Genomic DNA, 49012 nt, shown 5'->3' with positions numbered 1-49012 from the left:
AGGCAGTTAAAGGTTATTGTCCGGTAGAAATTCGATGGGATATGATTTTTCCTTTTTTATTGCTTGAGGGCGGTGCTGGGGGAAGTTGGGGCATGGTTTACCGCGTTTCCGGCATTGACCGGAAAGATGTTCATCTAGTGTTTCTAGTCTTCCTAGGATTACTAGAAACTTTAAACCACACGTGGGAAAACTGCTCCGACTTTATAAAGATAATTTCTTTGGAAAATAATAATTTCGATTTTGCATTGCGAAAGCGGCTGTTTTGCAACGCTAAACAATAGGTTTTGCAATGCGTTGATAAAGAGATGGTTACGCAATAGATACGCTTTGATAAATTCTTTGCATTGTTTTTAACCTCTGTGAAGCAAGATTGTGGGTAGGAATTTGTGCAGGTTTGTTTTGCAGTGAGGTGTTATTATTTAGTCTTAATTATAGTATAAAATAAACTATATTATAAATTCAGCCGTTCAATAATGGCACTTGGGGCTATGCTGTGCATACATTCGAAGTCGCCACGGTGGCACGGTTTGTTGCCGAATACGGAGCAAGGACGGCATTCCAATTCGGTGTTTTGCACGGCATCTTCCTCCTTTTGGTTCCAGCCAAGGAAGCCACAGTAAGGGTGAGTAGCCCCCCAGATGCTTACAACGCGCGTGCCGACGAGCGAAGCAAGGTGCATATTGGCACTGTCCATCGAAATCATGGTGTCGAGCCGGCTCATCAATACGAGCTCTTCGTTCAGTCCGTGCAACACTTCCGAAGCACAGGTGCAGTGCTTGTACTTCGCTGCCCATGCGTTGAGTATCTGTTTCTCTTCCTTTCCACCGCCGAAAAAGAATATTCGGAGATTGCTGTATTCGGTGGAAAGCACCTTTACCACCTCTTCCATCTGCTCTTTTGGATACATCTTGCCGTTGTGGGCAGCAAAGGGAGCAATACCTATCCAGCGTTCGCCGTCAGGCTTTTCACCTATTATATTAGGGAGCTGCGACAGCCGGTTACCACCGTTTGCGAATAAAGAAGTGAAGGAAAGGTCGATGGGATAGCCCAATTTGCTTAATACTTCTGCATAGTTTTGGAACGATGTGGGCTGTTGTTCCATTACTTTATGCTTCTTTCGGCACAGTTTGCGCTTGCCGTTCTTGTGCTTGTCGATGTGCGCTGTCTTGTATCCGCAAAGGAAAAAGCGTGTTCTTATGTATTTCGAGCGCAGCACATCGTGGAAATCGGCAATGGCTGTAGGCTGTTTTGCTTTCAGCCTGCCGTATAGTTGGTTCAGTCCCTTAACGCCTTTGTAGTCGTTTCTCAAGTCGGCTGCCATGAAATCCACATTCTTTGGCATATAGCTGAAGAATGCTTTGGCGAACGGACGAGAAAGAACGCTGATGCGAAGGTGGGGATATTGCCGTGCAAGCGCATAGACCACAGGAACCGTCATGGCAACGTCGCCCATGGCAGAAAACCGCATGATGATGATGTGGTCGGCTTTCACCTTTTACTTTTTGTAGAGTACGGGGTTTGTAGCAGGGTCGTTGTACATCTTCATTTGGCGGTAAACCTTCATGTATTTGCGTCCTGCCTGAATGTCGTCGAGCAGCTGGTCGATAGCCGTCCCGAGGTCTGCTTGCTGTTCGAGTAGCACGTTCAGCTTGTTTTTGCACTTTTCGATGTGTTCTGCCGATGCATCGGTGCGTTCAGCTTGCTCTTTCATGTGGTATATTTTGAGCGCAAGAATAGACAAGCGGTCTATTGCCCATGCCGGACTTTCGGTATTGATGGTGGCTCCTTCCTGTACTTTCACGTCTGAATAGAGTTGGCGGAAGTAAGAGTCAATCTGTTCTACAAGGTCTGTACGGTCTTGGTTGGAACGGTCGATGCGACGCTTTAAGCTCATTCCGTCTTCAGGAACGATGTGCGGATCGCGGATAAGGTCTTCAAAATGCCACTGAACCGTGTCAATCCAGCACTTCAAATACAATCGGTTTTCAATAGAATCTCTTTCGTATGGATTATTAATAGGTGTGTCTACATTGTCCGTGATGTGGTAATCGCGGATAGCTTGACTAAAAATCTCGTTGCAATGTTCCGTAAATGACATATTTTTGCTCTTTTAATTTTTCTGCAAATATAGTTCAAATAAATCATATACACAAGATAAAAGCAAAGCATTTTTACCCCAAAAGCTCTCCTTGTTGCCTAAAATATATCAAATTAATGTTCTAAAAGTTGGGAAACGATGTTCCGAACGAGTAGAAGTAATGTTACAATCATATATTATAATGTCTTGATTTAGCGCAATATAATATCAAAAGTGCTGTTTTTATTGCACAAATGTATATGTTTTGTGCATTGTGAAGTGCTTTTTTAAGCAAAAAATTTGCGTGTATGAAAAAATTATCTTTCCTTTGCAACCGAATTTTAGAATTTAGAAAGTTAATAGTAAACATTTTAAAACTTAACAATTATGTCAGAAATTGAATCAAAGGTAAAAGCAATTATCGTAGATAAGCTCGGTGTAGACGAGGCAGAAGTAAAGCCGGAAGCAAGTTTCACAAACGACCTTGGTGCTGATTCTTTGGATACAGTAGAACTTATTATGGAGTTTGAGAAAGAATTTGGTATCTCTATTCCAGACGATAAAGCAGAAAAGATCGCTACTGTAGGCGATGCTATTGCTTATATCCAAGAGAACGCAAAGTAAGAAGATATATAAATGATGGTTGGGAGCTTCGGCTTCCAACTGACTTTTAATCTTTAACATTTACTTATTTCTTACTTAGGTTTCGTTCATTCAGGCTCTAAGACAAGAAAAAGGAGTTAAGGAGTTAAGCCAATCGTTTTACTTACGTTTCATAAGTGTATAGTAGAACTCTTTGCTTAACTCCTTAATTCTATATCTGAAAGAAACCTAAGAGCGTCTCGTAATCACGATGACAGAATTAAAATCAGCAAATTAATGGAATTAAAAAGAGTAGTAGTAACAGGACTTGGTGCAGTTACTCCATTGGGAAATAATCCTGAAGAAACGTGGAAAGCAATGCTGGAAGGTAAGAGTGGTGCGGCTCCTATTACTTATTTCGATACAACTAACTTTAAGGCAAAGTTTGCTTGCGAGGTGAAAAACCTTAACGTGAACGATTATATCGACCGTAAAGAAGCGCGTAAGCTCGACCGTTACACACAGTTGGCACTCATCAGTGCTATCCAAGGTGTAGAAGATTGCGGCATTGACTTGGAGAAAGCCGACAAAAACCGCATCGGTGTGGTTTACGGAGTTGGTATTGGCGGTATTAAAACCTTTGAAGAAGAAATTGGTTATTACGCACTTCATAAGGAAGAAGGACCGAAATTCAATCCTTTCTTTATACCAAAGATGATTGCCGACATTGCTTCCGGACACATTAGCATTCGTTTCGGTTTCCACGGACCTAACTTCACTACAACATCGGCTTGTGCATCGTCTACCAATGCCATTGCTACAGCGTTCAATTTAATTCGCTTGGGCAAGGCAGACATGATTGTCAGCGGTGGTGCTGAGGCTGCTATTACCGAAGCAGGAGTAGGCGGCTTCACTGCAATGCATGCACTTTCAACTCGCAACGATGACCCGGCGCACGCTTCTCGTCCATTCTCAGCAAGCCGAGACGGCTTTGTTATGGGCGAAGGAGCAGGTTGCTTGATTCTCGAAGAGTTAGAACACGCAAAGGCTCGTGGTGCTAAGATATACGCAGAGTTGGTTGGTGAGGGCGAATCTGCCGATGCTCACCACATCACAGCGTCTCACCCGGAAGGTTTAGGAGCAAATTTGGTAATGCAGGCGGCACTCGACGATGCAGGTTTGAAGCCCGAAGACATCGATTATATCAATGTTCACGGTACATCAACTCCTGTTGGCGACGTCTCAGAAGTAAAGGCAATTGTTCAGCTTTTCGGCGATGCAGCTACAAACTCAATATTTCGTCTACCAAGAGTATGACCGGACACTTGCTTGGAGCTGCCGGTGCAGTTGAAGCAATGGCTTGTGTGCTCTCTATTCAAAACGATATTGTCCCTCCAACTATCAATCACGAAGAGGGCGATAAGGACGAAGAAATTGATTATAACCTGAATTTTACGTTCAATAAGGCTCAAAAACGCGAAGTACGTGCTGCACTTAGCAACACATTCGGCTTTGGTGGGCACAATGCTTGCGTGATTTTCAAGAAGTATGCTGAATAAGTTTATCGATAAAATAAAGCTCCCTTTCCGCAAGGAAAAGGAGCTTTATTTGTCTTTATATCAAATAATAGGAGTGCTTCCTCACAACCTTTCCTATTATAAAACGGCACTTTTGCACAAGAGTGTGGCACGAAGGAACGACAAAGGAAAGCCCGTGAATAACGAACGCTTGGAGTTTTTAGGCGATGCCATATTAGATGCCATTGTGGGCGACATAGTCTACGAGCATTTTCCCGGCAAGCGCGAAGGCTTTCTTACCAATACTCGTTCCAAGATAGTGCAGCGAGAGACGCTCAATAAGTTGGCGAACGACTTGGGAATAACGAAGTTAATCCTGTCGAGCGGGCACTCGCAGTCGCACAATAGCTATCTTGGTGGCAACGCATTCGAGGCTTTGGTAGGTGCGTTATACCTTGACCACGGCTACACAGCCTGCATGAAGTTCATGAAAAAGCAAATCTTAGGCGAGCTTATCAATATCGATAAGGTGGCTTATAAGGAAGTAAACTTCAAGTCGAAGCTCATAGAATGGACGCAGAAACATAAGGTCTGCCTTGAGTTTAAGCCGCTTTCTTTCGGTAAAGATAAAGAAGGCAACCCTACTTTCAGTTTCCAAGTAGTATTGGAAAATATTGCCTGTGGTGAAGGAAAAGGCTATTCAAAGAAGGAAAGTCAGCAGGAAGCAGCTAAAGCAACCCTCCGGCGTATCCGCAAAGAACCTAAGTTTGCCGATGAAATTTTTGAAGCAAAGAAGAACCGTCTCGCTTTAGAAGGACGGGAAAGCTCTGATACTGTTGAAACAATAGAAGAGGAAGACCTTATCTTACTATCGAATACTAAGCAAAACGATACCGTTTCTCCGGTAGAAACGCAAGAGCAGTCTTCTCTTGTTGCAGCCAACGAAAAAGAAAGCATCATAGCCGAAGCTGAAGCAAAGGCGTTTCAATAGCAAGGCAGAGGCGAATAAAGCCCAAGCAAAATACGCTCAAGATTTAGAACCGAAGTGCAAAATAATGCTCAATTGATGATTAATATCAAAATAAAACAGTATTTTTGCACCAAAAGAAAATAAACGTTTATTTAGAATATGGCATTAAAATGTGGTATAGTAGGTTTGCCCAACGTGGGCAAATCTACGCTTTTCAATTGTCTGAGCAGTGCCAAAGCGCAGGCAGCAAACTTTCCTTTCTGCACGATAGAACCCAACTTGGGCGTTATTACCGTGCCCGACGAGCGTCTGAACAAGCTCGCCGAAATTGTGCACCCGGGGAGAATAGTGCCTGCAACTTGCGAGATTGTGGACATTGCAGGCCTTGTTAAGGGTGCAAGCAAGGGCGAAGGATTAGGCAACAAGTTCCTTGGCAACATTCGCGAATGCGATGCTATCATTCACGTTATTCGTTGTTTCGAGGACGATAATATCGTTCGTGAAGGCGGTGCAGCAGTAAATCCGATAGAAGACAAGGAGATTATAGATACCGAACTCCAACTGAAAGACCTTGAAACCATCGAGGCGCAACTTGCCAAACAGCAGAAAATAGCCGCTGCGGGCAACAAAGACGCCAAGATAATGGTAACTGTGCTCAATGCTTATAAAGAGGTATTGGAGCAAGGCAGGAACGCTCGCAGCGTGCAATTTGAGAGTAAGGAAGAGCAACAAGCGGCTCACGACTTGTTTCTTCTTACCACAAAGCCCGTGCTTTACGTTTGCAATGTGGACGAAAACAGTGCAAAGGACGGCAACGAATACAGCAAGCAAATAGAGAAAATCGCAGCCGAAGAAGGTGCAGAAACCATGATAATTGCTGCCAAGACCGAAGAAGACATTGCGTCGTTAGAGAGTTACGAAGACAAGAAGCTATTCCTTGACGAGCTTGGATTGGAACAAAGCGGGGTAAACCGCCTCATCAATAAGGCTTATCACCTTTTAAATCTTCAGACATTCATCACTGCCGGCGAGATGGAAGTGAAAGCGTGGACTTTCCAAAAAGGCTGGAAGGCTCCTCAATGTGCGGGCGTTATCCACACCGACTTTGAGAAAGTTCATTCGTGCAGAAGTTATCAAGTACGAAGATTATTTGAAATACGGTTCGGAAGCTGCCGTACGCGAAGCCGGAAAACTTGGTGTAGAAGGCAAAGAATACATTGTGCAGGACGGCGACATCATGCACTTCCGTTTCAATGTGTAATTTAAGGAGGGATAGAAAATGTTAGACAACTTGCTTTATATAGCATGGCAACCCGACGAATACCTTGTGCGTATCGGGTCCATAGGCATTCGTTGGTACGGAATGTGCTGGCTTGTAGGCTTTGCTGTTGCATATTTCCTTATGCGATGGCTTTTTAAACGCCACAATATAGCGAGCGAAAAGTTCGACCCGATGTTTATTTACGTCTTCCTTGGAGCGTTTATTGGTGCTCGCTTGGGGCATTGTTTCTTTTACGAACCGCAAGATTTCTTCGACTCATGGCAGCATTTCGTTGAGATATTCCTCCCGATAAAGTTCCTTGCCGGTGGCGGTTGGAAGTTCGTTGGCTATCAGGGCTTGGCTTCACACGGAGGAGTTATCGGACTCCTCGTTGGTCTTTACCTTTACATAAAGCGCACAAAGCTGAATGCTTGGGTCGTGTTAGACTTTATGGGCATCTGCTCTACCGTAACATCGGTGTTCATTCGCTTGGGCAATCTAATGAATTCGGAGATTATCGGAAAGGTAACCGACGTGCCTTGGGCATTTGTTTTCTACGATGTCGATACCTATCCGCGTCACCCCGGACAGCTCTACGAGGCCATTGCCTACTTCGTTTTCTTCTGGGTTATCTTCCTTATTTACAGGAAATACCCCAAGAAAGTGGGTACAGGACTTTACTTCGGCTTATGTCTTGCACTTATTTTCACTTTCCGTTTCTTCATCGAATACACAAAGGAAGTGCAGGTAGACTTCGAGGCAGGCTTGCCAATCGATATGGGACAGATACTCAGCATACCGTTTATAGCACTCGGCGTATGGTCGATAATGCGGTCGAGAGGAAAAGAATACAGCGGCTAAAGCGACCGAAAGATACAAGAAATACCTTACAACAATGGCTCTGCTACTTAATTGCAGAGCCATGTTGTAAGGGGGTAGAAGTGTTTCAATAGAACTTTATTGAGGAAACGGTTTTATTTTGCTGTTTAAGGGCGTGAGCGAAAACCGCTTTAATATTGTAAAGATAATTCTCTTAAAAAGTGATAATTTCGATTTGGCGTTGCGAAACCGTAGGTTTTACGCTGCAAAACCTACGCTTTTACCGTGCAAAACCTACGGTTTTGGAATGCAAAACAATAGGTTTTGCAAAGCGTTGGTAGCGAGATAGTTAGCTGACAGATATTGTTCTGAAAAATATTTACACTTTTATTGTCTGTTTTCTGTCTATAAAACGATGAATACAGAGGCAGCAGCATAGAAATCTAAACGGTATTCATCGTTCCTTTTATAACTTTCCAACAAACCTGATAGCTTACAATCTATTGTTCCAAAAACCGACTATGAATACTGAAATCATTGACGAGAGCAGGCTCGTTGCATACAAATTATATCCGGCTCACGTTTATTTTATGGGAATAATCTTTAGAATATGAAATAAAATATGTAAGTTTGCAAACGAGTAGAACGGGCTTATCGAGGAATTGATGGTTCGAAGAAAGCTCAAATTTTTGTTGGAAATAAATAACAAGCGTTTGCTGTTTATTCTATAAAACGTTCTGGAAACTTGGCCGTAGAAAGAACCAATGTAGTTGGAATAAGTCGTAAACGTCTGCGCAATATGCGTGGGCGTTTAACTTATCTTCTGCATTGTGGGTTCGGCCAAGTACCTCAGAACGTGGATAAGTTTACGTCCACGTTCGTTGTATTTGGTCGTTCCTCGTTTTTTATTGAATATTCGGTATTCGTACAAAGTATCATTTATACTATGGCGAATAAAACTTTAACCTTAGCCAAAAAGGCTAAGAACGATGAGTTCTACACGCAACTTGGCGATATAGAGCGAGAATTGAAACACTACAAACAACATTTTAAGGGGAAGACAGTGCTGTGCAACTGCGACGACCCACGTGTGAGCAACTTCTTTAAGTATTTTGCTCTGAACTTTGAACTGTTGGGCTTGAAAAGGCTTATCGCTACTTGCTACAAGAGTAAAGATATTAATATCTTCTCTCAAAACAATTCGGAACAAGCCGTTTATATTGTTTACGAAGGCGATAAAAACGATAACCATATCGTTGATAATGAAGAAATAGAGGTTAAACCATTAAAAGGCGATGGCGATTTTCGCAGCAAAGAATGTGTAGAACTATTAGAACAAGCCGACATAGTCGTTACAAATCCGCCCTTTTCTTTGTTCCGTGAGTATATTACACAGCTAATAGAATATGATAAAAAGTTTATTGTAATAGGTAATTATAATGCAATAACCTATAAGGAAATATTCCCTTTGATAAAAAATAATAAGCTATGGCTCGGTAATGGCTTTTCAGGTGGCAACGCTTATTTTAATATTATCCCTACCGGGCGTACATTTGCAAATGGTGTATATGACGAAAATACACAGTTAGTAAAGTTCCGTAACTGCTGTTGGTATACTAATCTTGACATTAAAAAACGCCATGAGGAACTTATTTTGTACAAGCATTATACTCCCGAAGAATATCCAAAGTACGACAATTACGATGCTATTAACGTTAATAAAACAAAGGAAATACCGATGAACTATGATGGAGTAATGGGCGTTCCAATAACTTTTATGGATAAATACAACCCTAAACAGTTTGAAATAATTAGATTTAGGAAAGGTAATGATGATAGAGATTTAGTTTATACTGATTTAAATGGGAAAACAGTACAACCATACTTCAGGATATTAATTAAAAAGAAGACACAATAACCATTGTTACTGACCAATGGAGGAGGACAAATAATAAAGTATATATAGGAAACTTTATACAATAAGTAATTATGAAAATAGAATTAAAACCAATCAAATTGAAAGACCTTTTTCAAGGATATAAAGACGATTCTGAAGAGGGTGTGGTGGCTTACGGCGGACTTCTTGATGTGCGTCCGAAGTATCAACGCGAGTTTGTTTATAAAGACGAACAACGCAATGCTGTAATCGACACGGTACGGAAAGACTTCCCACTAAATGTAATGTATTGGGTGAAAAAAGACGATGGCGGCTTCGAGGTGCTGGACGGGCAGCAGCGCACACTTAGTATTTGCCAATATCTTAGCAACGATTTCTCCATAAAAGAAGAGTATTTCCACACCCTGACAGACGACCAACAAGCGCAAATACTGAATTACGAACTAATGGTTTACTTCTGTGAAGGCACCGACAGCGAGAAGTTGGAATGGTTTAAAACCATCAATATAGCCGGAGAGAAACTCTACGACCAAGAACTTCGCAATGCTGTATATACGGGTGAATGGCTCACCGATGCAAAACGCCATTTCTCGAAGACCGGTTGTCCTGCTATGGGATTGGGCGATAAGTATGTAAAAGGTACAGCAATACGCCAAGAAATTTTGCAGCTTGTATTGTTTTGGATTAACAATGGGGCGAAAGGAACACCCGATGAGAAGATACGACAATATATGGCAGACCATCAACACGATGCCAATGCCAACGAATTGTGGCTCTATTTCGTGCAAGTTATGAACTGGGTGCAGACCATTTTCCCAACTTACCGGAATGAAATGAAAGGTTTGCCGTGGGGATTATTCTACAATGAGTTTGGACAGCAGCCGTTAGACACAAAGAAACTTGAAGATGAAGTTGCGGAACTTATGGCAAACAATGAAGTGCAGGACAAGAAAGGCATTTACGAGTATGTGCTTACACGCAACGAAAAACATTTGAATATCCGTACTTTCGACAAACAAATCAGTCGAGTGGTGTACGAAAAGCAACAAGGTATTTGCCCTATTTGTGGGAAACATTTCGATATTAAGAATATGGAAGCTGACCATATCATACCTTGGCACAAAGGTGGAAAGACGGTAGAAGACAATTGTCAGATGCTCTGTATGAAGTGTAACCGCACCAAATCGGGCAAATAGGTCTTTCGATGTAAAGGAGTTGTTATAGCAGAAAAACAGTCTTGATTTTGTAAATATAATTCTCTTAAAAAGTGATAGTTGCGCTTTTGCATTGCGAAACCGTAGGTTTTGCGATGTAAAACCTACGCTTTTACCGTGCAAAACCTACGGTTTTGGAATGCAAAACAATAGGTTTTGCAAAGCGTTGGTAGCGAGATAGTTAGCTGATAGATATTATTCTGAAAAATATTTACACTTTATTTACTGTTGGGAAGTACAATTCGCTTGATGTCGTTGAGCTTGTTCAGTGCCTCAACCGGCGTGAGGTTGTTGATGTCCAAGCCGATTATTTCGTCGCGTATCTGCGTCAATACAGGGTCGTCGAGCTGGAAGAACGAAAGCTGAACCCCTTCCCTACTCTTCTCAAGTTTCTCTGCCGACGGCTTTCCTACGCTGCCTACCTGCGCATTGTCGGTTTCCAGTTCTTTCAAAACCACGTTGGCACGCTTCACAATCGACTTCGGCATGCCTGCAATGTCGGCTACATGGATACCGAAAGAGTGCTCGCTGCCCCCTCGTTCCAACTTTCTCAGGAAGATAATCTTGCCGTCTACCTCTTTCACCGATACGTTGAAGTTCTTTATTCGGCGGAAGTTCTTTGCCATTTCGTTCAGTTCGTGGTAGTGTGTGGCAAAGAGTGTGCGCGCCGTGGCACGCGGTTGTTCGTGCAGATACTCCACGATAGCCCATGCTATGCTGATGCCGTCGTAAGTGCTTGTGCCGCGTCCGAGCTCGTCGAAGAGTATCAACGAGCGCGGTGTAACATTGTTCAGAATGTTCGATGCCTCGGTCATTTCCACCATAAACGTAGATTCTCCGAGCGAAATATTGTCGGAAGCCCCCACTCGTGTAAATACTTTATCGACCAGACCTATTCTCGCGCCCTCTGCCGGGACGAAACAACCTATCTGCGCCAACAGTACTATAAGAGCCGTTTGGCGCAGCAGAGCCGATTTACCCGCCATGTTCGGACCTGTTATCATCATAATCTGCTGTTGCTCGTTGTCGAGATATACGTCGTTCGGAATGTATTGTTCGCCAAGCGGCAGTTGGGTTTCTATTACGGGGTGGCGACCTTTTTTGATGTCAATCACCATACTGTCGTCTACCACAGGGCGCACATACTTGTTTTCTTCGGCTATATCGGCGAATGCCAACAGGCAGTCGAGGCGTGCCACAAGGTTGGCATTGATTTGTATTTGCGGAATAAACTCCTGCATATCCTGCACCAATTCGTTGAAAAGACGGGCTTCGAGGGCGAGTATTTTCTCGTCGGCACCGAGTATTTTGGCTTCGTATTCCTTCAGTTCGGGGGTGATATAGCGTTCTGCCTGTGCAAGGGTTTGCTTGCGAATCCAATCAGCCGGCACCTTGTTTTTAAAGGTATTGCGTACCTCAAGATAGTATCCGAAAACGTTGTTGAAGCCTATTTTCAACGAATTGATGCCTGTTTGGGCAGCTTCTTTCTCTTGAATATCGAGCAAAACTTGCTTTCCGTTGTCGCGAATGGAGCGCAATTCGTCCAATTCGGCGTTGAAACCGTGCGCAATCACGTCGCCTTTGGCTACCAAATGTGGTGGGTCGGGCTTTATTTCCTGCTCTATTCGGTCGCGAATAGACTCGCAAAGGTTCAGCTGTTCCCCTACCCGCTTCAAGGCTTCGTTGTTCGCATAGAGGCAAGCGGTCTTCATTGGCTGTATCGCACGTAAGGCTATCTTCAGCTGAACCACCTCTCGGGGCGACACTCTGCCTGCTGCTACTTTGGAAATAATGCGCTCCAAGTCGCCCATGCGGTGGAGTTGGTCGTTCAGGCATTGGCGGAAATCAGGCTCACGGAAGTAGTATTCCACTATGTCCAGTCGCTCGTTAATGGGCTTTACGTCCTTTAATGGGAACACAAGCCAGCGATGCAGCATTCTTCCACCCATTGGTGTGATGGTTCGGTCTATCACGTTGAGCAGCGAAGAACCGTCTTCCTGCATGGGTGCAACAAGTTCTAAGGAACGAATGGTGAAGCGGTCGAGCCGCACATACTTCTCTTCTTCGATGCGAGCGAGCGACGTTATGTGGTTGATGTTTGTGTGCTGGGTCAGCTCCAAATACTGCATGATAGCCCCGGCAGCTATTACACCGTTGTTCAGATGGTCTACACCGAAGCCTTTTAGGTTCTTTGTTCCGAAGTGTTTCAGTAGTTTTTGTCGTGCAGAAAGGTCGGTAAACACCCAGTCTTCCATTTCATACACACACAGGCGTGTACCGAAATGGCATTCAAAGTCTGACTTTCGTGTGCGGTCGTACAGCACTTCCTTTGGCGAAAAGTTGCCAATGAGTTTTTCAACATAGTCGAACGTGCCCTCACCGGTAAGAAATTCGCCTGTCGAAATATCGAGAAAGCTCACGCCGCATGCTCCTTTGCCGAAGTGAACCGCTGCCAAGAAGTTGTTTTCCTTATAGTTCAGCACGTTGTCGCCCATGGCAACGCCGGGTGTAACAAGTTCCGTTATGCCCCGTTTCACCATTTTGTCTTCGGCAGACAAGCCCCGTTTGCCTTTCAAAGCTTCGCGCTTTTTCTTCGGGTCTTCGAGTTGGTCGCATATTGCCACACGTTTTCCGGCACGAACAAGTTTCGGCAAGAAGGTATCGAGTGCGTGATGAGGAAATCCGGCCATCTCGTCGCCCGCTGCTGCGCCGTTGTTTCGTCGCGTCAGCGTTATGCCGAGAATTTTAGAGGCTTCTATGGCATCGTCGCAATACGTTTCGTAGAAGTCGCCACACCTAAAGAGCATTAACGCATCGGGGTGTTGTTCTTTCATCGAAAAGAATTGTCGCATCATCGGAGTGAGCCCTTTATTGTCTTTTGCCATATTGTTTTTACCTTTCTTACCTTTCGTCATCGTAATTCTTGAAATGCAAAAATACGAATTTTCGACATATTGTCCAAACGATAACCCATTTATTTAGACTTTGTCTGATAGTCTGTTTAAAGAAATCGGCACTATAATCTGAAACCTATTCCGAGCCTCACGTCGTAGGTAGTTGTGTGCCTGTTGCGCCGATAACGATAATGGAAATTGCGGAAAACGAAGAGCAATGGAGCAGCCATAAACCAATGTTTCGACAACGAAATTTCTATTTTGGGCTGCAATAGAAAGGTTATCACCCTGCCGCGGTCACCCATAACGCTGTAATCAACGTATTCTTTGGTCTCGTCTTCATCTTCGTAGCTATGCCAAGAAGCAAGATATTTCATATCGGCAAGTAAGCGGAAGTGAACGAGAGAGCCGTAATCGATGCCCGAATAGTTTTTAATGCTGTAGCCGCTGCCCACGCTGTAATCGCGTTTATAGCGGTTGTTTTGATAGTCGGATAAGGCACCGCCCAGCAAAACACCATTGAGGTATAGTTCGGAAAAGCATTTTAACCGTCTTAACTCATAGTACCACGCTATACCAACGCCCATACTTGCGGCTTCAGACACCTTGTAAGGCACGGTACCCTTAATGGAATCGGTGGAGTAGAAGTCGAAATTCTGATACAATCCTACAGTTGTTGTGCTGTTGTTGGTTTGCAGTAACGGCCATTGGCGTAGCTGTCCGATAATGCTTGCATTGCTAACGAACGACTGTTTCATGCCCGGACTAAGTCCTAAGTTTGCCCTGAAGAAGTCGTAAGGTCGTTTGTTAGCCGCATTGACAGGCGAACCGTAAGAGAAACTTATATCGAAAGCCGGGCGATAATTGGGCTTCACGCCTGCGGTATGGCTGTCAAGCATTTGTGCACTGCTAAGAATGGAGAAGTAGAGTGGGATGCTATTGTCTGTTTCCAAGTTGCTGCGAATGTTGGTTGTGCGGAAAGCAGTGCCCGTTATCAATCGTGTGAAACCTTGAGAAGGGTTTACGACTGTGCCAATTATTTCACGAACGACACGTTCAAATCCACGTTTGCGGTTGTCGAAAATGCGGTCGGAAACCCTATGCAGCACCTCGCCTGTGGGCAATCCACCTATTGAGGTTGCTAAAAAGTCGTTGATAGACGGACGTTCCATTTCGCCGCCGATTTCCCACATCAAACTTCCAATAATGGTGTAGGGTATTGCCTCAACGTAAGATAAGCCGTTGCCACGTGCTGCATTGTAGTAGATAGATCCGTGATAAGGGTGCGAGAACAAGTTGGTTCTGAAGATGTCGCTGTCCCAATACCATTTTGTGGGCGACAAATTTCTCCCTATTGTTCTCCACGTAACCTTTGAAAAAGGAGCATCAAGTATGTATCTGTCGAAAGCAAGGATACCAAGATTGGCACCAACGACTTGTGCCGTGGCGCGCCAAGGATATTTCCGGACTTCTGTTTTTTCGGTAATAGAGTCTTGCTGATGTGTTGTCTCTATTTTAATTGAATCCTTATAATAATTATCAAATTGTGTATTGCTGCCGACTGAATCCGCTTGAGCGGCAAACAGATTGGCCAGCAATAATATATTTGTAAGTAGCATCTATACAATCTTTGCCGGTGTAAAGATAGCCAATATTATGAAAATCAAATAAAAAGACAGATAGATTTTAACTACAATTATGAATATAAGAATGCTTTATAGTTTTTTTAATGGCCGGTCAATATTTACCGAAGACCGACATATAGTTTCGCTTTTCCGATAGAAAGAACCTTTTAGTTCCTATTCTGCTATCCTTGTATTCTTCGTTTTATAAGTAGAAAACAGGTAATAAAAGTGTAAAAGTTTTTACAAGTATAACTCTTATATAACTCGTTAGCTATCAATGCGTTGAAAAACCTGTTGTTTTGCATTCCAAAAGCGGCTGTTTTGCACGCTAAAAGCGTAGGTTTTGCAACGTAAAAGAGCCACTTTCGCAATGTCAAATTGAAATTATCATTTCCTCTATAAATTATTTTTATAAAAGTAGAAGGCATTTATAACTTTTAGAAAGAAATTCCGTTAGAAGGGTAGGGCGGTCAGAACGATTGCCAATTGAACTTTTAAAAAAGCATATTATGATTCTTACAACAACTCCAAACATCGAAGGTTATAAGATTTTAGAGTACAAAGGACTTGTAACGGGTGAAACAATTATTGGTGCAAACTTCGTTAAAGACTTCTTTGCAGGTATCAGAGACATTGTGGGCGGACGCAGCAGGTCGTACGAAAAGGTATTGCAGGAAGGCAAAGAAACTTCTGTTCGGGAAATGATGCAACGTGCGCAGGAATTGGGCGCAAATGCTATTGTGGGTATCGACATCGACTACGAGACAGTAGGGCAGGGCGGTTCTATGCTGATGGTAGCTTGTTCGGGCACGGCAGTGCGCATATAATAATACGCCGGTACGTATGTAATAAAAGGAATTAAAGCGTAAAGGGCAGTTCCAAGAGGTTGGTTTAACCCTCTTAATTCCCTTTGCGCTTTAACTCCTTGTTTAGTTTTTATTCCTTATTTATCCAACTTCCAAGTTACGCCGTCTTTGGTATCTTTCACTTGGAAACCGGCTTCGGCAAGAGCGTCGCGTATTTGGTCGCTCACAGCCCAGTCTTTATTGGCTTTTGCTTTCGCACGCAAATCGAGCACCATGTCTACTACTTTGCCGTAAGCAGCTTCGCGTGCATCGTTGTTGGCACTGCGTTCGTCCACCAAACCAAGAATATCGAAAGCAAAAAGGTGCATGGTTTCGCCAAGTTTCTTTAAGTCTTCTTCGCTGATTTGCGCCTTGTGGTCAATAAGCAGGTTCACTATGTGGCACGCTTCGAATAGGTTTGAGATGACAGCAGGTGTCGTAAGGTCGTCGTTCATCGCATCGTAGCACTTTCGGCGCAGTGCCGCAACAAACTTTTTAGTACTCTCATCGCTTGCCTTAGCAGTCTGAATGCGCTTCAAATCCTCTATGGCGTTCATCAATCTTTCGTATCCTTTCTGCGCAGCTTGCAAGGCTTCGTTCGAGAAATCTACTGTTCCGCGATAGTGAGCAGAAAGAATAAAGAAACGAATGGTCATAGGCGAGTAAGCCTGTTGCAAGGTTTCGTGGCTGCCGGTGAAGAATTGCTCAAGCGTAATGAAGTTGTTGAGCGACTTGCCCATCTTCTGTCCGTTAATCGTAATCATGTTATTGTGCATCCAATACTTCACCATTTCGTCGCCTTGCGATGCCACAGCCTGTGCTATTTCGCACTCGTGGTGTGGGAAAATCAAGTCCATGCCGCCTCCGTGAATATCGAAATGCTTGCCAAGATACTTTCTTCCCATTGCCGTACATTCGCAATGCCAGCCCGGAAAGCCATCGCTCCACGGCGAAGGCCACCGCATGATGTGTTCGGGCATAGCCCGTTTCCATAAGGCAAAGTCTGTTTGGTTTCGCTTTTCGCCCACGCCGCTAAGCTCGCGCGAGTTGTTTATCATGTCGGTAAGGTTGCGACCGGACAGCACACCGTAGCGATGGTCCTTGTCGTACTTAGTTACGTCGAAGTAAATACTGCCGTTGCTCTCGTAAGCGTAGCCGTTTGCCATTATTTCCTTTACGAGTTCTTCTTGCTCAATGATATGTCCTGTGGCGTGAGGCTCTATTGATGGCGGCAAAACGTTAAGCGCACGCATCGCATCGTGATAGCGATTGGTATAGAACTGCGCTATTTCCATTGGTTCGAGCTGTTCCAACCGTGCTTTCTTTTCTATCTTATCGTCGCCTTCATCAGCGTCGTGTTCCAAGTGTCCTACGTCGGTTATGTTGCGAACATAGCGCACTTTGTAGCCGATATGTTGCAGATAGCGGAACAAAATGTCGAATGTAATCGACGGACGGGCGTGCCCCAAGTGTGGGTCGCCATATACGGTAGGTCCGCAAACATACATTCCTACGTGCGGAGGAGCTATCGGTTGGAAGCGTTCTTTCTGCCGATGCAGTGTATTATATATAACTAAATTCTGCATTTGTTTAGTTCTTTATCGTTAATATTAGGTGCAAATGTACAAAATAAATAGGAGTTAGCCTACTTATCCATTAAGTTTTATTATCTTTGCATAATATAAAGCCTTTATGGAAAGGCAGGAAACAAGAGAAAAGTATGCAACAAATCATTCAACATTTCACCGATAACGACGCATATACGTTTAGTTGCCAGTATTACATATTGCAAACTTATCCCCGCGCCGAGGTGGAATACACATTCTTCGACCGCAATGCAACCATCTATCCAAAGGGATTTGCCGAGTTGTTAAACGAGCAGTTGGGGTATATGCCCAACGTGGTTATCACGGAAAAAGAGATTGCTTTTATGAAAAAGCGTATGTATTATCTGCCCGAATGGTACTTTACATTCCTTCGAGGCTATCGCTTTAACCCCCACGAACTTACGGTTACGCAAGACGAAGAGGGGCATTTGGACATAAAAGTGCGTGGTAAATGGTATTCTACCATTATGTGGGAGATGCCTATTTTAAGCATTGTTTCGGAGTTGATGCACAACCTTCAGGGTCATATAACAACCTACGACCCTAAGCGAGAGTATGAACGTTGTGTGGAAAAGACACGTCAAATTCTTTCAAACGGACTGATTTTAGGCGATATGGGTACACGTCGCCGCATGTCGTTCGACCACCAAAATATGGTAATCCGTACGATGAAAGAGGTTTATACACAAGGCGGCTATACCGACGACAATGGCTTTCACCCTTGGACGGGGCGTTTCACGGGAACCAGCAATGTTTATCTTGCTATGCGATACGACCTTATTGCCATTGGAACAATGAGCCATCAGATTATTGAATTTGAAGAATGTGTGAGCGGAATATTCGAATGTAACTTCAACGTAATGCGCAAATTTAGCGATGTTTACGATGGCGACAACGGTATTTACCTATACGATTGTTTCGGCGACAAAGTGTTTTTTAGCAATCTTTCCAAGCGTATGGCAATGATGTTTACCGGTTTACGTGTGGACAGCGGTGTGGAAGAAGAGCAGTTAGAGAAGATTATTACAAAGTATAAGTTGCTCGGCATCGACCCTTCCACCAAGCAAGTGGTGTTTAGCAACGGTCTTAATATAAACCGTGCCATAGAAATTCATAAGTACGTAAACGGCAGAATGAAAGATAGTTACGGTATGGGAACATTCCTTACCTGTAACGTTGAGAACGTGGACCCGATGAATATAGTTGTAAAGCTCACTCGAATGCGCATTACAGAGAGTCGTGAATGGCACGACTGTGTGAAGCTATCGTGCGACAAAAGCAAAACACTTGGCAATCCCGATAAGTGTGCTTACTTGCAAATGATGATAGGGTAGGGCAGCGATTTTTGTGTTTTCAACTAACTTGAAGCTCATAACAACGTGGGTTCGATATAAGAACCGTGCCGGCATATTATTCATAAGATACTTTGAAAAAGAAGTTATTATGATTTAATATGCTTATAATCAGAAAGAAGCGAAGTATCTTCAGGCTCAAATTCTTACACCGAACTCACGTTGTTGATAAATGAAAAGAAGCTAATAAAGACGTAGATATTTTTCATAAGTATAACTGTCGCTTAACTATTTAACCGACAACAGCAGTGCACGGGCAAATTCCCAGACAACGATGCCTGCGGTAACACTCACATTGAGCGAGTGTTTTGTGCCGAATTGGGGTATTTCAAGGCAACCGTTGCTTAGGTCTACAACCGATTGGTGTACGCCTTTTACTTCGTTACCGAATACTACGGCATAATGTTTTTCGGCAAATGCGTTGTTGCTAATGGGCGAAACCAAGTCGGAAAGGTTTTGCAATGGAGTTGAACCTTCTACTTGTTCGACACTGTAAACAAAGTATCCGTTTTCTTTCAGTTGCATTACGGCATCTTCGGCACTGCTGAAATACTTCCAATCTACTGAGTCTTCAGCTCCTAAAGCCGTCTTGTGTATTTCCGCATTGGGCGGTGTAGCCGTTATTCCGCAAAGGTAAATCGCTTCGATACGGAAAGCATCGCACGAGCGAAACACGCTGCCAACGTTGTAGAGCGACCGCACATCGTCGAGAACAACAACGAGTGGGAGCTTCCGACTCTGCTTAAATTCCTCAAGCGAGAGGCGGTTCATCTCTATGGTGCGTAACTTTCTCACTCGCCTTTCATGTTGAACGCCAATGCGTATGCCTTTATTTTCTTCACCATCGACAGCAGTCCGTTGCTGCGTGTAGGCGACAGATGCTGATGCAAACCTATGCGCTCGATGAAATAAAGGTCGGCATCGAGTATTTCTTTTGGCGTATGTCCGCTTACAACCCTTATGAGCAGGGCAATAATTCCTTTCGTGATAAGCGCATCGGAATCGGCTGTAAACACCAGCTTACCGTCTTTAATATCGCATTGCAGCCACACGCGGCTTTGGCAACCGTCTATTAAATTCTGTTCGTTCTTATATTCTGCATCAAGTGTGTCAAGGTCATTGCCGAGGTCGATAAGCATTTGGTACTTGTCCATCCATTCGGTAAACTCGGCAAATTCTTCTATTATTTCGTCTTGTATTTCGTTTATTGTCATCTTCTTAATCTGTTTCTTGTTTATCTAATCATTTGAATACGGCGATCCTTATGGCGTCGGTTGCCAATCAGGTTGTCCACTTCCCATATACCGTTTCCGCAGGCGAGTATGCCGAAAGCTGCTGCCGAAGCGGTGAAAGCCGAATAGTTTAGCGGGGCTTTAATGCCGATAGATGTTGCCATTGCGATGGCAAAGACAAGTATCATCAGTCCTGAAAGCGATGCAGTCCACTTTAATTTCAGTCCGATAAGCAAACAGAGGGAGAGCAGAATTTCAAGTACGGTGGCTGTCCACGCCAATACAGGAACAACATCGGCAGGAATATAGGGTATCAGCGATTGTGTATAGGCAATGAATTTATCCATATCGCCCCACATACAGACTTCCTTTGACCATATTCCGAAGCGGTCGGCTACCGACGAGAGCATCGATGCGACTATGGTAAGACGCAGAAACAGTTTGGCAATTTGTCGTAGTTCTATCATTGTTTATGGTTTTTTATTTGCATTTTTTACTCTATATTTGTCTTCAGAAGCTTATAAACCTTATCGTTCGGGCGTACCTTTTCGGGTACGGGAACAGACACACGCCAGCCCTTTTCAGCCTTTTCAACAGGTTTAAGGTCGTAGCGTATTTCGCTTGCGTCGAACTTCAGAATGCCCGTAGTAGGACCGGTGATAAGCATATTCTGGTCTTTTTCTATCTCGGAAGCCTCCACGCAATCTCAGCCACGCCGAGTTTAGAGAAGTATTTCATAACTTTTCCCACCAGTACTTTCTTTTCCGTAGCCTTGTTGCCATAGTTTTTTGTCCATTCGCCTAAGCGTTGCCCTTGGTAGTAGCCGTCCCAGAAGCCGCGATTGAACACGGTTGATAGGCGTTCGTCCCACTTGTCCTTCTGCTCTTCGGTATAAGTGCCGTCGAGCACGCTCTGTATGGCTTCCTTATAGCACGTTACAACCTCGTAAACGTATTCGGGACCGCGTGCACGTCCTTCTATTTTGAAGACCCTGACGCCTGCTTTCATCATCTTGTCGATGAAGCGAATGGTTTTCAGGTCTTTCGGACTCATTATGTATTTATTGTCTATTTCCAGCTGATTACCTGTTTCGTTGTCGGTAACGGTGTACGAACGGCGGCATATCTGTGTGCATTGTCCGCGGTTGGCAGAGCGGTTCGAGTCGTGCAGACTCATGTAGCATTTACCCGAAATCGCCATACAGAAAGCACCGTGGCAGAACATTTCTATGCGAACCAATTCGCCACGAGGACCACGAATATCCTGTTCCTCAATCTGTCGGTATATTTCTGCCACCTGCTCCATGTTCAGTTCGCGTGCCAAAACTGCCACATCGGCAAACTGTGCATAGAACTTCAACGCCTCGATATTCGATATATTGAGCTGTGTAGACAGGTGTACTTCCATGCCTACTTGGCGACAATACACCATAACGGCTACGTCGCTGACGATGACGGCGGTGATATTGGCAGCCTTTGCCGCATCAATAATCTCGCGCATGGCATTGATGTCTTCGCCATAGATGACGGTATTCACCGTAAGATAGGTTTTTATGCCACGTTCGTTGCAAGTTTCTGCAATCTCTTTCAGGTCTTCTATCGTGAAATGATTGGCAGAATGCGACCGCATGTTCAGCTGCCCGATACCGAAGTATATAGACCCTGCCCCTGCCTGAATGGCTGCTGCGAGACTTTCGCGCGAGCCAACAGGTGCCATTATTTCATATTCTTGTATATCCATACTTATCTTTTACGCAGGCAAAGTTACTATAAAATAATGAGATTAATTACAATTTGCGCGTCAAACCCATAAAATTCGTTCGTCATCAGCGGTTTTCAGCTTTGGTGCAAGATGAGGTTTAGAAGATTTTTTAATAGGGGAACAGCTTTCTTTCTTGTTGCTTGAAGCAAACGTAGAAAACATTTCCAAATAGTATTTCCGGTTTTCTTAGGAGTCATAGAAACCTTTAAAGGAATACGTGGAAATTGCTTTTCTTTTGTAAAGATAATTCTGAAGAAAATCAGTAATTTCGATTTGACATTGCAAAAGCGTAGGTTTTACGATGCAAAACCTACGCTTTTACCGTGCAAAACCTACGGTTTTACAATGCCAAACAATAGGTTTTGCAATGCGTTGATAGCGAGATAGTTATACAATACTTATGGTTGTGAAAAATGTTTACACTATTTTAGTGCGCTTCGAGCCAATTTTCTCCCCAGCCTGCATCGGCTATCAGAGGAACGTTGAGTGGGTAGGCGTTCTGCATTTCCTCTATCACGATGCGTTCTACTTGCTCTTTTTCATCGGGAAATACCGAGAAGTTGAGTTCGTCGTGTACCTGTAAAATCATTTTCGAGCGTATGTTTTCGCGCTTAAAGCGTTGCCAGATGCGCACCATTGCCACCTTTATGATGTCGGCTTCCGACCCTTGTATAGGGGCGTTGATGGCATTTCGCTCGGCAAAACCCCTTACCGTTGCGTTTCGGCTGTTGATGTCGGCAAGGTAACGGCGGCGGTGGAAGATGGTTTCGGCGTAACCCTTTTGCCGTGCTTCTTCTTTGGCACGCTCCATATAAGCCTTTACCTTTGGGAAAGTATTGAAGTAACCCTCTATCAGGTCTTTTGCTTCGCCGTTCGGAATATCCATTCGCTGTGCCAAACCGTAAGTAGTGATGCCGTAGATGATGCCGAAATTGGCTTGTTTGGCTTTCTTTCGCTGTGTTTCGGTAACGCTTTCCATATCTTCGTGCCATATTTTGGCAGCCGTAGCACGGTGAATATCGAACCCTTTGCGAAAGGCTTCCATCATGTTTTCGTCTTCCGAGAGGTGCGCCATGATACGAAGTTCTATCTGACTGTAGTCTGCTGAGAAGAACTCGCAGCCCGGTTCGGGAATGAAACACTTGCGAATTTCCTTGCCATCGTCCGTTCTGACGGGGATATTCTGTAAGTTTGGGTCGCTCGACGACAGTCTGCCCGTTGCCGTGAGTGCCTGATTGAACGACGTGTGTATATGTCCTGTTTCGGGTTTGATAAGTTTTGGCAGGGCATCGATATAGGTGCTGAGCAGTTTTTTAATGCCTCTGTATTCCAATATCTTATGTACGATGGGGTGTTTGTTCTCCAAACTCACCAATACCTCTTCGCTTGTAACATACTGTCCTGTCTTTGTCTTCTTCGGTTTCTCCATTATCTGCATCTTTCCGAACAGCATTTCGCCCACTTGCTTGGGACTTGAGATGTTGAAACTTTCGCCTGCGAGTTCGTACACCTCCTGTTCGTACTGCTTCATGCGTTGGGTAAAGATGCGCGAAGTTTCTTCGAGCGCAGCCGTGTCTAAGCGTACGCCGTGCAGTTCCATATCGGCGAGCACCGGTACGAGCGGCATTTCTATGTTCCAAAACAAGTCTTCGGCTTCCACTTCCTTCAGTTTTGGTTCGAGCACGTGCTTTAACTGCAACGTAATGTCGGCATCTTCGCAAGCGTACTCGTAGATTTCGCTCGGTTGCAAGTCGCGCATACTTTTCTGCTGCTTCCCTTTGGCACCGATAAGGTTTTCTATTGGAATGGTTTTATAGTTCAAAAGCGTTTCCGCCATGTAGTCCATGTTGTGCCGAAGTTCGGGTTGGATAAGATAGTGCGCAATCATTGTGTCGAACAACTTGCCCTTTAGCGTTACGCCATATTTGTGTAGAACTTCGTAATCGTATTTAATGTTCTGCCCAATCTTCAGAATTTTCTCGTCTTCGTATAGTGGTTTAAATATGTTTACTATCTTTAAGGCTTCTTCACGATTAACCGGAACCGCCACATAAAATGCTTCTTTTTCTTCTACCGAGAAGCTCAAACCCACCAATTCTGCATCGATGGCGTCCGTTGATGTAGTTTCTGTGTCTAAACAGAGAAACTCTTTTGTAAATAAATAATCACAAATATTCTGTGCTTCTTCCTCATTTTCAATCAGTTTGTAATTGTGTGGCATTGTTGAAAGGCTGCAGGAAGGGGCTTTTTTTGCGTCGCCTGCATCTTCGGGCGCAATTTCTGCAAATAAATTGAGCTGTAAATTGCCGGTTTTTCGCTCTTTTTGACTGCCTTTAACAAACTTGTTAAGAAGTGTTTTGAACTCCAATTCGGTGAAGATTGCGCGTAGTTTGTCTTCGTCGGGCTGTTCTGTCTTCAGTTCGTCCCATTCCATATCGAACGGAACATCGGTGCGAATGGTTGCCAAGAACTTCGACATCTTAATATCATCGACGGCAGCTTCCACCTTCTCTCTTAGCTTTCCTTTTATCTGGTCGGTATGTTCGAGCATATTGTCGATAGACCCAAACTGATTGATAAGTTTTGCAGCGGTCTTTTCACCCACACCCGGACACCCCGGGAAGTTATCGGCAGAGTCGCCCATAAGAGCCAACAGGTCGATTACTTGAGCCGGGGTAGGGATACCATATCTGTCTTCCACTTCGTGCACACCTACAATGTCGTAACCTCCACCATGCCTTGGACGATACATATAAACGTTCTCTCGGATAAGCTGACCATAGTCCTTGTCGGGCGTAAGCATGAAGGTGGTGATGCCCTTGCTGCCTGCCAACGTTGCTACCGTACCGATAACGTCGTCAGCCTCGAAGCCATCGACTTGCAAGATAGGTATGTGCATGGCTTCGAGTATTTGCTTTATATAAGGAACGGAAAGCTTTATGTCTTCCGGCGTTTCCTCTCTTTGTGCCTTATAGTCGGGAAATACCTCGTGGCGGAAGGTGAGTCCGTGGTCGAAAGCCACAGCAATGTGTGTGGGATTTTCCTTTGTGAGCACTTCGTTCAGCGTGTTGCAGAAACCCAGAATTGCCGATGTATTCACTCCTTTTGAGTTGATACGTGGATTTCTGATGAGGGCATAATACGACCGATAGATAAGTGCGTAAGCGTCGATGAGAAACAGTTTGTCCATTGTAAAAATATTATTTAAGGGTAAAATTACTAAAAAAATGCCATAATTACCGATATTATTCATTATTTTTGTATCAAAATAGTGTTTGAATGGATTATCTGTCGATTATAAAAAAACCGATTAGTCAGGAATTAGACGACTTTATCTCGCTGTTTAACAAAGCATTAATTCACGAAGAAGGGCTGCTTTCGCGTGCATTGGAGCATATACGGAACAGGGGAGGAAAGCGTATGCGTCCGATGCTGATGTTGCTGATGGCAAAGAATTTCGGCGAAGTTACGTTCGTGGCGCAGCACGCTGCCATAGGATTGGAACTGCTGCACACTGCCAGCTTGGTGCACGACGACGTGGTAGACGAAAGCGGAGAGCGCAGAGGACAGGCATCGGTGAATGCCACTTATAATAACAAGGTGGCAGTGTTGGTGGGCGACTACATTCTTTCGACGGCACTGCTGAATGTGGCTTACACGCAGTCGGAAGACATTGTGCGCGACCTTGCCGAACTGGGGCGCACGCTTTCCAATGGCGAAATATTGCAGCTGACCAACATTTCCAATCAGGAAATATCGGAAGAAGTATATTACCGGGTAATAAATCAAAAGACAGCGGCTTTGTTTGAGGCGTGTGCGGTGATTGGAGCAAAAGCCGGAAACGCATCGGAAAGCGACATTGAGGCTGCAAGACTTTTTGGACAACGCATCGGTATCATCTTCCAAATACGCGACGATATATTCGATTACTACGATTCTGCCGAGATAGGAAAGCCTACGGGTAACGATATGTTAGAAGGAAAGCTGACGCTTCCTATTATTTATGCGTTGAAATCGACAGGCAACAAGGAAATGATGGCGTTGGCAATGAAGGTGAAAGAAGGTACGGTAAATGCCGATGAAATCGCCCAATTGGTAGCTTTTGCAAAGGAAAGCGGCGGTATAGAATACGCTGAAAAGAAGATGTTGGAGTTCCACAACGAGGCTTTACAGTTCGTTTCAAACTGCGTACACGACGAAGCAATAGCCAATGCGTTGAAGGCTTACTTGGATTTTGTGATTCAAAGAAAGAACTAAAGCAGTTGCAATATTATTATTTCTTCTGATAAATCGCTCTATGAGGCAATGTTGTTTTATTGAATTTGCGAAATAAAAAATCCCGATTTCGACGATGAAATCGGGATTTTTATATTGTTTGAACGGTGGTTTAGAAGAACTTAATCTCTTTGCCTTCAATGTCGCTGAGCAGCAAATTGGTCAAACGACTGGTGCCAAGGCGGAACCAATAGTTCGTGAGCCACTTCTCGCCGAGAATTTCTTTGTAGATGGTATAGAAGATAACAGCGTCCATAACGGTGTTGATGCCGCCTGCAGGCTTCAAACCTACCTGAATGCCGGTATTGTCGTAGAACTCTTTAATCGCCATGCACATCACGTAGACAGCCTCCGGGGTTGCGCTAATCTTCTCTTTGCCTGTACTTGTCTTGACGTAGTCGGCACCTGCAAACATAGAGAGTAGGGCAGCGGTCTTGATGTTACGAACGTTATTGAGGTCGCCTGTTTCGAGGATAACCTTCATAGGTATATCGCCGCAAGTCTGCTTCAGTTCGCTGACTTGGTCGCAAACATCTTCATAATCGCCCGAAAGGAACTTGCCCACAGGCAATACAATGTCAATCTGTGTGGCACCGTCCTTGATGGCAAGTGCCGTTTCGATGGTCTTGACTTCGAGGAATGTTTGTGAAGATGGGAAATTTCCCGTTACGTTCGTAATGTCTACGCCGTCTACTTCCAAGCTGTCGGCAATGAGTTTCGTGAAGCATGGGTAAGCACAAACAGCTCCAACGTGTGGGAGGGTAGGGTATTCTTGTGCAAATTTGTTCACTTTTTCGACCATTGCGAGCACTTCTTCCTCTGTGTCGGTAGTCCGGAGAGTGGTTAATTCGACACTTCCGAGAAGGAATTTCTTAACGTCTAAGGTGTCGTTCTCAGGTACTTTCTCTTCAATAATCTTTTTTACAGCTGCCTTAACTTCCTCGTCTGTTATGTCGAGGTTGTATTGTTTCAGCATTTCATCATACTTGCTGTTGGTTTGGATTTTACCTTCGTTGTTTTGCATAATGTCTTATAGTTTGTTTATTGTAATACTTTGTTTGTGGTTTGCTATTGTAATTCTTCAGTATTTGTAGATTTTACGGGCTGCGTTAGCTTTTTGTTTTGCTTGTGTCTGTCCTTGTCGCGGCTTGTTTTCTTGTCGAAACTCTTTTGCAGTTCCTCCGTAAGGTCTACGCCCGTTTGGTTTGCCAAGCACATCAGAACCCACAAAATATCTGCCATTTCTTCGCCAATATTGTGCTTTTCGCCTTCTTTGAAACTTTGGTCGCCGTAGGTACGCGCCATTACACGTGCCAATTCGCCTACTTCTTCGGTAAGACAAGCCATATTGGTAAGCTCGCTGAAGTAACGCACACCATACTCGTGAACCCATTTATCGACGAGCTTTTGTGCTTCTCTGATGCTTATTTCGTGGTGCATTTTGCTATTCTTTGTTCTTTGTGTCCATACATATTGTAACAGGACCGTCGTTCAGCAGTTCTACTTTCATATCGGCACCGAACTCTCCTTCGCCCACAGGCTTGCCCATAACGAGGCTTAATTCCTTGCAGAAACGCTTGTAAAGCGGAATGGATATTTCGTGTTTGGCAGCGTGAATGTAGCTTGGACGGTTTCCTTTCTTGCAACTTGCCATAAGCGTAAATTGCGAAACAACAAGGGCTTCGCCGCCTATTTCCATAACGCTCTTGTTCATTACGCCCTGCTCATCGTCGAAGATTCTCAGTCCTGCAACCTTGTTTACGAGCCATTTAATGTCGTCTTCACCGTCGTTTTCGCCTATGCCAAGGAGGATAAGCAACCCTTTTTGTATCGCTGACTTTACATTGCCGTCGATTGTTACCGATGCGTGCTTTACACGTTGAATTACAACTCTCATACCGCAAATTTACTTATTTTATTTTGATTATTAGGAGTTTGAGTGGAAATAATTGTATAACAGTGTTGCTCTCGTGCTGCCAATAATCTCTGTAAGTTCTTGAATGTCAGCTTCTTTAATCTTTTTTACGGTTTTAAAGTGCTGCAACAGCTGTTCTTTACTTTTGCTTCCGATGCCCTTTATATCGTCTAATTCGCTGTGTAGCTGATGTTTCGAGCGTTTGTCTCTGTGGAATGTTATGGCGAAACGGTGCACTTCGTCCTGTATTTGTGTAAGAACTTTGAAGAGTTCGGAGTTCGTTGGAATGCCAATTGTTTGTGGCGGAAATCCGTAAAGCAGTTCGTTGGTGCGGTGGCGGTTGTCTTTTGCCAATCCTGCAATGGGAATAGTGAGTTGCAATTCGTCTTCAACAACCGCCCTGACCACCTCCATTTGTCCCTTTCCGCCGTCGGTAATGATGAGGTCGGGTAGGGGTGTTTCGCTTTCCATCATACGTTTGTAGCGTCGTCGCACTACTTCTTGCATAGACGCATAGTCGTCCGGACCTACAACGGTCTTGATATTGTATTTCCGATAGTCCTTTTTCGATGGCTTCATGCCCTTATATACCACGCAGGCGGCTACGGCATCCGTGCCCGAAATGTTCGAGTTGTCGAAACATTCTATCCGGTAAGGCAGCTTTGGCAGCTTTAAACGCTCTTGCAATTCCTTCATCAAACGAGTCTGTTTCTGCTCCGGATTGAGCTTCTCTGCCTGTTTTAAGCGGTCGAACTTATGCTGCTTTGCATTCATTTCCGACAGTTCGAGCAAGTGTTTCTTGTCGCCTCGCTGTGGAATAAAGAAGGTTGCGTCTTTTAAATGAAAGTCTAATTCAAAGGGAACGATAATCTCTTTTGCCGTGCTTTTGAAGCGTTCGCGAATTTCAGGAATAGCTTCGTTGAGCAGTTCGGCATCTGTTTCTTCTAATTTACGCTTGTATTCGAAGGTGAAACTCTGATTGATGGCACCGTTTGTAACGTGCAGATAGTTGATGAAAGCGTTCTTCTTGCTGTCGTCGTTTACAATAGAAAAGACGTCTACATCGGCTATTGTGTAACTTACAATCTCGCTTTTGGCAGCGAAATTCTCTAAGGCAATGTAGCGTTGCTTGTAGCTTTCCGCTTCTTCAAAGCGCAATTCTGCAGCACATTCCTCCATTTTTGCTTTCATTAAACGTTGCACTTCGCGTGTATTACCTTTCAGAATTTGACGTGCCTGCTCCATATTTTGCCGGTAATCTTCGTACGATTGTTTGCCGATGCAAGGTGCACCGCAGTTTCCAAGATGATATTCTAAGCAGGGTTTATACTTCTTTTGCTCTATTCCCTCTTTTGTAATGGGGAACCGACACGTACGCGGCTTATAGAGTTTCTTTACTATTTCGAGTATGGCATACATACTGCTGATGTGGCTGTAAGGACCGTAGAAGCTGCCATACCGCTTGTTTATGTTGCGAGTGTTGAAGATTCGTGGGAAGTATTCGTTTGTTATGCAGATACTGGGATAGGTTTTGCCGTCTTTCAGCAGCACATTGTAGCGCGGTTGGTATTGTTTTATGAGCTGATTTTCTATCAACAGCGCATCTTCTTCGCTATTTACAACCGTATAAGTTATATCATAGATTTTAGAAACCAGCACTTTTGTCTTGAAACGGTCGGTTTCTTTGTGGAAGTAAGACGATACTCGGTTCTTCAAGTTCTTGGCTTTGCCACGTAAATAATGGTGTGCTCTTTGTCATAGTATTGATATGTGCCCGGCTTATTGGGCAAATTCAATACTATGTTCTTAAGATAAGCCAATCGTTTTTCGTTCTCTTCTTTTGTCATTCGTCTAACTTCTTTGTACTAAAGCGTTTTACATATTTGTTGTTTCACGTGAAACAACGATATTGTTTCGCACTCGTTATACTGTTTTGCTGTTGTTGTAAGCCGGCAAACGAATTGCTTTTAGATAGCGAGAACCGAAAGGCGGGTGCATCGTGTCTTTCGGTTCGCTTGTATTTTCTGTCTCTTGTAAAAGATAGAAATGTTTGTGCTGTAAGATGGAAACGTCTATGCTGTAATATAGAAATATTTATTCTGCAAAATAAATGTAACTATTCGGCAAGATAGCAAAACTTGTTTTGCAAAATAGAGTAGGGCTTCTTTGAAAGCGAATGAAGCACCGTTCCATTATCAGCGTTGCTTAGAATTGCAGCAAAGAGGAAATTTCTATGTCTTTATCGAATGTGCTACGGCAATCAGGAAACTCGCTCTTAAGTTCTATAATAAAGTTGCAATAAACCCTTTTAGGCTTAAATTTCTTTACCAAGTTGCACGCAGCGCGCATTGTTCCACCCGTAGCAAGTAAGTCGTCGTGCAGCAGAATAACATCGTTTTCGCTGATAGCGTCTTTGTGAATCTCTATTGTATCGATGCCATATTCCTTTGCGTAGTTCTCTTGCACGGTCTCACAAGGCAGCTTTCCGGGCTTACGGCAAAGCACAATGCCTGCTCCAAGTCGCAAAGCGAGTGCAGACGACATTACGAAACCACGACTTTCGATACCTACAATCTTCGTAATTCCTTTGTCTTTGTATATTTCATACATTTCGTCCGTTATCTCTTTAAGAGCTTCGGGCGACTTAAACAGGGTGGTAACATCGCGAAAGTTCACACCTTTAATAGGCCAATCGGGTATGCACCTTAGGTTGTCGAGTAGTATTTTACTATTCATATTCAATTAGTTATGTATTTGTTTTCTTGTTAATTGTTACACGTGAAACATTTAATAGTTATCTTCCCATAAGCACTAAAAGCACGTTTATGTCGCTTGGACTTACGCCGGGAATTCGGCTTGCTTGCGCTAACGTCTCGGGTTGTATGCGCTCCAGCTTCTGGCGGCACTCTGTTGAGAGGTCGTGAATTGCGCTGTAATTGAAATGTCCTTTTATCTTGATGTCTTCAAGACGGCGCATTTTCTCGGCAAAAGTGCGTTCACGTTCGATGTAACCTTTATATTTTATTTTTATTTCGGCTGCTTCTGTAATTTCTTCCTTTCTATTTGGCGATGCTTCCAATACTTCTTTAAGGTGGGGTAGGTGGTCTGCCAAGCCGTATAAGCTAATGCCCGGGCGTGCAATAAGCTCGGAAATCTTAAACGAACCTTGTATTGGAGAACTGCCAATGCTGTCTAAGAAACCGTTAATTTCGTTTGGTTTAATCGCTGTTTTGTCGCAATAGTCGATTATTTGTTCTATACTTGCTTTCTTTTCGAGCCACCAATCGTAGCGGTCGCGCTTTGCTATGCCTATTTCGTAGGCTTTTTCGGTGAGTCGTGCGTCTGCATCGTCTTGACGAAGGAGTATTCTGTATTCGGCTCTTGATGTGAACATACGATACGGTTCGTCCACTCCTTTCATCGTTAAATCATCGATGAGTACGCCAATATAGCTTTCGTCGCGTTTCATAATGAAAGGCTCGCTGCCCGCACAAAGCAGTGCTGCATTTATTCCTGCTACCAAACCTTGTCCGCCGGCTTCTTCGTAGCCTGTTGTTCCGTTTACCTGACCGGCTAAGAACAATCCTTCAATAATCTTCGATTCCAACGATGGTTTCAGTTGTGTGGGGTCGAAGTAGTCGTATTCGATAGCGTAGCCCGGTCGGTACATCTTTGCATCGCGCAAAGCGGGTATCTTTCGCAATGCCTCTAATTGAATTTCCCACGGCATAGACGAAGAAAATCCGTTCAGATACATCTCGTTTGTGTCCACACCTTCAGGCTCAAGGAAGAGCGGATGCGTGTTCTTGTCGGGAAAGGTTACAAGTTTGGTTTCGATAGAAGGACAGTATCGCGGTCCTGTGCTCTGTATTTGTCCGTTGAAAAGGGGCGAATCCGGCACTCCCCCTCGTAGAATTTCGTGTGCCTCCTCGTTGGTATTGCACGTCCAGCAAGGCAGCTGTGGCAGCGTTCTGTGTTGCCCGAAGTATGAAAACTGATGATAATCGTTTTCTCCCGGCTGTGCTTCCATCTCGTCGAAATGTACCGAACGTTTGTCGATGCGCACAGGTGTACCCGTCTTCATTCTGTCTTTTCGCACCCCCCAACGCGTTATGCTTTCGGCAAAGTTGTGCACAGCAGGTTCGGCACACCGTCCGCCCTCCACCTGTCGTTTACCTATGTGCATCAGTCCGTTAAGGAATGTGCCGGCCGTAACGACTACTGTGCGTGCAAAAAGCTCTACTCCCCATATCGTGCGCACACCGATGGCGCGCCCGTCTTGTACGATGAGTTCGTCGGCTTGGTCTTGAAATATGTCAAGATTGTCGGTATGGTCGAGCGTTCTCTTCCATTCCGTTATGAATTTCTCTCTGTCGCACTGTGCTCTCGGACTCCAGACAGCAGGTCCTTTTGAACGGTTGAGCATACGAAACTGTATGGCTGTGGCGTCGGTAACAATACCCATCTGTCCGCCTAATGCGTCGATTTCTCTCACAATTTGCCCTTTTGCTATGCCTCCCACTGCGGGGTTACAACTCATTTGGGCAATTTTGTTCATGTCCATTGTTACCAAACATACCTTTGCGCCTATGTTGGCAGCTGCTGTGGCTGCTTCGCAACCGGCATGTCCGCCACCAATGACCAGCACATCGTATTTGAAAGTAATGCTCATTCCGCTTTTAATTTTTGGCAAAAGTAAGAAATTTAATTGAATTATGCAGCACAATTCCGACATATTGCTATTGCGAACCTGTTTCCTTTTGCTATTTTAGACATTGCGAGTAAGTATTTCTTTTTATACAAAAATTTGTCAATCACGTTTTTATGTGTTACTTTTGCACAAATAACCAATGCTTGATTATGGGAGAAATACAAATTAGATGGATACAAAGGTTATCAACTTTCGGCAAGGCACTTAGTAGATTGACGGAAGTTGTAGACTTATATCACGGGCGTCCGCTTAGCAATCTTGAGAAAGATGGTATGATACAGCGTTTTGAATATACGCTTGAGGCAGCTTGGAAACTGCTGAAGAACTATGCCGAGTATCAGAACGGTGAACAAGTAATGGGTTCTCGCGATGCTATTCGCAAGGCATTTGCTATGGGCATTATCGAGAATGCAAACCCTTGGTTTGATATGGTTGAGAGCCGCAATCTGACCTCTCACGTTTATGATGAAGACACGGAGACGGATATTATTGATAAAATCATCACAACTTATTACCCCATATTGCAGGATTTGTTTGCGAACTTGCGTTTGCGAACAGAAACCGAAGGAGTGTAATTATGGCTGCATTTGGTATTGAAAACGAGTATATGGAAGAACTGTTGGGCATTCTTCGCCAACTTCCGGAAATAGAACAAGCTGTTGTCTATGGGTCGAGAGCACGTGGAGATTACCACCGTACATCGGATATAGACTTGTTGTTGTATGGAGAGAAACTCACAAGCGAAGTGGTTTCCACCTTGCGCACCAAGCTGTATTACTCTCGAATTCCTTATCTTTTTGACTTGAATATCTTCGATAATCTTACCAATCCAACGTTTATAAATAATGTCAAGCGGGACGGAAAGGTGCTATATTCAAAATAGAACCCGCTTTGTTGTGAGCAAGTTTCTCCGATATGCTGTTTTCAGCTATTGTTCGTTGTATTGCCGAAGAATACCTACCTATTGGTTAAAATAACTAAAACAAGCATTTGGAAGTGTTAAAAAATAAACCGTGAAACACCCGAATACTCGCGTTTTTTCGCATAACAAGAAAGTTGATTGCAAATAAGGGCACTTTTTGCGTGCAATATTTATCCTTCTGTCAGTCAGCCATTAAGATGATGTTGTGGGTATATGTGTGAAATAAAAAGCATTTCTTGTTGTGGAGTATAAGGCATAAAAAGTAATAAAAGGAACAAAAATGCCGAGTGAAAGTGCCTGTTTGGCGTTGCGAAACCGTAGGTTTTGCACGGTAAAAGCGTAGGTTTTGCATTGCAAAACCTACGCTTTTGAAAAATGGTTCTTGCTTTTTCGATTTTCAAGAGCTATTTTTAATGTTTCACGATTCTATTTCGTTGTTTTCTCTCGTGTTAAATTCGGCGAGGCATTTTAAAAAGTTTTAATGTTTAGAGGCGTATTTTACAGCTTGTTTATTGGTTTTATAGTATTCTTAGATTTTATATTGTTTCTATGAATAGAATGTTTTTTATTTTTAGAAATCGCTGCTTACTTGTTATAGCTGTAAATGCTGTTTCCGCTTAACTTTTGTCGCTTTTTTCGCCACTTCTTCCTTTTTGTGTTTCCCATTAACAGAGTTTGGAATTACATTTTGTTTTTTACTCCTTGTTTAGACGCTGTCAATATTACGTTTTCAGTAGGTTTTTTATGGCTGTTTTTCATAAAAAAACTTTGTATAGTCATTATTTTATAGTATTTTTGCATCGAATACGTCCCCATTTGATACCAACTTATGGGTATTTGCTAATGAGAATGATATGTTTTAGCATGCTTTTAGTGTGTGCGTTCACGAAAGAGACAATTAATTCAAACAGTTTAAATATTTAAAAACAGAACATTATTTATGTGGTTAATCAATTCTTCTATTGGTAGAAAAGTTGTGATGTCCGTAACCGGTATTGCACTTATTCTATTTCTGACATTCCACATGTCGATGAATGTTGTTGCGCTTTTCTCAGGCGAAGCCTATAACATGATTTGTGAATTTCTCGGTGCGAATTGGTATGCGGTAGTAGCTACGTTGGCTCTCGGGGCACTGACAGTGGCGCACATCGTTTACGCATTCATTCTTACTGCGCAGAACCGTAGCGCACGTGGTAACGAACGTTACGCCGTAACAGGTTCAAGTCCAAAGGTGGAATGGGCATCTAAGAACATGTTGGTATTGGGTATCATTGTCCTTTTGGGTATGTTGCTTCACTTGTTCAACTTTTGGTACAACATGATGTTTGCCGAAATTGTAGGTATGCACACACAGTTCCACCCGGCAGACGGCTTCGCTTACATTAAAGAGACATTTGCCAATCCGGTTTTTGTAGTACTTTACATTGTCTGGATTTGCGCTATCTGGTTCCACCTTTCACATGGTTTCTGGTCAGCTATGCAGACCCTCGGTATCAATGGTAAGGTTTGGTTCAACCGTTGGAAGACGATTGGTTTGATTTACACCTCACTTCTCATGTTAGGTTTCTTGATTGTTGTACTCGCTTTTGCATTTGGCTGCGCACCAAGTCTTTGCTGTGTTGCTTAATTCATTAAAATAGAAAGATACAAGATTATGGCTAAAATATTAGATTCTAAAATCCCGGAAGGACCAGTAGCAGAGAAGTGGACCAATTATAAGGCTCACCAGCGTTTGGTTAATCCTAAGAATAAATTAAAGCTCGATGTTATTGTGGTTGGTACAGGCTTGGCAGGTGCCAGTGCTGCAGCATCGCTTGGCGAAATGGGTTTCACTGTTTACAACTTCTGTATTCAGGATTCACCACGCCGTGCCCACTCTATTGCTGCACAGGGGGGTATCAACGCTGCAAAAAACTATCAGAACGACGGCGATTCTGTTTACCGTTTGTTCTACGATACCGTAAAGGGCGGCGACTATCGTGCTCGTGAAGCAAACGTGTATCGTTTGGCAGAAGTTTCAAACAGCATTATCGACCAGTGTGTGGCACAGGGTGTACCTTTCGCACGCGAATATGGCGGTATGTTGGCAAACCGTTCTTTCGGTGGCGCACAGGTATCGCGTACCTTCTATGCAAAGGGACAGACAGGTCAGCAGCTTCTGCTCGGTGCTTATTCGGCATTGAGCAAGCAAGTTCACGATGGCCGTGTGAAACTTTACACACGCTACGAAATGGAAGACGTTGTTATCGTTGATGACCACGCACGTGGCATCATCGCCAAGAATTTGGTTACCGGTGAGCTTGAGCGTTTCTCTGCAAATGCAGTCGTAATCGCTACGGGTGGTTATGGTAACGCATACTTCCTTTCTACCAACGCTATGGGTTGCAACTGTACAGCAGCTGTTCAATGCTATCGCAAGGGAGCTTATTTTGCAAATCCTGCGTATGTTCAGATTCACCCAACCTGTATTCCTGTTCACGGCGACAAGCAGTCTAAACTCACATTGATGTCAGAATCATTGCGTAACGACGGTCGTATATGGGTTCCAAAGAACATCGAAGACGCTAAGGCATTGCAGGCAGGAACAAAGAAAGGTTCGGATATTCCGGAAGAAGAACGCGACTATTACTTGGAACGCCGCTATCCGGCATTCGGTAACTTGGTACCTCGCGACGTGGCTTCACGCGCTGCCAAGGAGCGTTGCGACCACGGTTTCGGTGTAAACAACACCGGTTTGGCTGTGTTCCTTGACTTCTCTGAAAGTATCAACCGTCTTGGATTGGACGTTATCCGCCAGCGTTATGGCAACCTCTTCGATATGTACGAGGAAATCACCGACGTAAATCCGGGCGAGTTGGCTAAGGAAATCAATGGCGTTAAGTATTACAACCCGATGATGATTTACCCTGCTATCCACTACACAATGGGCGGTATCTGGGTAGATTACGAATTGCAAACCACTATCAAAGGACTCTTTGCCATCGGCGAATGCAACTTCTCTGACCACGGTGCTAACCGTCTCGGTGCATCAGCATTGATGCAAGGTTTGGCTGACGGGTACTTCGTGCTACCTTATACTATACAAAACTACTTGGCAGACCAAGCACTTTGGGGCAAAATACCTACCGACCACCCCGAATTTGCTAAGGCTGAAAAGGGCGTGCAAGACGAAATCGACCGTCTTATGAACATCAAGGGCAAGCGCAGCGTAGACTCTATTCATAAGGAGTTTGGTCGTATCATGTGGGAATATGTCGGCATGGGGCGTACAGAAGAAGGCTTGAAGACCGGCTTGGAAAAGATGAAAGAAATACGCAAAGAGTTCGAAACCAACCTCTTTATACCGGGAAGCAAGGAAGGACTCAACGTAGAACTCGACAAGGCTATCCACCTTCGCGACTTCATTACAATGGGTGAACTTGTAGCTTACGATGCACTTTCACGCAATGAGAGCTGCGGTGGACACTTCCGCGAAGAATATCAGACCGAAGAAGGCGAAGCTAAGCGCGATGACGAAAATTACTTCTACGTAGGTTGCTGGGAGTATAAGGGCAGCGATACCGTTGCTCCTGAACTCATAAAGGAACCGCTCGAGTACGAGGCAATTAAGGTTCAAACACGTAACTACAAGAACTAATTTAGGTCAAAGTTGCTTTGCAACACATTAAAAAGAAATCAACGTAATGGAAAAAACAATAAGTTTCACGCTTAAAGTATGGCGTCAGAACGGACCTACTGCACAAGGTCATTTTGATACATTCGAAATGAAGGACATCACCGGCGATACTTCATTCCTCGAAATGCTGGATATTCTCAACGAGCAGCTTATCGAAGATGGCAACGAACCTTTCGTCTTCGACCATGACTGTCGCGAAGGTATCTGCGGTATGTGTTCTCTTTACATCAACGGACACCCACACGGACCGGCTACAGGTGCAACAACCTGCCAGCTCTACATGCGTCGTTTCAACGATGGAGATGTTATTACAGTTGAACCATGGCGTTCTGCCGCATTCCCGGTAATTAAGGATTGCATGGTAGACCGTGGTGCATTCGATAAGATTATTCAAGCCGGCGGCTACACAAGCATTCGTACAGGACAGCCACAAGATGCTAATGCCATCCTTATTCCTAAGGAAGCTGCTGACGAAGCAATGGACTGCGCTACGTGTATCGGTTGCGGTGCGTGCGTTGCAGCATGTAAAAACGGTTCGGCAATGCTCTTCCTTTCTTCTAAGGTAAGCCAGTTGGCACTCCTTCCACAAGGTCGTCCGGAGGCTGCTAAACGTGCAAAAGCAATGATTATGAAGATGGAAGAACTCGGATTTGGTAACTGTACAAACACCCGTGCGTGCGAAGCAGAGTGTCCAAAGAACGAGTCTATTGCCAACATTGCTCGCTTGAACCGCGAGTTTATCAAGGCAAAGCTTGCCGATTAATCGTTTACAGCAAATTCCGAATGGCTTTTAAAGCCACTCAAGCTATATTAAAATCCCACAATGCAAAAGCGTTGTGGGATTTTTATTGGTCGATTATTGCCCTAATTAGCGTGAGTTCGGCATAAGAAAGCAGGTTAAATAGGCTTTCCCGCAGATGTTTTTAAGCAAGCCCGGTAATGAAATAGGGAGAGAGTTCTTTTGTTTAGTCTTGTAAAGATAATTCTCTTAAAAAGCGATTGTATGCCGAACTCACGTCGGTTAAGGCTGTTAGCCGTTACTAATAATTGTGAATGTGATGGTTTTATGCTTAAAAAACGGTTGTGAACCAACGATTTTGCTATTTTATTGTTATATTTGCAAGTCAAATAGAAATATTATTCCGATTGATAGACAATGAAATGTTTATTTCCATATTTATTTACGGTGTGCCAAAAGTCGTTTAAACGCTTTGGCAGTGCCTTTATGCTTTTGTGCATCTTCGTTGCTGCGACCTTGGTTTCCTGCAGCAAAGAGAGCGACGCCCCTGACGATAAGTCCTCCACGAAAGAGAAAACAATATTTGTTTATATGCCTTGGACAGGGGCAAGTCAGAACTTGTATGACTTCTTCATGAACAATATCAATGATATGAAGAAAGGTATTGTCGAGCAAGGAGGCTTGAACAACACCAACTTACTTATTTTAATAGCCAACTCGATAGATAAAAGCCATCTTATTAATGTTACTTACCGCGACGGAAAGTGTTATAATGATACGCTCAAAACCTACGACGACGGTGCTATGGAGACCGCCGAAAAGATGACCACATTATTGAATAAGGTGGCTGAAGTTGCTCCTGCACATGTTTATTCAATGATGATTGGTTCGCACGGCGTAGGCTGGATATATGCCAAAACAGCCTCTGCATCGATGCAACGTCGCATTGCAGCTGACCGAGATAGAAACGAGGCGATGGGCTTACCCATTACTCGACAGACCCGTTACTTCGGCGGTGGAGCTGTTCAGATGAATATCGACGAATTGGCGGAGGGAATACGACGTTCCAAAATAAACCATTTGCAGTTCCTTCTCTTCGACGATTGCTATATGGCGAATATCGAAACAGCTTACGAATTAAATCGTGTAACCGACTATCTTATAGGCTGTCCAACCGAGATAATGGGGCACGGAATGCCTTATCGCGAAATGTGGAAGTACCTGTCGCCTACGCAACCCGACTACAAAAATGCAGTAGAGGCTTTCTATAACTTCTATTCCAACTACTCCATCGGCAGCATTGCTTACCATTACGGAACAATTTCTGTAACCGATTGTCGCAAGGTCGATGCAATGATGGGCGTGCTTGACACCGTTCACAATAAGTACCGAATGGGTACCGACGTCGGTTCAGCCTTGCAGGTACTCGATGGCTACGTCCCTGTGATATTCTTCGATTTCTCCGATTATATCCATCGACTTTGCGCCGGCGATGCAGAACTGACCAAACGGTTCGACGATGCTTTGTCGCAACTTGTTCCATACGAACGCCATACCGAATACTACTTCTCTTCTTTGACCAATGCAGGCTCGCATCGCATAAAGACCTGCAGCGGACTAACCATCTCTGCGCCGTCCAAGAACAGTATGGTAGTGAGCAGCAAGCCGAAGAGTCATTTCTATGCACTTTTCCGATAGCAAGTAGAACGGATAGGTATTGACAGTAAAAAGATTTCAGTAACAGATACGAACAGAACTTTAAAGTATATGGTAAATAAAAGCGGGCACACGGAACGTATAGGTTTGTTTGTGGGAAGTTTCGATCCTTTCACCGTCGGACACGACTCTATTGTGCGTCGGGCATTGCCTTTGTTCGACAAAATAGTTATCGGTGTAGGTGTAAACGAGCGCAAACAATATATGCAAACCACCGACCGGCGCGTGTCTGCCATACAGCAACTCTATGCCGATGTGCCACAGATAGAGGTGAAAGCCTATACCGACCTTACCGTAGACTTTGCCAAACGCGAGCAAGCCACATTCTTTATAAAAGGCGTGCGCAGCGTAAAAGATTTTGAATACGAACGCCAACAGGCGGATATAAATCGCCTTTTAGGCGGTATGGAGACCTTATTGCTTGTGGCTGAACCACAGTTTGCCAACATTAGCTCAAGCCTTGTGCGCGAACTTATACACTTTGGCAGAGACGTTAGCGAATTTCTGCCACAGAAACGATAAAACAAACGAAGAATGATAACATACAACGCAGAGGGCGTAAAGCTCCCAAAGATAGGAAAACGCGATACCACACGCTGGATAAAAGCAGTGGTAGCGACCCACAACCGTAAGGTGGGAGAGATAGGTTATATGTTTGTTGATGACGAGAAAATATTGGAAGTGAACAACGAATATCTTGGACACGACTACTACACCGACATCATTACTTTCGATTATTGCGAGGGCAACGTGCTCAATGGTGATATTGTAATATCGCTCGATACCGTTCGTACCAATGCAGAAAAGTTCGGAAAGACCTACGAAGAAGAGCTTTTCCGTGTCATTATTCACGGTGTGCTGCATCTTTGCGGCATTAACGACAAAGGACCGGGCGAGCGCGAGATAATGGAAGAGAACGAAAATAAGGCGTTATCGTTACGCTTACTTTGTGAAGACAATTCCATAAAAAAATAATAATTGCGCTTTCGGAACGTCAAACAATAGGTTTTATAATGCTTTGACGATGAGGTAGCTATACGATAGCTGTGCTTGCTAAAAATGTTTACGCCTTTATTGCTTTCTTTCTGCCTATTCCATAAGGTTCGTAAGAGCACACAACGCCCCTCTTTCCAATAAGCGAAAACAGATGAAAAAGCTACCTCCGTTTTCCTTTTATAATGGAAAAACGATGAAACTTCTTCATTTTTCGGACTATTTTTTGTATTTTTGTCCTCGCAAAGCATTACCGACTATGGAAAAACTTATCCACTATGTTTGGAAACACAGACTATTTCCGCTCGCACAACTCGTTACTACCGACAATCAATCGGTAGAAGTGATAGACGTCGGATTGCCCAACAGCAATGCAGGACCCGACTTCTTCAACGCCAAAGTAAAGATAGACGGTACGCTGTGGGTGGGCAATGTGGAGATACACGATAAGGCTTCCGACTGGTTTACACACAGACACGACACCGATGCGCACTACAATAACGTTGTTTTGCACGTTGTGGAACAGGCGGACACTACGGTAAGGAAACAAAACGGCGATGTTCCGCCACAACTTGTGCTACCCGTTCCGCAAGCTGTAAAGCTGAACTACAAAGAGTTGCTCGATGCCGATGCTTATCCGCCCTGCTATAAAATAGTTCCCGAACTATCAAGGCTGACGGTTCATTCTTGGCTGAGCGCATTGCAAACCGAGCGGTTGGAACAACGCACAACTGCCATTTCAGAACGTCTGAAGGCTTGCAATGGCAATTGGGAAGCCACCTACTTCGTGTCGTTGGCACGCAACTTCGGGTTCGGAATAAACGGCGACGCCTTCGAGCAATGGGCAAAATCGATTCCGTTTCACGCCGTAGACCATCATCGCGACGACTTGTTTCAGGTAGAAGCGATATTTATGGGACAGGCAGGGCTGCTTCAAGCCGATGCGTTACCTAAGCAACACCACGAAAAAGTTATAGCCGATGCATACTTCCGGCGGTTGCAAAGCGAATACAAATACTTGGCACACAAGTTCTCTCTCACACCGATAGATGCTCAACAATGGCGATTTCTAAGGTTGCGACCGCAGAACTTTCCCTACATTCGCATTGCACAGCTTGCACAACTCTATTACAACCGACGGTCAGGACTGGCAGAACTGATAGATTGCACCACTATAAAAGAAGTTACGGAACTGCTGCAAACACAGGTAACACCCTATTGGGAAACGCATTATACCTTCGGTGGCAACGACAGCAGGCAGTCGAAGAAGAACCTGTCGAAAGCGTCAATAGAACTCATTATCATCAATACCGTCGTGCCCATCTTGTTTGCTTACGGCAGATACAAGATGTCTGAAAAGCTCTGCGACCGCGCTTTCGCATTCTTGGAAGCCTTGAAAGCCGAGAAAAACCATATTGTAAGAATGTGGGAAGAGGTGGGTCTGAAAGTGGAAAACGGCGGCGATTCGCAGGCATTGATACAATTGAAAAAAGATTATTGCGACCGTAAGGAGTGTTTACGGTGCAGAATAGGATATGAATACTTAAAACAAAAGAAACAAGAACAATGAAAAAAAACACTAATTACATCTACGAAACCAGAATGGAAGTACGCGACTACGAGTGCGACATACAAGGTATTGTGAACAACGCACACTATCTGCACTACACAGAACATACACGCCACCGCTTTATTCAGTCGCTTGGCATCAGCTTTTCAAAGCTGCACGAAAAGGGCATAGACCCTGTTGTGGCGCGCATGAGCTTGGAATACAAGACGCCATTGGCATGCGACGACGAATTTATATCTCGATTGGCAATGAAGAAAGAAGGCATTCGCTACATATTTACACAGGACCTTTACCGTGCAAGCGACGAACGATTGTGCTTTCATGCCGATGTAACGCTCGTTATACTGACCAATGGAAAGCTCGGCGAAAGCAAGGAATACGATGAGGCTTTCGCTCCTTTCCTGAAACAAGAATAAAACAGCGAGAATAAAAACAAACAGAAACGATGAAGCAAGAACACCTCTATGCCATTGCATTAACACGTACAAGTGGGTTCAATCTGCCCGCCTTGCTCGAACTTTACCAAAAGACCGGGTCGGCAACGGCTGTCTATGAGCATCGGAACAACATACGCGACATACTGCCCGATGCCTCGAAACACCTTGTAGAAGGACTGAAGAACCTAAACGATATGCTGCCTTTTGCCGAGTGCGAACTGCAATACGACGAGCAGCATGGTATAGAGGTGCTTTGCTTCAACGACGAAAACTATCCGCAACGCATGCGCGAATGTGCTGACGCACCGTTGGTTTTATACAAGCGTGGCAACGCCAACCTGAACAAACAGCGCACACTGAACATTATAGGAACACGCAACTGCACCCGGTACGGACGCGATTTGATTCGTGTTTTCATACGCGAACTGAAGTCTGTTTGCCCCGATGTGCTCGTATTCAGCGGCTTGGCGTATGGCGTAGACATCTGTGCGCACCGCGAAAGCCTTGCCAATGGGTTGGACACGGTAGGTGTTGTGGCGCACGGATTAGACACTGTTTATCCCCGAATGCACACCGAAACGGCAAAGGAAATGTGCCAAAAAAGGGGCGGAATTATTACCGAATACACCACAAAGACGCAACCTGTGCCCAAGAACTTTGTGCAACGCAACCGCATAGTGGCAGGCTGTGCGGACGCAACCTTGCTTATCGAATCGGCAAACAAGGGCGGAGGACTTATCACATGTAGCATAGCACGTAGTTATAGCAGAGATGTGTTTGCCTTTCCCGGTGCTATCGGCGCGGAATACAGCGAAGGTTGCAACAACTTAATTCGCGACAACGGTGCCAGTCTCATTACTTCGGCTTACGATTTGGCAAAGGCGATGAACTGGGACAACGACATAAAGCTCGAAAAAGCACAACAACAGGGCATCGAACGCTCGCTGTTTCCCGACCTTAGCGACGACGAAAAGGCGATTGTAAATGCACTGCAAAAGCAAAACGACCTACAAATCAACATGCTTTCGGTACAAGCTAATTTGCCAATGGCGCGCCTTATGGCTTTGCTTTTCGAATTGGAAATGAAGGGAATAATAAAGACAATGGCCGGCGGTTACTACCATTTATTAGACTGTTAAAGTCGATTTTACGGGGTTGAATGCCACATAACGTACTTCAAGCTAAGGCATTCCAACCGTCTGCACATACTTTTCTACCACCGCTGCCTGCTCTCTGTAAAAGGCTTTTTGGTCTATTTCGCTCGCAGCAACCACCTCTTCCAAGCTGGCAATAAGGTTTTGCATCTCCCAAGTAATCGAGTATTTGGCAGCTTTACGTGCAGCAATACACTTCTCCAATTCATATTTTGCATGCGGTTTGTCATGGTTGAACAGTAGGTTAGCGAGCGTAAAGCGCAGCCGTTGTCGGAATTTCTCTTCTCGTTGTGTAGAAATGGCGCGCGTCAGCAAAGCTATTTTAAGCTGTTTGTCGGTTATCAGTTCTGCCAATTTCTGATAAAGGTACGGCCGGCGGTGGTTTCTCAGCAAATGCCGATATATGTTTATCGCTTTGTCGCGCTTCCCCATGATGGTGTAAATCGTTGCTTTGTAGCGTTGATTGTTAGGATTGTAAGGACTGTGCTTCAACGATTCGGCAAGAATGGGGGCAGCCTTCAGTGCCATTTCTACCGTAGGGTTTCCCTCAACTTCCTTAAACACCTTGCCGACAATACGCATTCCCAACGACTGAACGGGGTGCCCGTTGCTCTGTGTCATCAACCAATCGTCGTCCGTCAGCTTTTCTATGCCCCATTCGGTTATGAAATCGAGAATGGAAAAGGTGGTACTATGGTCGAAAACAAACATGGCGGCGCGCAGCATCGTAGCCTGTCCGCGCAAACTACTGTCGTCCATGGTCGGATAAAGGCGCAATAAACTCTGAAATATCTTATATGCTTCTTCCAATCGGCGTTGCTGATAGCGCAGCCGCATTACGTCTACACCCACCCAAAACATAGCCATCGTGGTGTAATGCCCCTTGTGTGCCGCATACATAGGGCGGATAGCGTTGTACGCTTCCTCTATTTTACCTTGCTTTCTCAGTTCAAATACGTCTTTCACTTCCATAGTATCGCTCCTTTCCGTCTGATGTTTATATATCACAAAGATAACAAAAAATATTTACGAAACACAATTCCAAGCATAAAAAACTGAAATTATGAATTAAAGATAGTATCTTTGTCGGAAAAAGTAATAGTATGAAATATTTATTGGTGTCAGATATTCACGGCTGCCGCCCTGCCTTGGAAAAGGTGTTGAAGTTCTACGACGAGCAGCATTGCGATATGCTTTGCATATTGGGCGATATATTAAACTACGGTCCACGCAACTCTCTTCCGGAGGGACTCGACCCCAAAGGCATTGTAGAACTGCTGAATGCGCGTGCCAAAGACATTGTGGCAATTCGCGGAAACTGCGATGGCGAGGTAGACCAAATGTTGCTCAACTTCCCTATTCTTGGCGATTACCTGCTATTGGTAGACGAAGGCAGGAAGTTGTTTCTTACGCACGGACACGTATATAATAAGGAGAAGATGCCGCAAGGTCGGTTCGATGCCGTGGTCTACGGGCATACACACCTGTGGGAAATTACACCGCAAGCGGGTACACTCATTTGCAACACCGGCTCCATTACTTTTCCCAAGGGAGGCAATGTGGCAACATTTATGACCTACGAGCAGGGCACTTTCACTGCCTACGATATGGAAGGAGCGGTGCTGAAGCAATATACGCTGTAACGAAATCCCCACTGTTCCATCGTTACAAATACGAAACGAGCCGCTGTTCCTGCACAATGTGGGAACAGCGGCTCGCCGTTTATAACGTGTCAATACCGTTTTACAACAACGCTTCTATCTCTTTGGGCAGATTTTTAATCTGCGCAGGGTTCTTCACAACTATGTTGTTGCGGTCGATAAGATAGATAATAGGTGTCGCAGTGGCAGCACCGGTGTAGGCTTCGCTAATGCCCGTGTCGTCGTAAACGTTAATCCAAGGCAGACTTGCAACGCTTTCCTTCCAGAAATGCGCGTTTTCATCGAGAGAAACCATATAGATTTCCAATCCTCTTGCGTGGTATGTATCGTATAGTTCGCGCATCTTCATGATGTATTCGGGCGATTCCGGGAGCGAGAAAACGTGGAAATTAAGCAACACTACCTTTCCTTTCAGGTCGGTAAGATGGTGCATTTTCCCTCTGTTATCGCGCAAAGGCAAGTCTATTACGCCCGTTTCTTCGGCTCTAATCTCCACCTGTTGCTTATTGGCAGATGCGATGCGGTCGTCGCGCATACTCTTAATCGTAATGTTGTGCAGGTTCTGTCCGCGTTCCGAATGAGGATAGAAGGAGTCCCAACTCGTAGCTACTGCACCGAAAACCTTATTGTCCTTGGGGTCTTTAGCAGGGTTGAAGATAAGGCGCGCCTCGTTGTTTACGACAATAAACTGAAAGAGTGCAAAATAGCTGTACGCCTTCATCGGTTCTTTATAAATGTAGTTGCGGGCTACATCTTCCTTGTAAGTTTGCACAAGCACCTCTACAACCGAGTCGGCAACTTCGGGTTGGTGGCTGTAAAGTGCCTGACACTGGGCTTGCAAGTTGATTTGTTTCAGAGCCAATTCCTTTATTTTCTCGTTCTCATACGACCCATTGACATCGTATTCGGTTGCCATTTGTGGGTACTTTGCAGTTACTTTCACCGTTTCGGTAGAGTCGATGGCGATATTTATAATCTGTCCGGCAATGCGCAAACGGTAAAATTCGGGGTTGTCTATCTTGTCGCCGGCAAATGAGAACGCACCTTTCTCGTCGAGCTTCACCGAATCTACGGTGGTAAAACCTGTCAAACCGTTGTGCTCAAAGTAAAGCACAGAGTCTTGGGCATTACCTATCGTTCCTTCAACGTGAAATTTTTCGCCGGCACAACCGCTAATCAGAGCTGTCATTCCTACAAGGAAACCGCCTGCAACTATTCTTTTAAATACATTTTCATTACGTAAAAGTATGATTTATACGTGCAAAGGTAATCCTTTTAATGAAAAATACCAAAATGAAAGTATGAAATTTGTCGTCCGCCGGCTGCACCGTTTACCTTTTTCCATATTACTTTTATGAAACAAAAACAGCACATCGGTAAATTACTTACATGTAAATAATTCTTTTTCTACATGTAAGTAAATATTTCTTTACGTGTAAATAAATATTTTTCTACACGTAAATAATTTGGCAAACAAACTGTTTCGGTAGGTGCAACAGCCTTTGGACAAGCAGAAAGAGTATGGGCGGTATGCTATTTTCCGCACAATAAGTTCGCCATTGACAAGATAATGTTGTAACTTTGTGTAGAAATAAACACACTGTGATGAAGAAAGAATGGATATTTTTAGCACTTTGGCTTGTTGTTTCGAGCTTTGCAGTGCTGAATTTGCAAGATAGAAATGGCAAAAAACCGACGCAGGTAGCCGGCAAGCAATCGGGAAAGTCGGCAACGGCACAGTATATGGAAAAGCAAGGATTGGTGGATATAAAGAGCGTAGACCCCACTATAAAGGTGGCTTTGATGTATGCACGAACCGACAACTTCTGCCAAAAACAGCTTTATACCAACCTGCGCGAAGCCTACGCATTGCCCCAATGCGCCGCAGCCTTGAAGAAGGCACAAGCCGAACTAAAGCGACTTCGCCCCGATTTAAGCCTCATCGTCTTCGATGCAACACGCCCGATGAGCGTGCAACAAACGATGTGGGACGCCGTAAAGCATACCGACCACAGCTTTTACGTATCGAACCCTGCCAACGGAGGGGGTATGCACAACTACGGAATGGCAGTAGACATCAGCCTTTGCAAAGCATCGTGGAGCGAAAAACGATGGCGCGACGGTGCAACACCTTGTAGGATAGATACCCTTCCGATGGGTGTGAAGGTAGACCACTTGGGCTACGAGAGCCATATCGACAAGGAACAGCAGCTGTTGGCAAAAGGAATACTTACGAAAGAAAGTATTGAGAACCGACAATTGCTGCGCCGTGTAATGAAAACGGCCGGTTTTCAACCATTGAGAACAGAGTGGTGGCATTTTAATCTCTGCACCCGTGCTTGGGCAAAAGCACATCTAAAGGTGGTGAAATAACTTTTCCTACAACATTATACACAGCACTTGGAAACTTCAGAATTTATCCGACAGCACGCTAACGACGATGTTAGAACGCTCGCACTCTTAGCAAAACGCTTTCCAAAGGTGGACTTGCCCTACGCACTCGACCAAATAAGAGGGCGGCAATTGGCACGAACGAAATTGCCAGCATGGGCGAATACGGAGGGTATGGTATATCCGCCACATCTGAATATGGAACAATGTTCGAGCGAACAAACTGCTTTGTATAAGCAGAAAATTGCCGTTCGCCTGCTGAAAGAGCTTCCAACGGAGAGCGAACCTTCTTTTGCAGACCTTACAGGAGGCTTCGGTGTAGACTTCTCGTATATATCGAAACCTTTCAAGAAGGCACTCTATGTAGAACGAAACGAGCAACTTTACAACATTGCAACACAAAATTTCAAGTGTTTGGGATTAAACAATATCACTACGAAAAACGGCGATTTCATCGAAGTTTTACAGCAGTTAGACAGCATTTCGGTTCTTTTCTTAGACCCGGCACGCCGCAACGGCAATGGGGGCAAGGTGGTTTCGATGGAAGATTGCGAGCCCAACGTGTTGGAAATGTGCGGTGAAATGGTGGAAAAGAGCCATTTCGTGGTGCTGAAACTTTCGCCTATGTTAGACTGGCATCGTGCCGTTGCGCAACTGAAATACGTTACAGAGGTGCACATCGTGTCGGTTGGAAACGAGTGCAAAGAGCTTTTGCTGGTACTTACCGACAGAAACAAAACGGGAAACGGAAATGAAGACAATGCGGTTAAGGTGTTTTGCGTAAACGACAACGATGTTTTCAGCTATGAAGAAGGTACTTACGGTGAGAAAGAAAACACGCCCCAACAGCGCATTCTCGACAGAAACGCCATTCTTCCGCCTTATCTTTACGAGCCGAACGCTTCGATAATGAAAGCGGGTTGCTTTGCTCAACTGAGCGAAACATACGGTGTAGCAGCGTTAGGGCACAATTCCCACTTGTTTGTTTCGCCCGACTTTCTGCCCAAATTCCCCGGCAGAAAGTTCCAAATCGTAAAGGTTTGCACGCTGAACAAGAAAGAATTGCGCCGTGCTTGGCAGATATAACGCAGGCAAACATCGCCGTGAGGAACTTTCCGATGCGGGTAGACGAGCTTAAAAAGCGGTTGAAACTGCGCGATGGAGGCGAACACTACATCTTTGCAACGACGCGTGGCGAT

37 protein-coding genes and 6 pseudogenes are annotated in these 49012 nt (G+C 44.4%); 25 read left to right on the top strand and 18 right to left on the bottom strand.

Annotated features, from left to right (window positions below; translation table 11 throughout):
* A pseudogene (locus JCM15124_RS16670) lies at positions 1 to 281 on the top strand (hypothetical protein); the annotation flags it as partial.
* A 170-nt stretch (positions 282 to 451) separates the two neighbouring features.
* On the opposite strand, the gene JCM15124_RS08670 reads toward JCM15124_RS16670, so the two are convergent.
* Entirely contained in the window at positions 452 to 1492 is a 1041-nt protein-coding gene (locus JCM15124_RS08670) for a glycosyltransferase family 9 protein (RefSeq protein WP_024999112.1), read from the bottom strand.
* A 3-nt stretch (positions 1493 to 1495) separates the two neighbouring features.
* On the bottom strand, positions 1496 to 2098 hold the full coding sequence (locus JCM15124_RS08665; RefSeq protein ID WP_024999111.1) for a DUF4254 domain-containing protein: 603 nt from the start codon (positions 2096 to 2098) through the stop codon (positions 1496 to 1498).
* 366 nt (positions 2099 to 2464) lie between these two features.
* On the opposite strand from JCM15124_RS08665, the gene JCM15124_RS08660 reads away from it, so the two are divergent.
* The 7 genes and pseudogenes from JCM15124_RS08660 to JCM15124_RS08625 all read left to right on the top strand — a co-directional run bounded on the left by JCM15124_RS08660 (position 2465) and on the right by JCM15124_RS08625 (position 10319).
* A complete protein-coding gene (locus tag JCM15124_RS08660) occupies positions 2465 to 2701 on the top strand; it encodes an acyl carrier protein (RefSeq protein ID WP_004365096.1) in 237 nt (78 codons plus the stop codon).
* A gap of 255 nt (positions 2702 to 2956) precedes the next feature.
* Positions 2957 to 4218, top strand: a pseudogene (fabF, locus tag JCM15124_RS13880) (beta-ketoacyl-ACP synthase II).
* Complete coding sequence (rnc, locus tag JCM15124_RS08650; RefSeq protein WP_024999110.1) at positions 4208 to 5167, top strand: ribonuclease III; 960 nt, start codon at positions 4208 to 4210, stop codon at positions 5165 to 5167. Before fabF ends, rnc begins: the two are co-directional and overlap by 11 nt.
* 138 nt (positions 5168 to 5305) lie before the next feature.
* Positions 5306 to 6407 (top strand): annotated as a pseudogene (ychF, locus tag JCM15124_RS13875) (redox-regulated ATPase YchF).
* 18 nt (positions 6408 to 6425) lie between these two features.
* On the top strand, positions 6426 to 7268 hold the full coding sequence (gene lgt, locus JCM15124_RS08640; RefSeq protein ID WP_024999109.1) for a prolipoprotein diacylglyceryl transferase: 843 nt from the start codon (positions 6426 to 6428) through the stop codon (positions 7266 to 7268).
* A 904-nt stretch (positions 7269 to 8172) separates the two neighbouring features.
* Positions 8173 to 9144 carry an adenine-specific methyltransferase EcoRI family protein gene (locus JCM15124_RS08630; RefSeq protein ID WP_024999108.1) on the top strand — a complete coding sequence of 324 codons (972 nt, stop codon included), beginning with the start codon at positions 8173 to 8175 and terminating at the stop codon, positions 9142 to 9144.
* A 71-nt stretch (positions 9145 to 9215) separates the two neighbouring features.
* Positions 9216 to 10319 (top strand): HNH endonuclease family protein, encoded by a 1104-nt coding sequence (locus JCM15124_RS08625; protein WP_024999107.1) that lies wholly within the window; start codon positions 9216 to 9218, stop codon positions 10317 to 10319.
* A gap of 236 nt (positions 10320 to 10555) precedes the next feature.
* On the opposite strand, the gene mutS is transcribed toward JCM15124_RS08625, so the two are convergent.
* Both mutS and JCM15124_RS08615 read right to left on the bottom strand, forming a co-directional pair.
* A complete protein-coding gene (gene mutS / locus JCM15124_RS08620) occupies positions 10556 to 13222 on the bottom strand; it encodes a DNA mismatch repair protein MutS (protein WP_024999106.1) in 2667 nt (888 codons plus the stop codon).
* Between the two features lie 131 nt (positions 13223 to 13353).
* Positions 13354 to 14850, bottom strand: coding sequence for a DUF3943 domain-containing protein (locus JCM15124_RS08615; RefSeq protein ID WP_024999105.1), 1497 nt, complete (start codon positions 14848 to 14850; stop codon positions 13354 to 13356).
* Between the two features lie 515 nt (positions 14851 to 15365).
* Between JCM15124_RS08615 and JCM15124_RS08610 the strand changes: the two genes are divergently transcribed.
* Entirely contained in the window at positions 15366 to 15683 is a 318-nt protein-coding gene (locus tag JCM15124_RS08610) for a heavy metal-binding domain-containing protein (RefSeq protein WP_024999104.1), read from the top strand.
* A gap of 116 nt (positions 15684 to 15799) precedes the next feature.
* Here JCM15124_RS08610 and cysS read toward each other — a convergent pair whose 3' ends face one another.
* Positions 15800 to 17287, bottom strand: coding sequence for a cysteine--tRNA ligase (cysS, locus tag JCM15124_RS08605; RefSeq protein WP_024999103.1), 1488 nt, complete (start codon positions 17285 to 17287; stop codon positions 15800 to 15802).
* 134 nt (positions 17288 to 17421) lie between these two features.
* Here cysS and pncB point away from each other — a divergent pair, with 134 nt between their 5' ends.
* Entirely contained in the window at positions 17422 to 18642 is a 1221-nt protein-coding gene (gene pncB, locus JCM15124_RS08600; protein ID WP_024999102.1) for a nicotinate phosphoribosyltransferase, read from the top strand.
* A gap of 246 nt (positions 18643 to 18888) precedes the next feature.
* On the opposite strand, the gene JCM15124_RS08595 is transcribed toward pncB, so the two are convergent.
* The 5 genes and pseudogenes from JCM15124_RS08595 to polA form a co-directional block, all read right to left on the bottom strand.
* Entirely contained in the window at positions 18889 to 19455 is a 567-nt protein-coding gene (locus JCM15124_RS08595) for an RNA methyltransferase (protein WP_024999101.1), read from the bottom strand.
* Positions 19452 to 19874, bottom strand: coding sequence for a SufE family protein (locus JCM15124_RS08590; protein ID WP_024999100.1), 423 nt, complete (start codon positions 19872 to 19874; stop codon positions 19452 to 19454). Before JCM15124_RS08590 ends, JCM15124_RS08595 begins: the two co-directional genes overlap by 4 nt.
* A 20-nt stretch (positions 19875 to 19894) precedes the next feature.
* Positions 19895 to 20359, bottom strand: coding sequence for a DoxX family membrane protein (locus JCM15124_RS08585; protein ID WP_024999099.1), 465 nt, complete (start codon positions 20357 to 20359; stop codon positions 19895 to 19897).
* A gap of 26 nt (positions 20360 to 20385) precedes the next feature.
* A pseudogene (locus JCM15124_RS13870) lies at positions 20386 to 21632 on the bottom strand (peptidase U32 family protein).
* 448 nt (positions 21633 to 22080) lie between these two features.
* Positions 22081 to 24843, bottom strand: coding sequence for a DNA polymerase I (gene polA / locus JCM15124_RS08575; protein ID WP_024999098.1), 2763 nt, complete (start codon positions 24841 to 24843; stop codon positions 22081 to 22083).
* A gap of 89 nt (positions 24844 to 24932) precedes the next feature.
* Here polA and JCM15124_RS08570 point away from each other — a divergent pair, with 89 nt between their 5' ends.
* On the top strand, positions 24933 to 25910 hold the full coding sequence (locus JCM15124_RS08570) for a polyprenyl synthetase family protein (protein WP_024999097.1): 978 nt from the start codon (positions 24933 to 24935) through the stop codon (positions 25908 to 25910).
* 130 nt (positions 25911 to 26040) lie between these two features.
* Here JCM15124_RS08570 and deoC read toward each other — a convergent pair whose 3' ends face one another.
* The 6 genes and pseudogenes from deoC to mnmG all read right to left on the bottom strand — a co-directional run bounded on the left by deoC (position 26041) and on the right by mnmG (position 32509).
* Positions 26041 to 26952 (bottom strand): deoxyribose-phosphate aldolase, encoded by a 912-nt coding sequence (deoC, locus tag JCM15124_RS08565; RefSeq protein ID WP_024999096.1) that lies wholly within the window; start codon positions 26950 to 26952, stop codon positions 26041 to 26043.
* A gap of 44 nt (positions 26953 to 26996) precedes the next feature.
* Complete coding sequence (locus JCM15124_RS08560) at positions 26997 to 27368, bottom strand: nucleotide pyrophosphohydrolase (protein ID WP_198019133.1); 372 nt, start codon at positions 27366 to 27368, stop codon at positions 26997 to 26999.
* Between the two features lie 4 nt (positions 27369 to 27372).
* A complete protein-coding gene (dtd, locus tag JCM15124_RS08555) occupies positions 27373 to 27825 on the bottom strand; it encodes a D-aminoacyl-tRNA deacylase (protein WP_024999094.1) in 453 nt (150 codons plus the stop codon).
* 30 nt (positions 27826 to 27855) lie between these two features.
* Positions 27856 to 29690: pseudogene (gene uvrC, locus JCM15124_RS13865) on the bottom strand (excinuclease ABC subunit UvrC).
* 358 nt (positions 29691 to 30048) lie between these two features.
* Positions 30049 to 30579: an adenine phosphoribosyltransferase gene (locus JCM15124_RS08545; RefSeq protein WP_024999093.1), complete on the bottom strand. Its 531-nt coding sequence runs from the start codon at positions 30577 to 30579 to the stop codon at positions 30049 to 30051.
* Between the two features lie 58 nt (positions 30580 to 30637).
* Positions 30638 to 32509, bottom strand: a complete 1872-nt coding sequence (gene mnmG / locus JCM15124_RS08540) for a tRNA uridine-5-carboxymethylaminomethyl(34) synthesis enzyme MnmG (protein WP_024999092.1) — start codon at positions 32507 to 32509, stop codon at positions 30638 to 30640.
* 194 nt (positions 32510 to 32703) lie between these two features.
* On the opposite strand from mnmG, the gene JCM15124_RS08535 reads away from it, so the two are divergent.
* The 11 genes from JCM15124_RS08535 (at position 32704) to dprA (ending at position 43746) form a co-directional block, all read left to right on the top strand.
* Positions 32704 to 33129: a nucleotidyltransferase substrate binding protein gene (locus JCM15124_RS08535; RefSeq protein ID WP_024999091.1), complete on the top strand. Its 426-nt coding sequence runs from the start codon at positions 32704 to 32706 to the stop codon at positions 33127 to 33129.
* A gap of 2 nt (positions 33130 to 33131) precedes the next feature.
* On the top strand, positions 33132 to 33437 hold the full coding sequence (locus tag JCM15124_RS08530) for a nucleotidyltransferase domain-containing protein (RefSeq protein WP_024999090.1): 306 nt from the start codon (positions 33132 to 33134) through the stop codon (positions 33435 to 33437).
* Positions 33438 to 34416: 979 nt separating this feature from the next.
* The gene (locus JCM15124_RS08520; RefSeq protein ID WP_024999089.1) at positions 34417 to 35103 is read left to right on the top strand and encodes a fumarate reductase; all 687 of its coding nucleotides are present in this window, start codon (positions 34417 to 34419) and stop codon (positions 35101 to 35103) included.
* Positions 35104 to 35130: 27 nt separating this feature from the next.
* Positions 35131 to 37113, top strand: a complete 1983-nt coding sequence (locus JCM15124_RS08515) for a fumarate reductase/succinate dehydrogenase flavoprotein subunit (protein WP_024999088.1) — start codon at positions 35131 to 35133, stop codon at positions 37111 to 37113.
* A 46-nt stretch (positions 37114 to 37159) separates the two neighbouring features.
* Complete coding sequence (locus JCM15124_RS08510; protein ID WP_024999087.1) at positions 37160 to 37915, top strand: succinate dehydrogenase/fumarate reductase iron-sulfur subunit; 756 nt, start codon at positions 37160 to 37162, stop codon at positions 37913 to 37915.
* A gap of 393 nt (positions 37916 to 38308) precedes the next feature.
* On the top strand, positions 38309 to 39589 hold the full coding sequence (locus JCM15124_RS08505) for a clostripain-related cysteine peptidase (protein WP_198019132.1): 1281 nt from the start codon (positions 38309 to 38311) through the stop codon (positions 39587 to 39589).
* 69 nt (positions 39590 to 39658) lie between these two features.
* Entirely contained in the window at positions 39659 to 40129 is a 471-nt protein-coding gene (gene coaD / locus JCM15124_RS08500; RefSeq protein ID WP_024999085.1) for a pantetheine-phosphate adenylyltransferase, read from the top strand.
* A gap of 12 nt (positions 40130 to 40141) precedes the next feature.
* A complete protein-coding gene (gene ybeY, locus JCM15124_RS08495; RefSeq protein ID WP_024999084.1) occupies positions 40142 to 40582 on the top strand; it encodes an rRNA maturation RNase YbeY in 441 nt (146 codons plus the stop codon).
* 277 nt (positions 40583 to 40859) lie between these two features.
* Positions 40860 to 42170 (top strand): DUF2851 family protein, encoded by a 1311-nt coding sequence (locus JCM15124_RS08490; RefSeq protein WP_024999083.1) that lies wholly within the window; start codon positions 40860 to 40862, stop codon positions 42168 to 42170.
* Positions 42167 to 42586 carry an acyl-CoA thioesterase gene (locus tag JCM15124_RS08485; RefSeq protein ID WP_014709129.1) on the top strand — a complete coding sequence of 140 codons (420 nt, stop codon included), beginning with the start codon at positions 42167 to 42169 and terminating at the stop codon, positions 42584 to 42586. Before JCM15124_RS08490 ends, JCM15124_RS08485 begins: the two co-directional genes overlap by 4 nt.
* A gap of 29 nt (positions 42587 to 42615) precedes the next feature.
* Positions 42616 to 43746, top strand: coding sequence for a DNA-processing protein DprA (gene dprA, locus JCM15124_RS08480; RefSeq protein WP_024999082.1), 1131 nt, complete (start codon positions 42616 to 42618; stop codon positions 43744 to 43746).
* 42 nt (positions 43747 to 43788) lie between these two features.
* Here the strand turns inward: dprA and JCM15124_RS08475 are convergent, their stop codons facing one another.
* On the bottom strand, positions 43789 to 44733 hold the full coding sequence (locus JCM15124_RS08475; RefSeq protein WP_024999081.1) for a tetratricopeptide repeat protein: 945 nt from the start codon (positions 44731 to 44733) through the stop codon (positions 43789 to 43791).
* Positions 44734 to 44864: 131 nt separating this feature from the next.
* On the opposite strand from JCM15124_RS08475, the gene yfcE reads away from it, so the two are divergent.
* A complete protein-coding gene (yfcE, locus tag JCM15124_RS08470; protein WP_024999080.1) occupies positions 44865 to 45404 on the top strand; it encodes a phosphodiesterase in 540 nt (179 codons plus the stop codon).
* 100 nt (positions 45405 to 45504) lie between these two features.
* Here the strand turns inward: yfcE and JCM15124_RS13860 are convergent, their stop codons facing one another.
* Positions 45505 to 46611: a TlpA disulfide reductase family protein gene (locus JCM15124_RS13860; protein WP_051527374.1), complete on the bottom strand. Its 1107-nt coding sequence runs from the start codon at positions 46609 to 46611 to the stop codon at positions 45505 to 45507.
* Positions 46612 to 47027: 416 nt separating this feature from the next.
* Here JCM15124_RS13860 and JCM15124_RS08460 point away from each other — a divergent pair, with 416 nt between their 5' ends.
* Positions 47028 to 47795 (top strand): M15 family metallopeptidase, encoded by a 768-nt coding sequence (locus JCM15124_RS08460; protein WP_024999079.1) that lies wholly within the window; start codon positions 47028 to 47030, stop codon positions 47793 to 47795.
* Between the two features lie 27 nt (positions 47796 to 47822).
* Positions 47823 to 49012 (top strand): annotated as a pseudogene (locus JCM15124_RS13855) (THUMP-like domain-containing protein); the annotation flags it as partial.

Source organism: Prevotella falsenii DSM 22864 = JCM 15124 (assembly GCF_000613945.1).
Classification (GTDB): Bacteria; Bacteroidota; Bacteroidia; order Bacteroidales; family Bacteroidaceae; genus Prevotella; species Prevotella falsenii.
Note: the sequence above shows the minus strand (reverse complement) of the source record. Positions and strands in the feature narration are given on the sequence as shown.

Bases quoted from the DNA above. Each gene is read 5' to 3' on its own strand.
- JCM15124_RS08665 (WP_024999111.1), bottom strand. From the start codon at position 2,098: ATGTCATTTACGGAACATTGCAACGAGATTTTTAGTCAAGCTATCCGC.
- JCM15124_RS08660 (WP_004365096.1), top strand. From the start codon at position 2,465: ATGTCAGAAATTGAATCAAAGGTAAAAGCAATTATCGTAGATAAGCTC.
- rnc (WP_024999110.1), top strand. From the start codon at position 4,208: ATGCTGAATAAGTTTATCGATAAAATAAAGCTCCCTTTCCGCAAGGAA.
- lgt (WP_024999109.1), top strand. From the start codon at position 6,426: ATGTTAGACAACTTGCTTTATATAGCATGGCAACCCGACGAATACCTT.
- JCM15124_RS08630 (WP_024999108.1), top strand. From the start codon at position 8,173: ATGGCGAATAAAACTTTAACCTTAGCCAAAAAGGCTAAGAACGATGAG.
- JCM15124_RS08625 (WP_024999107.1), top strand. From the start codon at position 9,216: ATGAAAATAGAATTAAAACCAATCAAATTGAAAGACCTTTTTCAAGGA.
- mutS (WP_024999106.1), bottom strand. From the start codon at position 13,222: ATGGCAAAAGACAATAAAGGGCTCACTCCGATGATGCGACAATTCTTT.
- JCM15124_RS08615 (WP_024999105.1), bottom strand. From the start codon at position 14,850: ATGCTACTTACAAATATATTATTGCTGGCCAATCTGTTTGCCGCTCAA.
- JCM15124_RS08610 (WP_024999104.1), top strand. From the start codon at position 15,366: ATGATTCTTACAACAACTCCAAACATCGAAGGTTATAAGATTTTAGAG.
- cysS (WP_024999103.1), bottom strand. From the start codon at position 17,287: ATGCAGAATTTAGTTATATATAATACACTGCATCGGCAGAAAGAACGC.
- pncB (WP_024999102.1), top strand. From the start codon at position 17,422: ATGCAACAAATCATTCAACATTTCACCGATAACGACGCATATACGTTT.
- JCM15124_RS08590 (WP_024999100.1), bottom strand. From the start codon at position 19,874: ATGACAATAAACGAAATACAAGACGAAATAATAGAAGAATTTGCCGAG.
- JCM15124_RS08585 (WP_024999099.1), bottom strand. From the start codon at position 20,359: ATGATAGAACTACGACAAATTGCCAAACTGTTTCTGCGTCTTACCATA.
- polA (WP_024999098.1), bottom strand. From the start codon at position 24,843: ATGGACAAACTGTTTCTCATCGACGCTTACGCACTTATCTATCGGTCG.
- JCM15124_RS08570 (WP_024999097.1), top strand. From the start codon at position 24,933: ATGGATTATCTGTCGATTATAAAAAAACCGATTAGTCAGGAATTAGAC.
- deoC (WP_024999096.1), bottom strand. From the start codon at position 26,952: ATGCAAAACAACGAAGGTAAAATCCAAACCAACAGCAAGTATGATGAA.
- JCM15124_RS08560 (WP_198019133.1), bottom strand. From the start codon at position 27,368: ATGCACCACGAAATAAGCATCAGAGAAGCACAAAAGCTCGTCGATAAA.
- dtd (WP_024999094.1), bottom strand. From the start codon at position 27,825: ATGAGAGTTGTAATTCAACGTGTAAAGCACGCATCGGTAACAATCGAC.
- JCM15124_RS08545 (WP_024999093.1), bottom strand. From the start codon at position 30,579: ATGAATAGTAAAATACTACTCGACAACCTAAGGTGCATACCCGATTGG.
- JCM15124_RS08535 (WP_024999091.1), top strand. From the start codon at position 32,704: ATGGGAGAAATACAAATTAGATGGATACAAAGGTTATCAACTTTCGGC.
- JCM15124_RS08530 (WP_024999090.1), top strand. From the start codon at position 33,132: ATGGCTGCATTTGGTATTGAAAACGAGTATATGGAAGAACTGTTGGGC.
- JCM15124_RS08520 (WP_024999089.1), top strand. From the start codon at position 34,417: ATGTGGTTAATCAATTCTTCTATTGGTAGAAAAGTTGTGATGTCCGTA.
- JCM15124_RS08515 (WP_024999088.1), top strand. From the start codon at position 35,131: ATGGCTAAAATATTAGATTCTAAAATCCCGGAAGGACCAGTAGCAGAG.
- JCM15124_RS08510 (WP_024999087.1), top strand. From the start codon at position 37,160: ATGGAAAAAACAATAAGTTTCACGCTTAAAGTATGGCGTCAGAACGGA.
- JCM15124_RS08505 (WP_198019132.1), top strand. From the start codon at position 38,309: ATGAAATGTTTATTTCCATATTTATTTACGGTGTGCCAAAAGTCGTTT.
- coaD (WP_024999085.1), top strand. From the start codon at position 39,659: ATGGTAAATAAAAGCGGGCACACGGAACGTATAGGTTTGTTTGTGGGA.
- ybeY (WP_024999084.1), top strand. From the start codon at position 40,142: ATGATAACATACAACGCAGAGGGCGTAAAGCTCCCAAAGATAGGAAAA.
- JCM15124_RS08490 (WP_024999083.1), top strand. From the start codon at position 40,860: ATGGAAAAACTTATCCACTATGTTTGGAAACACAGACTATTTCCGCTC.
- JCM15124_RS08485 (WP_014709129.1), top strand. From the start codon at position 42,167: ATGAAAAAAAACACTAATTACATCTACGAAACCAGAATGGAAGTACGC.
- dprA (WP_024999082.1), top strand. From the start codon at position 42,616: ATGAAGCAAGAACACCTCTATGCCATTGCATTAACACGTACAAGTGGG.
- JCM15124_RS08475 (WP_024999081.1), bottom strand. From the start codon at position 44,733: ATGGAAGTGAAAGACGTATTTGAACTGAGAAAGCAAGGTAAAATAGAG.
- yfcE (WP_024999080.1), top strand. From the start codon at position 44,865: ATGAAATATTTATTGGTGTCAGATATTCACGGCTGCCGCCCTGCCTTG.
- JCM15124_RS13860 (WP_051527374.1), bottom strand. From the start codon at position 46,611: ATGACAGCTCTGATTAGCGGTTGTGCCGGCGAAAAATTTCACGTTGAA.
- JCM15124_RS08460 (WP_024999079.1), top strand. From the start codon at position 47,028: ATGAAGAAAGAATGGATATTTTTAGCACTTTGGCTTGTTGTTTCGAGC.